Source organism: Acinetobacter ihumii (genome assembly GCF_900625095.1).
In the GTDB taxonomy this organism is placed as follows: domain Bacteria; phylum Pseudomonadota; class Gammaproteobacteria; order Pseudomonadales; family Moraxellaceae; genus Acinetobacter; species Acinetobacter ihumii.
Map to the genome: position 1 here is coordinate 1 of NZ_LR130760.1, position 57,671 is coordinate 57,671.

Annotated in this window: 49 protein-coding genes and 16 pseudogenes (1 of these 65 running past the window's edge); 28 read left to right on the forward strand and 37 right to left on the reverse strand. The window is 36.4% G+C overall.

Going from position 1 to position 57,671, the window contains the following annotated elements:
* Positions 1-452: 452 nt before the first annotated feature.
* Positions 453-1,067 (forward strand): annotated as a pseudogene (locus E0D95_RS00005) (helix-turn-helix domain-containing protein); the annotation flags it as partial.
* 56 nt (positions 1,068-1,123) lie between these two features.
* Positions 1,124-2,051: pseudogene (locus E0D95_RS00010) on the forward strand (IS5 family transposase).
* 545 nt (positions 2,052-2,596) lie between these two features.
* On the opposite strand, the gene E0D95_RS00020 reads toward E0D95_RS00010, so the two are convergent.
* The gene (locus E0D95_RS00020) at positions 2,597-2,818 is read right to left on the reverse strand and encodes a helix-turn-helix domain-containing protein (protein WP_000627021.1); all 222 of its coding nucleotides are present in this window, start codon (positions 2,816-2,818) and stop codon (positions 2,597-2,599) included.
* Positions 2,819-3,012: 194 nt separating this feature from the next.
* Between E0D95_RS00020 and E0D95_RS00025 the strand changes: the two genes are divergently transcribed.
* Positions 3,013-3,264 (forward strand): hypothetical protein, encoded by a 252-nt coding sequence (locus tag E0D95_RS00025; protein WP_000937271.1) that lies wholly within the window; start codon positions 3,013-3,015, stop codon positions 3,262-3,264.
* Between the two features lie 275 nt (positions 3,265-3,539).
* On the opposite strand, the pseudogene E0D95_RS15760 reads toward E0D95_RS00025, so the two are convergent.
* A pseudogene (locus E0D95_RS15760) lies at positions 3,540-3,761 on the reverse strand (antitoxin HicB).
* A gap of 33 nt (positions 3,762-3,794) precedes the next feature.
* The gene (locus E0D95_RS00030; RefSeq protein WP_000059636.1) at positions 3,795-4,994 is read right to left on the reverse strand and encodes a tyrosine-type recombinase/integrase; all 1,200 of its coding nucleotides are present in this window, start codon (positions 4,992-4,994) and stop codon (positions 3,795-3,797) included.
* A 299-nt stretch (positions 4,995-5,293) separates the two neighbouring features.
* Between E0D95_RS00030 and E0D95_RS00035 the strand changes: the two genes are divergently transcribed.
* Positions 5,294-5,725: a PPC domain-containing protein gene (locus E0D95_RS00035; protein ID WP_000684951.1), complete on the forward strand. Its 432-nt coding sequence runs from the start codon at positions 5,294-5,296 to the stop codon at positions 5,723-5,725.
* Between the two features lie 410 nt (positions 5,726-6,135).
* Here E0D95_RS00035 and E0D95_RS00040 read toward each other — a convergent pair whose 3' ends face one another.
* Together E0D95_RS00040 and E0D95_RS00045 are read right to left on the reverse strand one after the other, a co-directional pair.
* Positions 6,136-6,774: a glutathione S-transferase family protein gene (locus E0D95_RS00040; RefSeq protein WP_005071523.1), complete on the reverse strand. Its 639-nt coding sequence runs from the start codon at positions 6,772-6,774 to the stop codon at positions 6,136-6,138.
* A gap of 16 nt (positions 6,775-6,790) precedes the next feature.
* Complete coding sequence (locus E0D95_RS00045; RefSeq protein ID WP_004796105.1) at positions 6,791-7,810, reverse strand: NADP-dependent oxidoreductase; 1,020 nt, start codon at positions 7,808-7,810, stop codon at positions 6,791-6,793.
* 143 nt (positions 7,811-7,953) lie between these two features.
* Here E0D95_RS00045 and E0D95_RS00050 point away from each other — a divergent pair, with 143 nt between their 5' ends.
* Both E0D95_RS00050 and E0D95_RS00055 read left to right on the forward strand, forming a co-directional pair.
* Positions 7,954-8,562 (forward strand): TetR/AcrR family transcriptional regulator, encoded by a 609-nt coding sequence (locus tag E0D95_RS00050; RefSeq protein ID WP_000804053.1) that lies wholly within the window; start codon positions 7,954-7,956, stop codon positions 8,560-8,562.
* Positions 8,563-8,666: 104 nt separating this feature from the next.
* On the forward strand, positions 8,667-8,915 hold the full coding sequence (locus E0D95_RS00055) for a hypothetical protein (RefSeq protein ID WP_005071527.1): 249 nt from the start codon (positions 8,667-8,669) through the stop codon (positions 8,913-8,915).
* A gap of 52 nt (positions 8,916-8,967) precedes the next feature.
* Here the strand turns inward: E0D95_RS00055 and E0D95_RS00060 are convergent, their stop codons facing one another.
* The 3 genes from E0D95_RS00060 to E0D95_RS00070 form a co-directional block, all read right to left on the reverse strand.
* A complete protein-coding gene (locus tag E0D95_RS00060) occupies positions 8,968-10,095 on the reverse strand; it encodes an alkene reductase (RefSeq protein WP_005071529.1) in 1,128 nt (375 codons plus the stop codon).
* A gap of 201 nt (positions 10,096-10,296) precedes the next feature.
* Entirely contained in the window at positions 10,297-10,974 is a 678-nt protein-coding gene (locus E0D95_RS00065) for a type 1 glutamine amidotransferase domain-containing protein (RefSeq protein ID WP_000697981.1), read from the reverse strand.
* Positions 10,975-11,064: 90 nt separating this feature from the next.
* Positions 11,065-12,222 (reverse strand): iron-containing alcohol dehydrogenase, encoded by a 1,158-nt coding sequence (locus E0D95_RS00070; RefSeq protein WP_000931664.1) that lies wholly within the window; start codon positions 12,220-12,222, stop codon positions 11,065-11,067.
* Between the two features lie 183 nt (positions 12,223-12,405).
* On the opposite strand from E0D95_RS00070, the pseudogene E0D95_RS15965 reads away from it, so the two are divergent.
* Positions 12,406-12,735: pseudogene (locus E0D95_RS15965) on the forward strand (IS3 family transposase); the annotation flags it as partial.
* An 85-nt stretch (positions 12,736-12,820) separates the two neighbouring features.
* Here the strand turns inward: E0D95_RS15965 and E0D95_RS00080 are convergent.
* The 4 genes from E0D95_RS00080 to E0D95_RS00095 form a co-directional block, all read right to left on the reverse strand.
* On the reverse strand, positions 12,821-13,123 hold the full coding sequence (locus E0D95_RS00080) for a putative quinol monooxygenase (RefSeq protein ID WP_000920558.1): 303 nt from the start codon (positions 13,121-13,123) through the stop codon (positions 12,821-12,823).
* Positions 13,124-13,457: 334 nt separating this feature from the next.
* A complete protein-coding gene (fghA, locus tag E0D95_RS00085) occupies positions 13,458-14,288 on the reverse strand; it encodes an S-formylglutathione hydrolase (protein ID WP_130802013.1) in 831 nt (276 codons plus the stop codon).
* Between the two features lie 228 nt (positions 14,289-14,516).
* Positions 14,517-15,629: an S-(hydroxymethyl)glutathione dehydrogenase/class III alcohol dehydrogenase gene (locus E0D95_RS00090; protein ID WP_000842149.1), complete on the reverse strand. Its 1,113-nt coding sequence runs from the start codon at positions 15,627-15,629 to the stop codon at positions 14,517-14,519.
* A gap of 21 nt (positions 15,630-15,650) precedes the next feature.
* Complete coding sequence (locus tag E0D95_RS00095; RefSeq protein ID WP_001133624.1) at positions 15,651-15,926, reverse strand: metal/formaldehyde-sensitive transcriptional repressor; 276 nt, start codon at positions 15,924-15,926, stop codon at positions 15,651-15,653.
* 469 nt (positions 15,927-16,395) lie between these two features.
* On the opposite strand from E0D95_RS00095, the gene E0D95_RS00100 reads away from it, so the two are divergent.
* On the forward strand, positions 16,396-17,391 hold the full coding sequence (locus E0D95_RS00100) for a zinc-dependent alcohol dehydrogenase family protein (RefSeq protein ID WP_001038512.1): 996 nt from the start codon (positions 16,396-16,398) through the stop codon (positions 17,389-17,391).
* The gene (locus tag E0D95_RS00105; RefSeq protein ID WP_002126642.1) at positions 17,381-18,397 is read left to right on the forward strand and encodes a zinc-dependent alcohol dehydrogenase family protein; all 1,017 of its coding nucleotides are present in this window, start codon (positions 17,381-17,383) and stop codon (positions 18,395-18,397) included. The genes E0D95_RS00100 and E0D95_RS00105 overlap by 11 nt, the downstream gene beginning before the upstream one ends.
* Positions 18,398-18,446: 49 nt before the next feature.
* On the opposite strand, the gene E0D95_RS00110 is transcribed toward E0D95_RS00105, so the two are convergent.
* Positions 18,447-19,346, reverse strand: coding sequence for a LysR family transcriptional regulator (locus tag E0D95_RS00110; protein WP_005071533.1), 900 nt, complete (start codon positions 19,344-19,346; stop codon positions 18,447-18,449).
* Positions 19,347-19,481: 135 nt separating this feature from the next.
* Between E0D95_RS00110 and E0D95_RS00115 the strand changes: the two genes are divergently transcribed.
* The 6 genes and pseudogenes from E0D95_RS00115 to E0D95_RS00135 form a co-directional block, all read left to right on the forward strand.
* The gene (locus tag E0D95_RS00115; RefSeq protein ID WP_005071535.1) at positions 19,482-20,222 is read left to right on the forward strand and encodes an SDR family oxidoreductase; all 741 of its coding nucleotides are present in this window, start codon (positions 19,482-19,484) and stop codon (positions 20,220-20,222) included.
* A gap of 72 nt (positions 20,223-20,294) precedes the next feature.
* A complete protein-coding gene (locus E0D95_RS00120) occupies positions 20,295-21,293 on the forward strand; it encodes a zinc-binding alcohol dehydrogenase family protein (protein ID WP_005071537.1) in 999 nt (332 codons plus the stop codon).
* A 19-nt stretch (positions 21,294-21,312) separates the two neighbouring features.
* The gene (locus E0D95_RS00125; protein ID WP_005071539.1) at positions 21,313-21,597 is read left to right on the forward strand and encodes a putative quinol monooxygenase; all 285 of its coding nucleotides are present in this window, start codon (positions 21,313-21,315) and stop codon (positions 21,595-21,597) included.
* A 175-nt stretch (positions 21,598-21,772) separates the two neighbouring features.
* A pseudogene (locus E0D95_RS00130) lies at positions 21,773-21,943 on the forward strand (IS3 family transposase); the annotation flags it as partial.
* 3 nt (positions 21,944-21,946) lie between these two features.
* Positions 21,947-22,036, forward strand: a pseudogene (locus tag E0D95_RS15735) (plasmid replication DNA-binding protein); the annotation flags it as partial.
* Positions 22,037-22,437: 401 nt separating this feature from the next.
* Positions 22,438-22,806 (forward strand): annotated as a pseudogene (locus E0D95_RS00135) (plasmid replication DNA-binding protein); the annotation flags it as partial.
* Positions 22,807-23,010: 204 nt separating this feature from the next.
* On the opposite strand, the gene E0D95_RS00140 reads toward E0D95_RS00135, so the two are convergent.
* The gene (locus E0D95_RS00140) at positions 23,011-23,400 is read right to left on the reverse strand and encodes a winged helix-turn-helix transcriptional regulator (RefSeq protein ID WP_114190237.1); all 390 of its coding nucleotides are present in this window, start codon (positions 23,398-23,400) and stop codon (positions 23,011-23,013) included.
* Between the two features lie 108 nt (positions 23,401-23,508).
* Here E0D95_RS00140 and namA point away from each other — a divergent pair, with 108 nt between their 5' ends.
* The 4 genes from namA to E0D95_RS00160 all read left to right on the forward strand — a co-directional run bounded on the left by namA (position 23,509) and on the right by E0D95_RS00160 (position 26,083).
* Complete coding sequence (namA, locus tag E0D95_RS00145; RefSeq protein ID WP_114190236.1) at positions 23,509-24,591, forward strand: NADPH dehydrogenase NamA; 1,083 nt, start codon at positions 23,509-23,511, stop codon at positions 24,589-24,591.
* A 638-nt stretch (positions 24,592-25,229) separates the two neighbouring features.
* A complete protein-coding gene (locus E0D95_RS00150) occupies positions 25,230-25,586 on the forward strand; it encodes a type II toxin-antitoxin system RelE/ParE family toxin (RefSeq protein ID WP_000269903.1) in 357 nt (118 codons plus the stop codon).
* Positions 25,579-25,881 (forward strand): helix-turn-helix domain-containing protein, encoded by a 303-nt coding sequence (locus E0D95_RS00155; RefSeq protein ID WP_001140619.1) that lies wholly within the window; start codon positions 25,579-25,581, stop codon positions 25,879-25,881. Before E0D95_RS00150 ends, E0D95_RS00155 begins: the two co-directional genes overlap by 8 nt.
* A complete protein-coding gene (locus E0D95_RS00160; RefSeq protein WP_000069471.1) occupies positions 25,874-26,083 on the forward strand; it encodes a hypothetical protein in 210 nt (69 codons plus the stop codon). Before E0D95_RS00155 ends, E0D95_RS00160 begins: the two co-directional genes overlap by 8 nt.
* Positions 26,084-26,192: 109 nt before the next feature.
* Here the strand turns inward: E0D95_RS00160 and E0D95_RS00165 are convergent, their stop codons facing one another.
* The 4 genes and pseudogenes from E0D95_RS00165 to E0D95_RS15970 all read right to left on the reverse strand — a co-directional run bounded on the left by E0D95_RS00165 (position 26,193) and on the right by E0D95_RS15970 (position 28,041).
* Complete coding sequence (locus E0D95_RS00165) at positions 26,193-26,420, reverse strand: hypothetical protein (protein ID WP_005071544.1); 228 nt, start codon at positions 26,418-26,420, stop codon at positions 26,193-26,195.
* A 759-nt stretch (positions 26,421-27,179) separates the two neighbouring features.
* Positions 27,180-27,725 (reverse strand): annotated as a pseudogene (locus E0D95_RS00175) (IS5 family transposase); the annotation flags it as partial.
* Positions 27,653-27,958, reverse strand: coding sequence for an AAA family ATPase (locus tag E0D95_RS15940; RefSeq protein ID WP_308762356.1), 306 nt, complete (start codon positions 27,956-27,958; stop codon positions 27,653-27,655). The pseudogene E0D95_RS00175 and the gene E0D95_RS15940, both read right to left, overlap by 73 nt.
* Positions 27,913-28,041, reverse strand: coding sequence for an AAA family ATPase (locus tag E0D95_RS15970; protein WP_005071547.1), 129 nt, complete (start codon positions 28,039-28,041; stop codon positions 27,913-27,915). The genes E0D95_RS15940 and E0D95_RS15970 overlap by 46 nt, the downstream gene beginning before the upstream one ends.
* Positions 28,042-28,226: 185 nt before the next feature.
* On the opposite strand from E0D95_RS15970, the gene E0D95_RS00185 reads away from it, so the two are divergent.
* From E0D95_RS00185 to E0D95_RS00195, 3 genes and pseudogenes are all read left to right on the forward strand, one after another.
* Complete coding sequence (locus E0D95_RS00185) at positions 28,227-28,547, forward strand: type II toxin-antitoxin system Phd/YefM family antitoxin (RefSeq protein WP_002123990.1); 321 nt, start codon at positions 28,227-28,229, stop codon at positions 28,545-28,547.
* Positions 28,548-28,802: 255 nt separating this feature from the next.
* Positions 28,803-29,012 (forward strand): annotated as a pseudogene (locus E0D95_RS00190) (type II toxin-antitoxin system RelE/ParE family toxin); the annotation flags it as partial.
* Positions 28,999-29,286 (forward strand): helix-turn-helix domain-containing protein, encoded by a 288-nt coding sequence (locus tag E0D95_RS00195; protein ID WP_114189641.1) that lies wholly within the window; start codon positions 28,999-29,001, stop codon positions 29,284-29,286. The pseudogene E0D95_RS00190 and the gene E0D95_RS00195, both read left to right, overlap by 14 nt.
* Positions 29,287-29,569: 283 nt before the next feature.
* On the opposite strand, the gene E0D95_RS00200 is transcribed toward E0D95_RS00195, so the two are convergent.
* From E0D95_RS00200 to E0D95_RS00270, 15 genes and pseudogenes are all read right to left on the reverse strand, one after another.
* A complete protein-coding gene (locus E0D95_RS00200; RefSeq protein ID WP_016653391.1) occupies positions 29,570-29,794 on the reverse strand; it encodes a hypothetical protein in 225 nt (74 codons plus the stop codon).
* A 38-nt stretch (positions 29,795-29,832) separates the two neighbouring features.
* A pseudogene (locus tag E0D95_RS00205) lies at positions 29,833-30,375 on the reverse strand (DUF4055 domain-containing protein); the annotation flags it as partial.
* Positions 30,376-30,414: 39 nt separating this feature from the next.
* Complete coding sequence (locus E0D95_RS00210; RefSeq protein WP_114189640.1) at positions 30,415-31,731, reverse strand: phage terminase large subunit family protein; 1,317 nt, start codon at positions 31,729-31,731, stop codon at positions 30,415-30,417.
* Positions 31,715-32,256 (reverse strand): annotated as a pseudogene (locus E0D95_RS00215) (DUF2280 domain-containing protein). The gene E0D95_RS00210 and the pseudogene E0D95_RS00215 overlap by 17 nt, the downstream one beginning before the upstream one ends.
* Positions 32,257-32,315: 59 nt before the next feature.
* Positions 32,316-32,957 carry a putative metallopeptidase gene (locus E0D95_RS00220; RefSeq protein WP_114189639.1) on the reverse strand — a complete coding sequence of 214 codons (642 nt, stop codon included), beginning with the start codon at positions 32,955-32,957 and terminating at the stop codon, positions 32,316-32,318.
* A complete protein-coding gene (locus E0D95_RS00225) occupies positions 32,926-33,393 on the reverse strand; it encodes a hypothetical protein (RefSeq protein WP_005071563.1) in 468 nt (155 codons plus the stop codon). The genes E0D95_RS00220 and E0D95_RS00225 overlap by 32 nt, the downstream gene beginning before the upstream one ends.
* A 60-nt stretch (positions 33,394-33,453) precedes the next feature.
* Entirely contained in the window at positions 33,454-33,909 is a 456-nt protein-coding gene (locus E0D95_RS00230; RefSeq protein ID WP_005071565.1) for a hypothetical protein, read from the reverse strand.
* Between the two features lie 661 nt (positions 33,910-34,570).
* Entirely contained in the window at positions 34,571-34,807 is a 237-nt protein-coding gene (locus E0D95_RS00235; protein WP_000152660.1) for a hypothetical protein, read from the reverse strand.
* Between the two features lie 192 nt (positions 34,808-34,999).
* A complete protein-coding gene (locus E0D95_RS00240; protein ID WP_004795942.1) occupies positions 35,000-35,182 on the reverse strand; it encodes a hypothetical protein in 183 nt (60 codons plus the stop codon).
* Positions 35,183-35,248: 66 nt separating this feature from the next.
* Positions 35,249-35,701, reverse strand: a complete 453-nt coding sequence (locus E0D95_RS00245; RefSeq protein ID WP_005071567.1) for a NinB/YbcN family protein — start codon at positions 35,699-35,701, stop codon at positions 35,249-35,251.
* A 191-nt stretch (positions 35,702-35,892) separates the two neighbouring features.
* Positions 35,893-39,093, reverse strand: coding sequence for a site-specific integrase (locus E0D95_RS00250; RefSeq protein ID WP_114190256.1), 3,201 nt, complete (start codon positions 39,091-39,093; stop codon positions 35,893-35,895).
* A gap of 4 nt (positions 39,094-39,097) precedes the next feature.
* A complete protein-coding gene (locus tag E0D95_RS00255) occupies positions 39,098-41,437 on the reverse strand; it encodes a hypothetical protein (protein ID WP_114190257.1) in 2,340 nt (779 codons plus the stop codon).
* 12 nt (positions 41,438-41,449) lie between these two features.
* A complete protein-coding gene (locus E0D95_RS00260) occupies positions 41,450-41,914 on the reverse strand; it encodes a hypothetical protein (RefSeq protein ID WP_169538982.1) in 465 nt (154 codons plus the stop codon).
* Between the two features lie 120 nt (positions 41,915-42,034).
* Positions 42,035-42,526: a hypothetical protein gene (locus tag E0D95_RS00265; protein ID WP_114190258.1), complete on the reverse strand. Its 492-nt coding sequence runs from the start codon at positions 42,524-42,526 to the stop codon at positions 42,035-42,037.
* A 184-nt stretch (positions 42,527-42,710) separates the two neighbouring features.
* Positions 42,711-43,782, reverse strand: a pseudogene (locus E0D95_RS00270) (IS3 family transposase).
* 73 nt (positions 43,783-43,855) lie between these two features.
* Here E0D95_RS00270 and E0D95_RS00275 point away from each other — a divergent pair.
* Both E0D95_RS00275 and E0D95_RS15770 read left to right on the forward strand, forming a co-directional pair.
* Positions 43,856-43,963: pseudogene (locus tag E0D95_RS00275) on the forward strand (transposase domain-containing protein); the annotation flags it as partial.
* 1,025 nt (positions 43,964-44,988) lie between these two features.
* Positions 44,989-45,678 (forward strand): annotated as a pseudogene (locus E0D95_RS15770) (type II toxin-antitoxin system HipA family toxin); the annotation flags it as partial.
* A gap of 621 nt (positions 45,679-46,299) precedes the next feature.
* Here the strand turns inward: E0D95_RS15770 and E0D95_RS00300 are convergent.
* From E0D95_RS00300 to E0D95_RS00315, 4 genes and pseudogenes are all read right to left on the reverse strand, one after another.
* Positions 46,300-46,985: pseudogene (locus tag E0D95_RS00300) on the reverse strand (IS3-like element ISAcsp5 family transposase); the annotation flags it as partial.
* Positions 46,986-47,057: 72 nt separating this feature from the next.
* Positions 47,058-48,017: pseudogene (locus E0D95_RS00305) on the reverse strand (alkaline phosphatase); the annotation flags it as partial.
* Positions 48,018-48,163: 146 nt separating this feature from the next.
* Complete coding sequence (locus E0D95_RS00310; protein WP_114190261.1) at positions 48,164-49,063, reverse strand: ParB/RepB/Spo0J family partition protein; 900 nt, start codon at positions 49,061-49,063, stop codon at positions 48,164-48,166.
* 18 nt (positions 49,064-49,081) lie between these two features.
* On the reverse strand, positions 49,082-49,858 hold the full coding sequence (locus E0D95_RS00315) for a ParA family protein (protein ID WP_004637171.1): 777 nt from the start codon (positions 49,856-49,858) through the stop codon (positions 49,082-49,084).
* A 913-nt stretch (positions 49,859-50,771) separates the two neighbouring features.
* Here E0D95_RS00315 and E0D95_RS00320 point away from each other — a divergent pair.
* The 4 genes from E0D95_RS00320 to E0D95_RS00335 all read left to right on the forward strand — a co-directional run.
* Positions 50,772-51,944: a replication initiation protein gene (locus tag E0D95_RS00320; protein ID WP_114190262.1), complete on the forward strand. Its 1,173-nt coding sequence runs from the start codon at positions 50,772-50,774 to the stop codon at positions 51,942-51,944.
* A gap of 653 nt (positions 51,945-52,597) precedes the next feature.
* Entirely contained in the window at positions 52,598-55,528 is a 2,931-nt protein-coding gene (locus E0D95_RS00325; RefSeq protein WP_114260259.1) for a type I restriction endonuclease, read from the forward strand.
* 920 nt (positions 55,529-56,448) lie between these two features.
* A complete protein-coding gene (locus tag E0D95_RS00330) occupies positions 56,449-57,294 on the forward strand; it encodes an OmpA family protein (protein WP_114190291.1) in 846 nt (281 codons plus the stop codon).
* Between the two features lie 44 nt (positions 57,295-57,338).
* Positions 57,339-57,671: the start of a BapA/Bap/LapF family prefix-like domain-containing protein gene (locus tag E0D95_RS00335; RefSeq protein ID WP_130802014.1), read on the forward strand. The gene runs 2,235 nt beyond the window's last position; 333 of the gene's 2,568 nt are visible here — the first part of the coding sequence; its start codon is at positions 57,339-57,341; the stop codon falls past the right edge of the window.

A 57,671-nucleotide genomic window follows, 5' to 3' on the forward strand; every position in this document is an offset into this window, starting at 1 on the left:
GAGATCCATGCACGTGTAGCAGTCCTTAACAGATTTACGGAATTAGGTCGACCACTTACCCAAGTTACGCCTTAAATTTGGCTCAATTAGGGGCGCTTTGCATTTCAAATCTTTGTGCAACAAAGCCTAGTTAACTTAACTATACACTAAAAATTAAATTAATCAAGTTTTCTTATATATATATTTACTTACCTTATATTTTTTAATTTTTACAATAAAATTAGTTGTTTAGTGCCGGCATTTGATGGATCGGATCAATCTTAAAAAATTATTTGATAATGGCATTCAAAACAACAGGAATTAGAAGTTATTGTTCGGTGTATCGGATTTAACATAATCAAGATTATACGAAATCACAATTGTTAGAACCCATTCAAAATGTCTATATTCTCACCAATAAAAATGTCTGGTCTATGATGCACATCAACATCATGGACTGGATAAAACTTGAGATGCTGATCACTATGTCTGACAAGGAAATACAACGTCTTGCAGTCCTGCAAGACGTTCGAGATCAACGTATTACACAAGCCCGTGCTGCTGAAATTCTGAATCTTTCAACCCGTCAAATTACCCGGTTATTGCAGAAGCTAAAGCAAGACGGTGTTTCAGGCCTGACACATGCCAGTCGTGGTCAACCTGGCCATCAACGCTATGATGAAGCTGTAAAGTCTGAATGCCTTTCCATTATTTCTGAACATCTGCTGGGCTTTGGTCCAACCTTGGCTCATGAGAAGCTCAGCAGCATATTCGGTCTGAGTATTCCTGTAGAAACGGTTCGACGCTGGATGACAGCCAATGAACTCTGGATTCCGCGATCCAAACGCCTGAAACGTCCATATCAGCCTAGATATAACCGTGATTGCTTCGGTGAACTGATCCAGATCGATGGCTCATATCATGACTGGTTTGAGGGTCGAGCTGCCAAATGCTGCTTGCTGGTCTATATTGATGATGCCACTGGAAAGCTGCTGCATCTGCGCTTTTGTGAGGCTTAAACCATCTTTGACTATATGCTTTCGACCAGAGTCTACATTGAGCAATATGGCAAGCCGCTGGCCTTTTATAGGGCTTTGTTGCACAAACCTATCTCTAAAGGCTTATTCCACAATATAATTTTCAAATGAATAAGTCGACACCTAAAATTTATCGCACAACCAATTGGTCTTCATATAACCGAGCTCTCATTAATCGTGGAAATATTGCCATTTGGTTTGATCCTGCTACGCAATGGTATGCCCCATCAAAAGGCAAACAAGAACGAAATCAAACTTACTCCGACGCAGCTATGCTGCCTAATGATTAAATCTCTCTTTCGATTGTCTTTACGCATGGTCACAGGCTTTGTTCAAAGTCTCATCCATCTTTGTGGGTTAAATTGGATAGCGCCAGACTACACTACAATTTGTAGACGACAACAGCATATTGAGATTGTGATTAGCTATCAAAAAAGTTGTGTTGGACTGTATCTAATCGTTGACTCTACAGGTCTGAAATTCTTAAGTGAGGGTGAATGGAAGCGTAAAAAACATCAGTCTGAATATCGTCGCCAATGGCGTAAATTACATATTGGTATAGATGCTAAAACCTTACAAATACGCGCTGTTCAGCTCACAACCAACAATGTGAGTGATTCACAGGTACTTGGTGATTTACTCGATCAGATTCCACAAGATGAGAGAGTTGACTCCGTCTATACCGATGGAGCTTATGATACCAAACAGTGCCGACAGGTCATTGCGGATCGGCAAGCACATGCAGTGATTCCACCAAGAAAAAATGCGAAGCCATGGAAAGATAAAAAGATGGGCTCGCTAGAACGCAATGAGTTGCTTCGAACAGTTAAACGTTTAGGAAGAACTATTTGGAAGAAATGGTCAGGCTATCATCGGCGAAGTTTGGTTGAAACCAAGATGCATTGCATCAAATTATTAGGGGATAAACTCAGTGCGAGAAATTTTCAAAGCCAAGTCAATGAGATTCATGCACGTATGGCAGTATTAAATAAATTTACGGACTTAGGCAGACCACATACCCGAGTTGTCACTTAAATTTGAGTAGATATGAGAAGTCTTAACTTTTAAATCTTTGTGTAACAAAGCCATTTAGAATTAGAAATCCCAAAGCAATCATAGAGTCCTTGAGCTAAAATATATTGGACTCTCTGCGAACCTCAAATGAGGTTCAGCTATTCGATGGATTGCGGACATCTATCGAACGTTCGATCTCAAACACTATGACGTCAAGATCGGGTACTTAAAATTATCAAAATGATAAAAAGAAGAAATTTAAATGGTTAAATGAAAAATCATGTAAAAAGACTAAAAATCTTGCAATAAGTACAAGGGCAACGTAAGATCAGCAGTGAAGTCATTTTAAATTCCTTGTACTGCAATTTGCATTACATGGAACAAACCCACAATAGTTATCGCTATTGTGGGTCATTAGCCCTCTTCTTGATTAAGTTATAAGAAAAAAACCTCTATCATTCGATTGATTCTTTTATATAAATAATAAAGTAAATCTCTGTTTTCGATGAAATTTTATAAAGTTCAGTATTAGACCTGTAGAGAAAACTTATCAAAAGAAGTATTGGTTAATCTTTTTCTTCAACTTCTTCCTTAAACTCAAACAAATCATTCATCGTACAGTTAAAGTATTTACATAACTTATCAGCGACTGGCAATTCGATACGTATAGCACGGTCATAATACATACTTGTCAGCGTATTACGATTGATTCCTGTCGCATGCACCACTTCACTTAATTTTAAAATTTTTCTATCGCCCATGAGGCTAGATAACTTACAAGTAATCATATTTAAATTAATTTACAAAAAATAACTTGCTGTGGGTTATTTGAAGTTGTTGCCTGAGTAATACTTTGCTAAAATTAACCTACAGCAGGTTATTACAACTTATAGAAAGTATATTTTATCCATTTCAATTAAATTATAACTTTTTAAATATAAGGATTGAACCTGCATTAGATTTTTTTGTGGAGATGACCGCCGTGTTACCAAATGAGTTATTAATCAGCCAGCAAGCTCGTGACTTAGGAAATCAATTAATTAAAGAAATGAACATCAATAGAAGTTATGGATTGGCTAATTTTCTTGGAGTAAATACTTGCTATGATAATCATCAGGCTGTACTTATTTGGACATTTCAACTGCTAGAAAGAGAACCTGCCTTAAATGAATTAGCAGAAATTAAAAAATATTTTCTTTTAATCTTTCCAGATAGTGTTTATCAATTAGCCTAAGTTATTTTTAAAAATTATTTTTTTATATAAAAACACTAAATCAAAGAAAACTTTCTTTTAAAATACCTATTAATTCAAATTCATACGATTTACAGAATATATGAAGCATAAATTCTTGTTCCTGCTTTATCACTCACTCCTACTAGACTTTAGTAAAGACTAAAATTACATAGCTCTTTTTACTGATACTAAACGATTCATGCCCACACTACGTTCTGCAGCTTCGAGGGCAAGTTATTGTTGAACCACTGAGAACAAGGACAATAAATTGCCTACTATATTTTTCCGGAGAGTGGTGTAGGAACTTTTTCATTATTGCTAATCATATCAGCGACAATATCAGCAACGAGCTCCTCTATTCCTGAGAATGCTTTAGACTGATCCGCATCATGCTAAGACAATGATGGAAACTCAGCACATAACCCAACATACCCATTATCTTCAGCTGACCATTTAACACGGTAAGTATATTGTTTACTATTCATTTGACACCCCATCATGTTTTAAGTTTATGTATAAAAGTACGATTTTCACTTACTAGTACTTAAATAATCACCCCACCACTGCATCATTTCAGTCCGTTGAGCTAAATAGTCAGCGTGATTATAGCTGGCACGGGTACGGTTCTTATCAATATGTGAAAGTTGTGCCTCAATCCAATTATCTTGGAACAAACCTGAGTCATTCAAAATGGTACTAAAAGTAGAACGTAATCCATGAGAAGATAGTTGATGTTTGCCATACCCCATCTTACGTATGGCCATATTTAGAGTATTAAAATGAATCGGTTGATTGTGTTTGCGAGGGCTAGCAAAAAGGTATTTTTCACCGTATGACCACTGCATGACGTCTTTCAAAATCTCTAAAGCCTGATTTGAAAGTGGAACTAAAAAATCTGGAATCTCATGGCCTAATATAACTTTTCGTCGAAACTGTTTAATATGCAAGGCAGGTATTTTCCAGATTTTTTCATTTAAATCAAAATGATGAGGCTCAGCCAATAACAATTCGGCCCCTCTCACGCCAGTATGTAATTTGAACATCAGTGCTTTTTTAATAATGGGATGGGCATCCAATTTTTGTAATTTATTCTTAAAATCAGATATTTCCTCCGCTTTCAAATACGGATAATTTTTCTTGATTTTGCTGTTAATGGTGATTTTATTTAAACCATGAGCGATGTTGAACTCACAATAACCCATCGCTACAGCGTAGTCATAAATTTGGTTCAAATAACTACAAGCTTTTTTGACAGGTTCTTTTACTTGGCGTCCCTCTATTTTTTTGATTACTGAAACCAGGTCATAGCGCTTGATGTTTTGAAAAGGTAAATCCTGAAGGTCTGGATAAATATCTTGCTGTAAGCATCTTTCTGCTAACTGTAGTACACCACAGCGGGGTAGATCGTTGAAGGCATTCTTCAGTTTGAACTGTAACCACTCCTCCCCGACCTTACCAAAGGTGATAAGATTAGAGGCAGTATCATGTTCAAAACAGAAATTATTGTCTTTAAAGTCATCTCTGACTTGTCGTGCCTTTTTCAGCGATAAATCAGGATAAAGACCTAACTGAATGCGTCGACGTTTTTTAGTTTGTGGATCTGTATAGCGATAGCACCAAGATTTTCTTCCACTCGGCTCAATCTTCAGGCTAAGCCCATCTTCATCGGATAAAAAACAGGTTTTTTCCTTGCAATGAGCTTGGCGAACTTTAATATCAGTAAGACTCATGGAATTTAAATGAAACCTAATAAGGGGTTGATTGGATCAATTATATCAAAATAGAACGCTTTATATATGATGCGTATGATACGCATCACATATTTTTATAAGTATTTGTTAAATAAAGTTTATATCTAGATTGGCTATTCCTTAGTGACCAATTAATTAACCATTGATTTCGCAAGTCTTAAATTAGCATTTGAAGTGCAACTCTATGTTATGACTATTCACAGTTCTGTTCCATGATTCATGGTTACTTATTACTTATGTTACTATGTCAGGGGCGATACAAGAATTAAGGTAACCTTATGAAAATAGCGAATACGAAATTACTAGCTGGTGCTTTTATGGCCCTAACTTTAACTATGCTTAGCCCAGCCGTACTTGCAAATGATAACAATGATATACGAAAGACTGTTGTAGTTAAATTTGCAAAAAAAGCTTACTCTGCAAATTATTACGGAAGGATAGAGGGATACAAGTATGATTCCTACAAATTTTATGCTAAAAAAGGGCAAAAGTTAAAAGTGAAGTTGACTGGAGGAAATGTTGAAGCTTACTTATGGGGTAATCAATTAAAAGACTCCATCAATATTGGAGAATATTCTCCAGAGCTTGATGATAATGGTATTTATATTTTACCTGCTTCAGGTGAGTATGAAATTAGAGTATTACAACCTAGATCACAGGCAAGAAAAGATAAAAAACCTCAATACTGGATGAGTATTAACATTAAATAAAGACTTGCTAGATTCTTTTAAGCTTTTATACGAGGGTTCAAAAACTATTGCCAGTTAAGCGGGGCGTGATTTTTACGCATGTGTGTTTATGTTATTAAAATGATATAGATTACTTGTTTAATACCCCAAGGAATAATTTAATCTTGCTGTGCGTTAGTCACTTTTCTTTCAAAAGTTGATTATATCTTTCAACGTAACCGTCGTGATATTCAAGCCCTTTTGATAGGAATTTGCAGTGAAAGAATAGGCGAAACTTGTCTTAAATAATGGTAATTCCTTATCTTTAAAATAGAGAACGCCCGATGAAATTCATTAGGCGTTTACTTTAAATAAGTGTCAGCTTATTTTATAATCATATGTACTTGTCAATCATGATTCTTTTTCTCAATTGCGTTAAAAAAACAATTTTGCTATTTTTGACTTTTCACACCATTTTGTTCAATTTGTACTGCGACTTGCCAGCTAGGTAGTTGGCTTAAACCTGCTACATAACGTTGGATATGTGGATAATTTTCACCTTGTCCCATATGATAAACTAAAGCATGTAGTCCAAAGCCCATCATAAAGTCAGCACCGGTTAAACGGTCTGCCACTAGAAATTCTTTATCTTTTAAATATTCATTTAAATGGCCAAATACCTTATCGAACTCAACTTGAGTATAATTTTCTAGAAATACCAACTTCGTGCCTTGCTTGGTTTCTATCGCATTAAACGTTTTTAACAAAAATGGCAGCATGGCAGAGCTTTCTGAGAAATGAATCCACTGTAGATAATCGACATAGGTAGGTTCATCCATATCTGGTGCTAAATGCGGCGCAAGTTTCTGAATTAATAACTCAACGATTGCGCCTGACTCTGCAATAACTTTGCCATCCCATTCCAATACTGGAGATTTCCCTAAAGGATGGATGGTTTTTAAAGATTCAGGGGCCAAATGCGTGCTTGAGTCACGATAATAGCGTTTCAGCTCATAGGGCTGCTTGATTTCTTCAAGTAACCACAAAATGCGAAAAGAACGTGATTGATCTAAATGATGTAGTGTAATCATAATAATTCCTATTTTTTTAAATTTTTACAACCACTTTGCCAAAGTTTTCGCCTTTTAACATACCATTGAAAGCATTGATCGTGTTATCTAAACCTTGCACCATATGCTCTTTATATTTGATTTTTCCGTCTTTCAACCAGTCAGACATTTGCTGATTGAATTCCGGATACTGACTGCCATAATCATCAAAAATAATAAAGCCTTGCATGCGAATACGCTTTTTTAAAAGGGTGGAAATAAAGCCCGGTAAACGGTCTGGCCCTTGTGCTTGCTCGGTAGCGTTATACTGGGAAACCACACCACACACCGGTACACGTGCCGCAGAGTTAAGCAATGGCCATACCGCATCAAACACTTTACCCCCTACATTCTCATAATAAATATCAATACCGGTGGGAACTGCTTGTTGTAATTGTTCTGCAAAATTTTCATCATGATGATTGATACAAGCATCGAAGCCGAGTTCTTCTACTGCATAACGGCATTTTTCAGCCCCACCTGCGACGCCAACCACGCGACAACCTTTAATTTTGCCAATCTGTCCAACCGTAGCACCCACAGGTCCCATTGCAGCTGCAACGACTAAAGTTTCACCGGCTTTAGGCTGACCAATGTCCAACAACCCCATATAAGCAGTAAATCCTGGCATTCCCAAAATACCCAATGCCCAAGATGGATGTTCAGGTTGCATACCTAAGCTTTGACAGGCAGACCCATTAGAAATTGCGTAGCCCTGCCAGCCATTTCCGGAAAGAACCCACTCGCCTTCTTTGAATTTTGGGTTTTTAGAGGCCACCACTTGACTGACTGTTCCACCGACCATCACTTCGCCAATTTCAACCGGTGCTGCATATGAAGGAGCATCACTCATGCGACCACGCATATAAGGATCGAGTGACAAGTAAATGGTTTTTAACAATATCTCGCCTTGTTTAAGTTCATTGAGTTCAACTTGCTCAATACGAAAATCGCTGTGTTTTGGCTCACCCACTGGCCGTTTAGCTAAAACGATGCGTTGATTAATAACTGTTTTCACACATATAACTCCATGTTTTATTTGGAAGTATTTCTCTTCACAATCAAAAATTATGATTAAAATTTCTTTACATCCATTGTAGAGGAGTTATAATAAAAAACAATACGACTGGTCTATTTTTTATAATAGAGTAAATAATTAATATGAAGCCTAATCCTATTAAAAAGTCTGAAGCGAAGCGCTTACACATTCTTAACACCAGTTCAGACCTGATTTTGCATAAAGGTTTTACTGGTGTAGGATTACAGGAAATTTTACAGAGCTGTGAGATCCCCAAAGGCTCATTTTATCATTATTTCCAATCCAAGGAAGCTTTCGGATGTGAATTGGTACAGCATTATGTGGATAATTACCAAGTCCGTTTAAATGATGTATGGCGTAGTGATAAATCTCCTTATCAAAAGCTGATTGAGTATTTTAATTTATGGATAGAAGATCCTGAAACACAGTGTGGTTGGGCGGATAGTTGTTTAATTGTGAAACTTGCCGCAGAAGTTGCCGATCTATCTGAAGATATGCGCTCCATTATGTCCGCTGGCGTGGATGATGTAATCGAGCGTATTGCTGGTTTAATTGATTTGGGAAAACAGGATCAGTCTATCCAAGCAGATACTGAGGCCTCGACTTTGGCACAAGTACTTTACCAAATGTGGTTAGGTGCAGCATTATTGAGTAAGTTGCAAAAAGATAAAACACCATTACATCAAGCTCTGAGAGCAACTAAATTTCTATTAAAAAGTGAAGTTTCTTAAAAATTAGATTAAATATCAATTACATAATTAATGACAGCAGCCCAATGATTACTTATTAATGTGTTGCTATTAGATCAATTTACAATCCATGAGTATAGCGCACAATGAATTCTCCTTCTAAAGCCCTCATGACTCGTATTTTAGTCGGATATTTAGGCTTATATCCCACACTATTACTGGTACTCACTTTATTAAAGCCAATTACTCATCATCAAAGTTTCCCGATGATGGTGTTGATTGAAGTCATAGTATTAGTGCCAGTAACGCAACTGATTTCTTTCCCACTGGCAGGTTGGCTCATTACACGGCTAAAAAATTTTAAGAAGAAATTGTGCTGGCAACAGCAATCCTAAGTCGTTATTTTGCCAACCACAAAGGTTGGCAAAATAACTCATTAAGTCAATATTAATCTGCGTAAGCTGGATAATCAATATAGCCTTTTTCCGTCCCACCATACATAGTGCTTGCATCTACTGCATTCAATGGCCAGCCATTGGCGATACGATCGGGTAAATCTGGATTCGCAATAAATGGGCGTCCAAATGCAATTAAATCGGCCAGACCTGCCTCTAAAATTCGAGTCCCTCTTTCTGCCGTATATCGACCTGCATAAATAATCCGACCACTGAAAGTGTCTCTGACATCTTTACGAAAATCATGAGGAAGTTCTGGTGCATTATCCCAATCAGCTTCTGCAATAGATAAATAGGCAATCCCAACTTCTTCAAGTATCTTTATTGCCTCAATATAAGTGACATGTGGATCATCTTCAACCAACCCCATGTAAACACGATCTTCCTCTGTACTTTCAAATAGCGGGGCAAAACGCACTCCTAAACGATCTGCACCAACCACCTCAGCAACTGCCTCTACTACTTCACGTAAAAAACGCAAACGATTGTTTAGTGATCCACCATATTCATCTTCACGATGGTTACTATGTGCAGAGATAAATTGGTTCACCAAATAACCATTTGCACAATGAATTTCAACTCCATCAAAACCAGCAGCCAAGGCATTACGCGCTGCTTGAGCATAGAGTTGCACTAATTCTTTAACTTCTGCATTGCTTAAAGCACGTGGCATTGAAGGATCAGCCAAGGCCCCCGCATTGGGCCCGGTCTCAATAAAGACTTTAACATTACTATCAGCCCTAATAGCCGAAGGCGCGACCGGTGATGCATGATCGGGTTGCAAAGATGTATGTGAAACACGCCCAACATGCCAAAGTTGTGCAAAAATAATGCCTCCTTTAGCATGCACTGCTTCCGTCACTTTACACCATCCAGCAATCTGTTCAGGGCTGTAAATACCGGGAGTCCAAGCATAGCCTTGACCACGTGGCTCGATTTGCGTACCTTCGGTGACCATAAATCCTGCCCCGGCACGCTGTTGATAATAGGTTGCCATCAGTTCATTTGGAATATTCCCTGGCTGAGTACTGCGCGACCGCGTTAATGGTGGCAATACAATACGGTTTTGCAAAACATAAGGGCCTAAGCTTAAGTTTTGAAAAAGTTTGCTGGCTTTCATTTTATTGTATCCAAGTCATCATGGCTTAATTGATCTAAATTAAAAAATAACCTTCCTTCCTATATATAGAAAAATAAAGGAAGGAAAGCTATTCACTCAGGCCCTTCACCATTAAGTGAGGGTTATTTTGCTTATTGCGCCAGTTGCTCAGAGTCAGAAGTTTATTCGCTGCTAAGCACCACAACAAACACTAGCTACTCTTTATTTCAACAATTGAAGTAATGCTGTAGCGGTTGCAGCAGAAGATGCTGGATTTTGTCCAGTAACCAGCAAGCCATCTACTTGAACATATACTTGCCAATCATCCACTTTAGAATAATGACCACCGTTTTCTTTAAGCATGTCTTCAACTAAAAATGGTACAATTTCAGTCAAACCTACAGCGGCCTCCTCAGTATTGGTGAAACCAGTCACTAATTTACCGCTAACTAAAGGCGCTCCATTACTCGCTTTCACATGACGAAGAACACCTGGGGCATGACACACTGCTGCAACAGGTTTGCCAGACTGAATCGCCTGTTCAATCAGAGAAATTGAAATCGGATCTTCTGCTAAATCCCACAATGGGCCATGTCCGCCTGGATAAAACACTGCATCATAATCAGTTACAGAGATTTCGCTAAGTTTATGCGTCTGTGCCAATGCTTGCATTGCAGTTGGATCAGCTTCAAAACGATGAGTGGTTTCAGTTTGTGCTTCTGCTAAATTGCTTTTCGGATCTAGTGGTGGCTGCCCACCTTGAGGTGACGCCAGCGTAACTTCAGCACCAGAGTCAATAAAGGTGTAATACGGTGCAGCAAGTTCTTCTAGCCAGAAACCTGTTTTCTTACCAGTATTGCCAAGTTGATCATGTGAGGTTAAAACGATTAAAATTTTCATGTTATTTCTCCGATAATTTTCAGGATTGAGGAGCATTGTTGCATGATCACTTGCCGTGTGGCGTGAGCATGCCAGATACGCGCATTTAGCTTAGATGCTCGTCGCGAGAATTTGGCGACTGATCTCTAATGAAACAGTTTTATGTTCGCCTAGCTGTGTAAGATTGTGTGATTTAAGTTGCGTAATGATGATCTCAATATCTGTCTCCACCAGTCCATAATCGCTAAGACGAGTCGGCAATCCAAGTTGCTCAAAGAAGGCTCGAGTACGAGCAATAACAGTATCAATACGTTGTTCTTCATCACCTTCGACAATCTGCCAGACACGAGCTGCATACTGTAGTAATTTTTCTCGCTTCTCTTGACGACGCACTTGTAGATTGGCCGGAAACACAATGGCCAAGGTACGAGCATGATCAATACCATGTAAAGCCGTGAGCTCATGTCCAATCAAATGGGTTGACCAATCTTGTGGTACACCAGCTCCAATTAGCCCATTCAGTGCCATGCTAGCAGCCCACATCAAATTCGCACGCGTGTCATAATCTGCTGAATCGTCCAAGATTTTCGGTCCAATCTCAATCAGAGTTTGCAATAGACCTTCGGCAAAACGATCTTGTACTTGTGCATTGACAGGGTAAGTTAAGTACTGTTCCATGACATGAATAAATGCATCGACCACGCCATTTGCTAACTGGCGCGTCGGCAAGCTAAAAGTTTTATTCGGATCGAGTACGGAAAATTGCGGAAAAACATGGGGACTGCTAAATGACAATTTGGCTTGGGTCGATTTTCTGGTGACTACCCCACCGCTATTCATTTCTGAACCAGTTGCCGGAAGGGTGAGTACACTCGCAAAAGGCAAAGCTTGAGTAATTTTAGTACCATGGGTTTCTAAAATCTCCCATGTATCCCCTGTATAATTGACTGCTGCTGCAATAAATTTAGTACCATCAATTACCGATCCACCACCGACAGCCATCAAGAAATCAATCTTTTGTTCACGAATCAGCTCTACGGCTTTCATGAGGGTTTCATAACTCGGATTCGGCTCAATTCCGCCAAATTCATGAATTTCTCTTGCACCTAATGCTTCACGCACTTCAGCTAAAGTACCATTCTTACGTGCACTTTCACCACCAAACAACATTAACACTTTTGCTTCTGTAGGCACATAGTCATTGATTTTAGCTATTGTATCGCCACCAAAAATAATACGGGTCGGATTATAAAAGTTAAAATTCAGCATATTTTTATCCTAGGATAATCAGTTAATTGATTTGAAAAACCACCGTTATTCATCAAATAAACTTTAAAAAATTGGGCAACACTGCGGCTTTTGACTACACCATGTGCTAACTATACATAAAAATAGACCAGTCGTCTATTTTTATAAATATTATTTCAGCTTGCCGACTTTAGTTATGGTTAAACAAATTCAGGCTTGTTCTATACCACTTTTATTATTGATGTATTTTCACGAGCGATTGTTGGATGGAAGGTATCAACACGTATGACTACTGACATGGTCGTGAACGCATTGGCTAAAACAGTGAATGACTCATACAAAATAGCGATGATTAAATATTTTAAAAGCAGATTGGCACGGTTTAGCAGATGTACAAATGCGACAGTAAATTAGATAGATTGGTTCAATATAAAGCGTGTAAATAGTTGCATTCGTTTATTTACCCTGTTTTGGATATTGACCCTTGTAAATGATGAGATTAAGCCATTAAATAAAGTAGCCCAACTTGAATAGAAAGCCTCTGACAAACATCATAGGGTTGAAGTGCTGCCTTACATTCAAAATTTCAGACAGCACCCTCATACATTTAAGCATCGGTTTAAGCTGGTAGTTTACTCGCCAAAACATCTACTTTTTCAATAGATGGTGGCTCTGAAAATAGCTCTTCGGCCTGAGCCATCAACGCAGCTGCAACCTTGCCAGATAAATGCGCTTGGCGACCCGCCTCATCAGGAAATGCATCAAAAATACCAAATGTTGTAGGACCAAGACGAAGGCCAAACCACGCAACTGTCGCAGGTTCTTCCATTACAATAGGTAAACCGGCTTTAAGAAAAGCTTCCACTTCGTCTTCTTTACCCGGTTTAGCTTCAAGACGGACATATAAAGCTGTTTTAAGCATGACTAAAACTCCATAATTGATTAGAATTTAAACTGATTCTGACATTGCTAATGTATGCATGTCAGAAAGTTTTATTGTATAAAAGTTAAAAAAAATTCCCATAGCTGAGCCAAAATTTAGGTTTTTATTTCGACATAATGCTATGAATTTATTCAAGTTAATATCATTAACATTTGAATCAAAAAATCAAGATATGAGATGATTAAATTCAATCTTATTTATATAAGGATCAATTGACTCTACCTTAGATTTATAAGCTGACCTCTTCATCTGGAAATTATATTGCTCAAGAAGCATTCAAGAACAATATTGTACATCCTCATATCTATGAAAGTTATTTAGCTAGGAATTTGCTGTGAAACTCTATATGTTTCTCTATAAAGCTCGCAATGAAGTAATAGCTATGGTCATACCCTTCTCTTAGGTTAAGTGTAAGAGGATATTCTTGTTCCAAACAAATATCACTAAGAAGCTTAGGCCTTAACTGTTCTTCAAGAAAATCATCAGCTGTTCCTTGATCGACTAAAATAGGTAAATGAACTTCAGCGTTTTTGATTAATTCAATCGCATCATAGCTTTTCCATAAAGTTTCGGTTTCACCTAGGTAGTGTGTAAAAGCCTTTTTCCCCCAAGGTACTTGGCTAGGTGCAACAATTGGTGCAAAAGCAGAAATACTTTTATACAGCTCAGGATTTTTTAATCCAATTACTAATGCACCATGACCACCCATGCTATGACCCATAATACTTTGGACTTGATTGGTCGGAAAATTCAGGTCAATCAGATTTCTGAGCTCTTCCACAATATAATCATACATTTTGAAATGCTGCGACCAGGGTGCTTGTGTTGCATTCACATGGAATCCTGCGCCTTGGCCTAAATCATAATCTGCATGATCTGGTACATCCTCTCCACGTGGGCTGGTATCTGGTGCAACAATAATGACTTTATGTTCAGCCGCATACTTTTGTGCTCCGGCTTTAGTAATAAAGTTCTGTTCGTTGCAAGTCAATCCTGATAACCAATATAACACTGGCAACCGCTCATCTTTGTCATGAGGTGGCAGATATATTGAGAATTTCATTGAACAGTTTAATGCTATTGACTGATGGCGATACACTTCTTGCGATCCACCAAAAGAAGCATGCTTCTCAATTATTTCCATAATCAATTACCTATGTTGAGCAAGACTTCATGAGAAATCAAGTAAACAAAGAGTCTTACATTCTCCACAGAGAATAGTGATAAAGATTTAAAATGTAGGCAGGTTTATTGAACCTATACACGATGCCTACACAGATAGATCTGTTTTACAGATGATGTGCCGTTTTAGAGGATTCCATGCATGTCATTCATGATGCACATGCATGGAAAAGTATAAGGTCTGACGCGATTATTCGTAATGAATTACAGTACGAATTGACTTACCTTCATGCATTAGATCAAAGGCTTCATTGATCTGATCCAAGCCCATCGTATGTGTCACAAATGGTTCTAATTGAATTTTACCTTTCATGGCATCTTCAACCATTCCTGGAAGTTGCGTACGACCTTTTACACCACCAAAGGCAGAACCTAGCCATTTACGACCAGTAACCAGTTGGAATGGACGGGTAGAGATTTCCTGACCTGCGCCAGCTACACCAATAATTACGGATTGTCCCCAGCCACGGTGTGCACTTTCAAGGGCTGCACGCATCACATTCACGTTACCAATACATTCAAATGAATGATCTACACCCCAGCCAGTCATTTCGACAATTACTTGCTGGATTGGTTTATCGTAATCTTTAGGGTTCAAGAAGTCCGTTGCACCAAACTCTTTTGCCAGCGCAAATTTATCTGGATTCATGTCAACCACAATAATACGCCCTGCTTTAGCTTGACGTGCGGCTTGTACGACTGCCAAACCAATACCACCTAAACCAAAGACCGCAACACTATCACCTTCTTGTACTTTAGCCGTGTTATGTACTGCACCGATACCCGTTGTTACCCCACAACCCAGTAAGCAGACATGTTCGTGATTGGCTTCAGGATTGATTTTAGCCAATGATACTTCTGCCACTACAGTGTATTCACTGAACGTTGAGCAGCCCATATAGTGGTAAATCGGTTGACCATTGTAGGAAAAACGAGTGGTACCATCTGGCATTACGCCTCTACCTTGAGTTTCGCGAACGGAAATACACAAGTTCGATTTTCCAGATTTACAGAATACGCACTCGCCACATTCAGCAGTGTAAAGTGGAATTACATGATCACCTGGTTTGACGCTAGTCACGCCTTCACCAACCTCAACTACAACACCAGCACCTTCATGCCCGAGAATAGCGGGAAAAACACCTTCAGGATCATCGCCAGATAAAGTAAATGCGTCTGTATGACACACACCGGTATGGGAGATCTTGATTAATACTTCACCTTTCTTCGGTGGTGCAACATCAACTTCAACAATTTGAAGAGGTTGACCAGGACCAAACGCAACAGCAGCGCGTGACTTCATGGAATAATTCCTTATACAGATCTATTTTAAATATGATTTTAGAATCTTGGCGATTTCAGCCAATTCTTCTTTTCGTTGTTGTTCTGTGGTTTCACCTGATACTAAAGTGTCCTTTAAATGTACCTCCAACATCTCATTCATTAAACCATTAATAGCACCACGCACAGAGCATATTTGTTGCAGAATTGCACCACATTCCACATTGTCTTCTAACGCTTTTTCAATCGCTTGCGTCTGACCTTTGATCTTTCTGACGCGTAGAAGAATCTTTTTTTTGTCTTCAACCTGATTAGGCATCAGACCTCCTTACTTGCTAGCATTAATACTATAGTACCCCATAGTATAAAAAAAGCAATTTTTTTTTATAAATCGAAAAACAAAAAGATCTTTAGCGAAAATTTTCTATCTCTGTTTTTAGTTTTTTTAAATTAACATCATAGAGCTTATGCGAAAGTCACAAAAAAAATGGGACTTTTAGCTCCCATTTTTTTATTTTGGCTCATGTTCTTTGTAATGCTTTGACCTTTTAGAATTATGTTTCAAATTTTAGCCACTTTGTAGATATTTTGAACGTTTCAAGCCTTGAAAATACTACCGACAGTTTAAATTAAACTGCCTTTACAGACTGTACTAGAATATTTTTAGTGAGCGAATGATATTTATTATTCATTATTTAGGAATTATTAAATCCTATAAATATCATTTATTGGATTATTTTACTTTGATACTGTGCACATCATCCCCCAGTTAAGAATAAGGAACAACTATGAATAAGATGATGAATGCTCTTATCCTAGAAAATTTTGGTGATCATGAATTTAAACGTGTAGAACTCCCTATACCTCAACCAGAGGCTGGGCAAGTTCTAGTACGTATTCATGCTAGTGGTGTAAACCCTATTGATTATAAAATTCGTCTTGGTGAAGCACCATATGCTATGCCAGAGCTTCCTGCCGTGTTGGGAACAGATATGGCTGGGGTTGTAACTGCTGTTGGTGAAGGTGTCACCCACTTCAATGTCGGAGATGAAGTTTACGGTCTGATTGGTGGCGTTCGTGGTCTTCAAGGATCTTTAGCAGAATATGTTTTAGCAGATGCTGATCTGATCGCATTAAAGCCACGCAATATCTCTATGCGCGAGGCAGCAGTACTACCATTGACGTTCCTCACGGCTTGGGAAGGTTTAGTGGATAATGCGAAGGTCCAGCCAGGGCAAACTGTACTGGTTCAGGGTGGTGCTGGTGGCGTTGGTTATATGGTTGTTCAGCTTGCAAAAGCACTTGATGCAAATGTTTGGGCGACTGGTCGTACAGCTGATCAATCACTGATTTCAGAACTCGGTGCAACACCTCTCGATTACACAACAGCATCTTCCGATGACATTATTGCTGCAAGCCCTGAGGGTCAAGGTTTTAACATTGTTTACGACACTGTGGGTGGTCCAGTACTCGAAGCTTCACTTTCCATGACAACTCACTATGGCCACATTACCAGCTGTGCTGCATTTGGTAATCATAATTTAGCGAGTTCATCTCTACGGTGTGCCACAGTGTCTGGCGTATTCGTCCTAATGCCGATGTTAACAGGCAATCGCCGTGCTCATCATGGTGATATCCTTAAGATCGCGACTCGTCTCGTTGAGGAAGGTAAACTGCGTCCTATTGTTGATCCTCGTCATTTTACTCTAGACCAAGCGATTGAGGCTCATGATGCTGTTCAAGATCGCTCTGCCAATATTAAGGTCGTGATTGATGTCATTTAACGCACTTCAGGCCAAGACTTGGCGCTTCAATAGTATTGGAGATACAGATGTTCTGACATTAGAAACACTTCCTGTTGCTTTACCAGCAGCAGGAGAAGTTCTAATCCAGATGAAAACGATCGGACTCAACCGGGCTGATGTAATGTTTCGGCGTGGTACTTATATTCAAAAGGCAGTATTCCCTTCTCGTCTGGGATATGAGGGAGCAGGCATAGTTCTGGCAATAGGTGAAGGTGTACGCCAATTTTCTCCAGGAGATGCAGTATCGATTCTTCCGACTGACAATCTAGCCAAATATGGGACATACGCGGACAAGCTTCTGATTCCAGAAACTTTTTTAGTTCACAAACCCGATAGTTTAAGCTGGGAAGAAGCTTCTTCAATCTGGATGCAGTATTTGACGGCTTGGGGTGGTGTAATCAATGCTGGTGGAGTTTCGAAAGGAAAAACGATCTTGATCACAGCAGCTTCAAGTAGCGTAGGACTAGCTGCGATACAGATAGCTGAAGCAGCGGGTGCTAAGGTCATTGCAAGTACACAGACGATAGAGAAAAAGCAACGTTTACTGGATCTCGGTGTTAAAAATGTTATAGCCACTGAAGATGAACCAGATTTGTATGAGGCGCTTGTTTTACGTTTAGGTGGAGAACATCTTGATGTCGCCTTCGATGCTGTAGGAGGGCCTCATATTGAACAGATTGCAAAAGCGATGTCTGTAGGAGGAACTATGGTTATGCATGGTGCACTTAGCCCTGAGATCACACCATTTCCCCTTAAAGTTGCATTACGCAAGAGCTTAACCATGCGAGGTTTTTTGTTCCTTGAGGTTCTCCATGATCCTGTTCTAAGGGAGCAAGCCAGACGATTTATTCTTAGCAGTATAGGTGCAGGATATCTTCGTCCAGTGATCGACTGTTGCTTTAACTTTGAGGACATGCATGACGCTCAGCGCTATCTTGAATCAAATCAGCAAATAGGAAAAATTGTAGTTACTCTAAATACATGATGGTCTTATCTGATTTCTACTTTCTAGAAAAAAGTTAGTTCCATCTGATTCAGGTTTCTATATGGCCCAACACTTCCGCTAAGTAATCAAACAATGCTCGGATTCGCAAAGGTGTCGGGCCCCGCTGTGGACGATATAAATACAGGCGCCAAACGGGAGAGGTTTCCTTATGAAGTATCTGAATGAGCTTACCACTCCTAAGCCACGGCAAAACTAGAAATCCAGGCATGTGTCCGAATCCAACTCCAGCGAGAATAGCTTGAAATTCAGCTTCTAGATCATCTGTAATAAAACGAGGCTTTGATGGCGTGAAGCTTCGACTTTCGGTGAATGTCCATGGCCAGTAACGCCCTGTTTTATGATCGAATAGTGCTGTTAGAGGGTATTTATCAAGGTCAATAATTTTTTTAGGCATTCCGACCTTATCAATTAACTCTGGCGTACCCACAGAATAAAAGTTCACTTTAGCCAATTCCCTTGCCACATATCGATTGTCCGGCAAAAATCCAAATCTGATCCCGATATCTATCCGCTCATCGATCACATCCGAGTGTGAATCTGTTAGCACACAATCCACGACAATATCTGGATAACGTGTGGCAAATTCTGCTAGTGCGGGTACTACCAATTTGCGCCCTAACACAGACGACACAGTAAGACGGACAGTCCCATGCATTTCATCTCGTTTTTCCTTGGTGTCTTTTACAAACAAAGCATCGATCGATCCCACCGCAAAACGTGCTTGCTTTGCCAGACGCTCACCATCAGCGGTAATTTTAATTTGTCGAGTACTCCTGTAAAACAGGATCTCTCCGCGCTGCTCTTCTAGTTCTTTTATTGCCCGTGTCACTGCCTGTGGGGAAATACCCAGCTGAGTTGCTGCCTCTTTAAAATTTCGAGACTCTGCTGCGACACAAAAGATACGCATCATTTCCAATTTGTTATGCATGTCCAATCCTGTGTTATGGCAATTATTCCGTAAATAGGAATTCTGAAAGATAATATTATTCATTTATTATACCTAACAAGGCTGTAATACTTAACCCATCAAATATGATTGACAGATAGGTTTAAGGTTACTTGTATGAATAATATAGAAAATAAAGTTGTTGTTATCACTGGTGCAAGTAGTGGTTTAGGTGAAGCTACTGCTCGCTTACTTGCTAAAAAAGGTGCAAAAGTTGTACTTGGTGCTAGACGTACTGAAAAATTACAGGCTATTGTTCACGACATTCGTGCTGAAGGTGGTCAAGCTGAATTTATTGGTATGGATATAACCAAACCACAGGAAGTACAAGCACTTATTGAAAAGGCATTAAGCGCATTTGGTCAAATCGATGTATTGGTAAACAATGCTGGATTAATGTCTATTGCACCATTAAGTGAGCTAAAAGTTGATGAATGGGATCGTATGATCGACATTAATATTAAAGGTGTTCTTTATGGTATAGCAGCTACACTGCCTGTTTTCCAAAAACAAAACTTTGGACACTTTATTAATCTTGCATCTGTTGCAGGGATAAAAGTATTTAGTCCAGGAGGTACTGTTTATAGCGGTACTAAGTTTGCTGTAAGAGCCATCTCTGAAGGACTTCGTCATGAAGTTGGGGGAACAATTAGAACGACTACTATTGAGCCTGGTGCAGTTGAGTCAGAACTAAAATTCGGTTCTTCTCATAAAGAAAGTTCAGAGTTTGTTACTGATTTCTACAAACAAGCCATACCAGCTGACTCAGTCGCTCGAGCAATTGCTTATGCAATTGAACAGCCTGCGGATGTAGATATTAATGAAATTGTTTTACGCCCAACGAGCCAAGAGTTTTAATGATTGAATAACAAAAAATGGGAGCACCTCGCTCCCATTTTTACTATATTTTTTAAAGTTAAGGACAAATCTATGAAAGCCGTATCGTATGTTATCAATAACCATGATGATTTTAAAAATTCATTGGTAGATATTGAAAAAGCGAAGCCTACGCTTAAGGAGCGGGATGTACTGGTAAAAGTTCAGGCAATCTCTGTGAATCCAGTTGATACCAAAGTGAGAAAAAATTCGTCTGAAGCAAATAATCGTATTTTAGGTTGGGATGCCGTTGGGGAAATTATTGAAGTTGGCTCAAAAGTTACCTCGTTTAAAGTAGGAGATTCTGTTTGGTATGCTGGCGATTTAACCCGAGATGGTAGTAATGCTGAGTTTCAAGCAGTCGATGAACGAATTATCAGTCTTAAACCCATTACAGTATCTAATGCAGAAGCAGCAGCATTGCCATTAACTGCAATAACGGCATGGGAAATGCTGTTTGATCGGTTTCAAATTTCAGAAATAGAAGTTGGCAGTATTTTAATTATTGGTGGTGCAGGTGGTGTAGGATCAATCGCTATCCAACTCCTAAAAGCAAAAACAAATCTGACCGTTATAGCAACAGCTTCACGTGAAGAAACGAAATCTTGGGTGGAATCACTTGGTGCCGACCATGTCATTGATCATAGCAAAGATTTAAATGCACAAATCGAAGCACTATGTATTGAAAAACCAAAATACGTATTCTCTACAAATCATACAGAAACATATACCAAGCAAATAGTTTCTCTGATTGCACCACAAGGCAAGCTTGGATTGATCGATGATCCACAAACATTTGATATTATGCCGTTTAAGACTAAATCTATTTCTATCCATTGGGAGTTGATGTTCACCCGTTCAATGTATGAAACCGATGATATTGAAAAGCAAGGTGATCTATTGCAACAGGTTGCCCAATTAGTTGACCAGCAAAAAATTAGAAGTACCCTGAACCAAAATCTAGGCAAAATTAACGCTGCAAACTTGGAGAAGGCGCATAAGTTGCTTGAATCAGGTAAGTCAAAAGGCAAAATTGTACTAGAAAACTTCTAAACAAATTAAAGGTGAAATAATGACTATTTCAGTAATTGCGAACTTTAAGGCAAAGTCAGATCAAAAAGAGAAGTTAGAAGCGCTTTTAAAAAGTGTAATAGAGCCTACACTTAACGAAGAAGGATGCTTGAAATATGAGCTTTATATTAGCGAAAATGACTCGAGTAGATATTTCTTCTTAGAAGAATGGCGTAGCAGGGAGGATTTAGATATCCATATAGCGTCTGATTATATTCAAAGTTTATTTGATAATATCCAATCGCTCATTGAATCAAGTGATATTGTAGAAATCAAAAAAATATAGCTGTATTCGGACGTTATGATGAAGTATTCTTCAAATTAACATAGGGACTTAGAAAGCTAACAAAAAATGGGAGCTCTAAACTCCTATTTTTTCTGATTTTTTAATAGTAACCTAGGATTCAACAAATTATGCCCCTAAGGGGAGCCACCCATACCCTGCATTTTGACAATAATGTCATCGTTTAGAGGCAGCAAATTTACGAGCATCAGTCGGTACGACTGGTGATTCATATGATATTGCTTTGGCTGAAACGGTGAATGACTTATACAAAACAGAGGTGATTGAATATTTAAAAGCAGATTGGCAAGGTTTAGCAGATGTACAACTTGCGACACTAAACTGGGTAATCGAGAATAAGCGAATTCCTATTCCTGAACACGTACAGCCTGAACCGGAAAAAAGAGGCTTTGGGAGCCGATTCTTTAAGCCGTATGGCTGATTTGATTGTTCACTTGGGCTTATTTGTATTAGTTCAGACTTGATCGTACATTCTTCTTGAAAAAGAGAAAGTTACCCGTACTTTCTCGCTATTCCAGCACTTGATTTCAAAGCCATCCGATGAGAAGCACTGCTTCGTAAAGCGGCTATTTGACGTGCATACAACAACCTGACCGTCATGCGTCCGGTCATTCTTTAATGGCTCAGCTCAATATGTTTGGCAATCAGCTTTCACGACTACCTGAATTTTCAAACTTAGCAAATGGTAATGAGAGCTATGATAGCCTAGCAGCAAAAATCAAAGAAATACTGAGAGATCTAATACAACAAAAGCACTTCTTACCCCATCTAAAGAACCTAGGCTTTAAAGCTTGAGTGTATTGAAGAATACACATATTGTATTCTTCAATACAAAATCAAAATACACCTGAATACACAGATAAAACAGTTGTAGAACTCAAAAGCCAAATCGATTTTTTAAAAAAGCAGTTAGAAAAAGCCGAAGATCGTGAAGCCAAGGCAAACGCTCGCATAGATACACTGCTGACCCTCATTGAAATGAAGCCTCCACAATCCAATATGACTACGTTTACCGATCAGAAACCAGACCCGGATATAGCAACATATCCTCGGTCAGAACTTGAGCCGAAAGATGACGGATTGACTACTCCGGAGCAGACAGAAAATAAGCGGATTCCAGTGCCGGAGCACGTTGAACAGGAACCGGAGAAAAGGGGCTTTTGGAGCCGTTTTTTTAGACCCTATGATTAACCACGATTGTTTAACTAATATGAACAAAGTCGTGAAACATTGGTCAAAGAATAGGCGTGGAACGTGAAAAATCATAAAAAAAGCCCGAACAGGGATGCTCGGGCTATAAACTACAGCATTGATTTCTATAGATAATTATAACGCATTTCGTATAAGGTGTATTATGTTAATTTTAGAAAATTTAATAAAAATTCTCCTGCATTTTTATTTTTCAACCTTAATTAATGAGTCTAGATCTTCATTAATTGCTGTTTTTAAGCCCCTTCGTTCCAGCCATTTACGTCCCCAAAGGCTTAGTTCTAAGATTAAGTGATGAAGCTCTTTTCCTTCTTCACTTAATGAATATTCGACTTTTGGTGGGACAACCGGGTACACCGTTCGAATCACTAAACCATCTTCTTCTAATTCTCTCAATTGTTTCGTGAGTAATCGTTGATTAATGCTTGCTAAATGGCGCTGCAGCTCACTAAAGCGTAATGTTCCATCCTTAAATAGATGAAATAAGATAACGCCTTTCCATTTACCACCTAGAATATGTAGAGCTGCTTCCATTGAACATCCGGGAGCAGAATCATAATTACGCAATTTAGTCATAAAATCTTATGGTTACCTTTTGGTAAGTACTGGAATATTTTTAGTGTATAAACACTTTTTATAATTATGTAGCATTACTGCAGGTAATTACAAACTCTATGGTTAAAAATGTCAGCTCTTTTATTTCAACCGATTACTATCCGGAATACAGAATTTAAAAACCGAATCGCAATGTCTCCGATGTGTATGCATTCAGCAACAATGGATGGGTATGTGAATGATTTTCATGTAGTTCATTATGGTGCTCGTGCTCTTGGTGGCGCTGGATTAATTATGCTCGAAACTGCATCAGTTTTACCGAATGGCCCTATTGGACCAGGTGACATAGGTATTTGGGATGATAGCCATATTGATGGTTTAAGCCGAGTTATTGATGCAATTCACCGTTTTGGGGCAAAAGCTGGTGCTCAGCTTGGTCATGCTGGACGTCAACTTGGTATCGATTTACCTTCTATTGCGCCTTCAGCAATTCCTTTCACTGCTGATTCACGTGTTCCGCAAGAAATGACGATTGAGCAGATTAAAGAAGTTGTTGAAGCCTTTCGTGAAGGAACTAGACGTGCTATTAAAGCTGGTTTTGATGTAATAGAAATTCATTGTGCTCACGGCTACTTATTAAATGAATTTTTATCACCATTAGCCAATAAACGTACTGATATGTATGGCGGTAGTCATGAAAATCGGTATCGAATTGTCCGAGAAGTGATTGATGCTGTTCGTAGTGAGTGGAATGGCCCTCTATTTTTACGTATTTCTTCAACTGACTATCTTGAAGAAGGAAATAAACCCGAAGATTTCCTTATCTATGGCCAATGGATGAAAGAGCAAGGCATTGACCTGATCGATTGTTCATCAGGTGGTATTGCTATGGTTCCTGTAAATACATACCCAAATTATCAAGTTCCAGCCGCAGAATTATTGCGTAAAGAACTTAATATTCTGACAGGTGCTGTTGGTCTTATTGAAACAGGCCGTCAGGCTGAAGAGATTTTGCAAAATCAGCGTGCTGATATTGTCTTGATTGGTCGTGAAATGTTAAAAGACGCATTCTGGCCACGTACTGCGGCAGATGATTTGAAAGTTAAGATTGATGTTCCACCACAATATACCCGTTATGGTTCAGGATGGCAGCGTAGTCAACCAAGACCAAGTGCAGCTCCTTTAGATATATCAGTTGAAAAAAGTGTATAAATTAATATCTTATATTCAAATAATTTCTATATTTTGAATATAAATCAGAAATTTTATCTTAGATAAAGTTTCTGATTTTTTTTGATATATCAGCTAATTTTTTGTTCTATTTAACATAATGGGCGTTATACGAAATGAACAAATTGAAACATATAAAAATCAAAAACTTATGCTATAAATAATTTGCTCGACGATGTCGAAAAGCCGACTTGGAAACAAGTCGGCTTTTTTATGAGCAGTTTTGATATATTTTGCCAATAAAATTGGTTAAAAAACGATCAAATCGTAATTTCCTTCCGATTCCTTAAGGCTTCCATTTCTGAATTTATCCCCATTTCTTGCGGATAAGCTTTGGGATAATTTTTGATGATTTTTTGTACGCTTTGGCTTACAGCATTTTACGAAATTGTTTGTATCCAAGCACCAGTGAAGTCCCTATGATCGATCTATATAAACAAGATGTTCAATGACTTAAAACAAGAATAATCAGTCAGACACCATGACCATTAGGTAGTCAGCCCTACCTATGCGCTCCACCCCGAAAAATCCCGACATGACGTCGGGATTTTTTATTGTCATTTGAATAATAATTCAATTAAGCATAAAATATAGATTGTAATCTATATTATGGTTGTAATATGTGGACAGTCATTACAACGGATCTGTTTAACGAATGGCTTGCACAGCAAGATCAATCTACACAAGAGAAAGTACTCGCAGCGTTGGTCGTTCTACAGCAACAGGGACCAAGTTTAGGTCGTCCTTTAGTAGATACCGTCTATGACTCCAAATTTACCAATATGAAAGAGCTACGTGTTCAGCATCGAGGTAAACCACTGAGAGCCTTTTTCGCGTTTGATCCTTTACGACAAGCTATTGTGCTGTGTATCGGTGATAAAGGCGGTAAAAAGCGTTTTTATAAAGAGATGTTAGATATTGCCGATCAGCAATACGAAATTCATCTTTCAACTTTAGGAGATCAATCTAATGGCTAAGACCCTACAAGAATTATTGGCTAATCGCTCTCCAGAGAGTCAAGCTCGTATTCAACAAATGGCGGATGAATTATTGTTGGAAACTCAGCTTCACCTTATTCGTGAAGAGTTAGAGATTTCTCAAAAAGAATTGGCTGCAACCCTTGGAATCAAACAGCCTTCATTGTCAGCAATCGAAAATCGTGGTCATGATCTTAAAATTTCAACGATGAAAAAGTATGTCGAAGCAATGGGCGGAAAACTTCGTATTGATGTAGAGCTTCCAACAGGAAAACACATAGGATTCAATGTCTAATAATAAACCTTTGAAAAATAGTAGTAAATTACTTGTTAACTTGGACAAGTTTATATTTTTAGTCAATGCTGCTGATAGCCTAGAGGAAATTGAAATTATTAGAGATTTATGCTGTGACTATTTTTCACATTGTAAGAAGTCAAGCTATTACACTGATATTTTCGACAATGCTTATTGGATAAAATATTACGAAATAACTTAATCTTTCCAGATTCGCATAAGAGATTTTATGCTAAATAGATATGAGAAAGGCCATAAATTGTGACTTTCTCATATACGAAGAGAGAGCTGAGAACTTTCGTTTTATTGATTTATTCAAAATGAAGCTGATATTGATGTGTGGTGATTTTAATTTTTAGTTGCTTATATTTTCTTTTCGTAGCGCTCAGAGCTGAATTAGACACTTCTGTATAAAATATAGGATCATTCATCAAATCAGAAAATAATTTATATCCAATCAATAATTTACTGTATTTATTCCCATCTTTGAGATTCGTTTCAATTAATTGATCTAAATCTTTTACAGAAAAACTATACATATTAGCCTCGATAGAGTGTTTCTGAACGGACACCATACAGGGTTGGCGATGGAACTAAAGTTAAATTAGGTATTGATATATGCAATATTATTGTAAAAATAATAGATTAAACTTATATCGAGGCTAAACTTTACTCCTTTAATAGTAAAAATCTTATTCAGGATCCAAGATATATCCTTCTAAAAGACTTTAGTCCTTCTCTTTTTCAAGTCAAATTTACCCGTAATTCTGGCTAGAATACTCTCTCAAAATTGCATATACCCTATATTTATCTTGATATAAGGTCTTTTCTATAATTTTTTGGATATCTTCACTAGTCCATTTTTGCTGCTTAGCTTTAAAAATGAACTGTGATTGCAGAACAAATGAGTGTTCACCTTTTCTTAAATAAAGATTCTTGACTTTTTTTTGCATAAGAAACAATTCAATAACCTATACTCTTAAACTTTATACTAGTTGGGAAAAATTTACTTTTAATTATAACTTAATAAAACACTTAACTTGTAAAAAAAAAACTAAATTTCAGTTACTTAATAGACAAAAAAATATTATTATTTTTGTATCAGTAATGTTTGATATTCTTTGGATTGTATGTTGTGGGTTCTTATAGTATTTCTAGGTTTAATCAGTACACTATTAATTATTTCCATATTAAAAGAGTATTTTAAGAATCCTTTCAAATAGAAGAATAAATTCTAGTTTGTTAAGGCTTTGTTGCACAAAGATTTAAAAGTTAAGACTTCTCATATCTACTCAAATTTAAGTGACAACTCGGGTATGAGGTCTGCCTAAGTCCGTAAATTTATTTAATACTGCCATACGTGCATGAATCTCATTGACTTGGCTTTGAAAATTTCTCGCACTGAGTTTATTCCCTAATAATTTGATGCAATGCATCTTGGTTTCAACCAAACTTCGCCGATGATAGCCTGACCATTTCTTCCAAATAGTTCTTCCTAAACGTTTAACTGTTCGAAGCAACTCATTGCGTTCTAGCGAGCCCATCTTTTTATCTTTCCATGGCTTCGCATTTTTTCTTGGTGGAATCACTGCATGTGCTTGCCGATCCGCAATGACCTGTCGGCACTATTTGGTATCATAAGCTCCATCGGTATAGACGGAGTCAACTCTCTCATCTTGTGGAATCTGATCGAGTAAATCACCAAGTACCTGTGAATCACTCACATTGTTGGTTGTGAGCTGAACAGCGCGTATTTGTAAGGCTTTAGCATCTATACCAATATGTAATTTACGCCATTGGCGACGATATTCAGGCTGATATTTTTTACGCTTCCATTCACCCTCATTTGTGGACGCAATAAAGCAATTTGATCTTCTGCCTCAACTTGATCGTCACCTAGAGTAAAAACTCCTTTAACGGTATTTTCTTGATTGAAATTACGATCAATAAAATCTTTATTATAGACTAGAGTTTTTATTGGTTCTTCACCAAGCCATTGAAGTAAACAATGTGTGTAGCCTAATGGTTGATCTATAATTCTACAATTGTAGTTTTTCCAGACCCATTTGCCCCAAATATAAAATTTATCTGCTTTAAACCATCTAATTGTGTTGGTACACTATAAGTAACAACATTATTTATATAGACTCCAGTAAGCATAGCTTTCCCTATTTTTAATTTGCACGATTTAAAATTTATTTTTTTAGATTATATAGTTACATACAAATATCATCTACTAATTTTAGAAATATAATAGCCCCATAATAAATAACGGTCGTTTTCTTACATTCCGAACAATATTCTAAAGTGATTTAATTTTTGCCATCCAGTATAAGGTCTTAGATATGAGTCGATTAACTTTTATAAACGGTGCGATTGTTTCTGCGTCTGATGTTCGCAAATCTTGGAGCAAAATTGTTCAATGTGTCAAAGAAAGTCATAAACCTGTTTTTGTTTATACGAAGAATACGCCCGAAGCTGTTGTTCTGAGTTTTGAAGAATTTCAAAACATGCAGGAAATTGTTGAAGCCGTCCGGCGTGAACAGCTAGGACAACAAATGGTTTATGATCTTTTGGATATTAATCAGCTCACTGGTCAACCGATCAAACACATGCTTTTGAACCCCAAAGGTGTATTTGAAGAAGTAAATGGACAAGAAAAATAGCTTTTGAGGATATTAGCGGATTCGAGATTAGAGACAAGCTGATTTAAAAGTCATCTTATATTTATATTCGTTGCACAATGAGCTTTGATTTTCGTGAAATAATAGGAAGTGAAAACATTTTCGTAAGTTAAGTAGCCCTGATGACATAGAGTTGACTAAGTTTATTGAAAATTACAAAGAACGCTTGGATGTCTATAGAACTATATTAAATAATGCACTGGGTAAAGTAATAGACTCACCCCCGGCGCAAACTTAGGAGAATCTCACACATTACCAATGAGTAAAGGACTATTTGAGTTGCGCTTAAAATCTCAAGAAGGTATTGCTCGTGTTATGTATTGCACACTAGTCGGTAAACGCATTGTAATGCTCCATAGTTTTGTTAAGAAAACCCAAAAAACACCTAAGCAAGATCTAAACCTAGCACTTGACCGCATGAAAGAGGTGAAAAATGCGAACACATGAAGAAATGAAAGCACTTGCATTATCTCGTTCAGCAGTGCGTACCGAATACGAACGAATTGAACGTGAAGAAATGCCCTTGCTCGATATGGTACTTACTGCACTTCGAGAGGCAGGTCTATCCCAAGCGCAAATCGCGGAACGCATGGGAACAAATGTACCTGCCGTTTCACGGCTAGAAAAAGCATTGATCACAGGCAAACCATCACCATCTATTACCACATTGCAAAAATACGCTGCGGCAATTGGTAAACATGTTGAAGTGCGTTTTGTCTAAATAAAAAAGCACCCTAGGGTGCTTTTTACCAATTCACTAATCAATCAACTTTACACATTTAGCAACAACATCCTGTGCCTATAGACCCTTATCTTTGAAATTACTGTTATACGCACGATCAATATCTCTTAAGCCTTCTTGAATTTCTGCTTTTGATGCATTTTTGTCTGTTAGTATTTCATTCCTTAAGCTTTCCTTGGAAACCCCTTTAAGCCTTGCATCCATTATAAGAGACTGATTATATGCATCCTTTACACACTCATTGCGCTATTTTAAAGATAATTTATTTGGAGTGCAGTGTGCTTCCCAAATTATTGCAAATTGAATAACCACCGTAGCTATTCTTAGAATTTACCTCTCCGCAATATCCTTTTATATTTTGGAATTGGGCTGAATCAGGATCTTTTAAGGTGCTTAAGATAGCTTCTTTTGACTCTTTTTCTACCTTTGAGCAACCATTAATCCCTACCAAACCAAGAACTAAGCTTAAAAAAATAATCTTTTTCATATAATATCAACACCTTAAAATTAGCTAATAATCCTGTTATGGCCAAATTCATCTTCACTATTATCAAATTGCTCCACGAGCACCAAAAGCTTTAAATCTTTTCGCCCACCAATGCTGTTTTCCTTCCAGTTAATGATTGAAAGCGCCTCATAAAGCGCAAAGTAAGGAACCCCATTGGAATCAACATCCACTAGCAAACCACAACGACCAAATACTAGAAGTTCAAGACAAATTCTAATGAAGAGCTGTTTAAGGCCAAATCCATCATTAGTTGCATTAGCGATAAGTTCTTGAAGCAAAGTACTTTCGATCACAATATTTGGCTGTAGCTTAGAAACCAAACCAATCATCGTACGTAGCGAATCTTGAACCCATAATGGATACTGAGCACGGCTTAGATAAGCTTTATAGATCTCTCCGGCAGTATCACCCTGCTTTTCTGCTTCAATCATGCCAGCCGATTTAGCTAGGTACTTTGTCTGAGCCTGTTTGATCTACTCTTCGCCGACAACGGCGTCACGCATAATCTGCCAGCTTTTTTGTGCAGCAATATACTGCGGATGTTTATCAGTAACTGCCATAAAAACACCAATAAAAAAGCACCAAAAAAGGTGCGTTGTTTAAGACATCCCGCGAATCCTACGAACTCCAACAGATTTTTTGTCGATCGGGAATAAATAAGCGATTGGATATGTACCGGCATCATTCATATGGTCAAAACCAACACTTTTATCTGGCTGCCCATAATCATCATAGATTTGTCGCTCTAAGCATTTAGTAAAGTGAGGACATTTAACAACATTCACAAATAATCTGCGCTCAGCCAATGTATTACACAGCATACCGTTCATTGAGTTAATGCGGTCTTTTACTGCTGGATTTCGACTATTCACATGAACTTTAAAACCTGCCTTTCTTAATAAAGCCAGATCTGTCTCACTAGCATTACTCGACTTTCGATTCTCACCTGAAGCATCGGGATAAACTGCAACCTCGTGATTAGGATATCGCTCTTGGATAGCCTCAATCATTGCTGGAGTATCGAATAGATTAAAGAACTCATCTACCGCATGCATATGCTCACCACGGCGAACATATACCACAGCAGCCATTTTAGTTACGTTGAAGTCCATTCCCACATGAAGAACATCATTAACCTTAACTGTTTCACTTGATGCACTTAGCAACCGGTTAAAACAATAGTAGATGACACCTTGATAGCTCTCAAAGCTTGCTTCATGTTCCTGACTAAATGTCTTAGGATCCATTTTGCGTTTAGCAACAATGATTTCAAACTCAGGAATATTTCCACCTTGTAATGAAGTGTAAGAAAAGCTTTTACAGTCTGGTTCATGCCCTGGCTGACCATCCATGAATGTGTCATAACAATGGTTAAAGCCTTTAGGCGTACCAATTCTTAAAACATGGCCACCAACTCGCTGTTCGCCGTTCACCATATACTTACAGGTAGAAAGCATCGGGCGAAGCACTTCTTCCCATGCAGCCCATTTACAGTCGGCCCATTCATCAATAATTAAGAAAAATAAACCAGATCCACGAAGGTCATCATAGTTATCTAGACCAACGACACGGATAATATGGCCACTTCTTAAAGTAATTGAACATTCAGTTTCATTAGGCTTACCAGCTCGCCAAGATGCTGGAATAGCTTGTTTTAGTCGCTTCCAGAAAACCCGTTTTGCTTGCTTAAAGGTAGGCGCTGCATACCAGATTTCATCCTCTACCGAAACATTCCATTTAGCCGCTAGTCTTGCGGCTCTTCGCATTTCCGCTGTGGCCAAGAATGTTTTACCGAAACGTCGGCCACAAAAAGCATCACGTAATCGGGCTTCTTTTTGCCAGCCCCACAAATAAATATTGGCTTGCTTAGGCGTTAATTGAACTGAACCTTCTGGAGGATTAAAGCATTGGCTCATTTGGTATCTCCTCATCAGGATTCAGCACAAGCTTGTAATCCTCTTCAGGTGGATTTACCTCACGTTGTAACTTCAGAAGTTCAAGTTTTTTAATCTCAAGTTCTACTTCAGCTTTAGTTTGGTTCGCTTCAGAATTACCACCTTTATTATTTTGTTCCCCCTTCTTCTCATAAAACCCTTTCATGATCTTTTGTATTTGGTCCACGATCTTAATTGTCATGGTCACATTGTTTTTTTAGTCCAAAGCAAATCACTTAAAATCTTCAACTGAACAATGTCATTTGCTCCACTGATTTTATTTAGTGGCTGACTCAAATACTCTTCCCGTGTATTTTCGAAAATTTCTTTGAGTTCCTTACTTAAGTCTCTCCCAGCAAACTTTGTAGGGTCATATGACTCTACCTGCTGTCTCGAAACATCAATGTCAAATTCCTCCTTGACGAGACTTACTGTTTCTTGAGGGGTGTTAAACACAGCAAGTGATTGTACAATAAAGAGTTTCTGCTTTTTGTTTAATGTCGCCATTTCTCTCTATCCGTCAAGGTACGTCAAGGAAACATGGCAAAAAAAATGAGCCAAAAGGCTCAGGTAATTACACAGTTTCCACAGCATTTAGAAATATCTAAATCAGAAACAAACGGCGGGTTTTTAGCGACTTTAACAAGCCGCTTAACACTGTCATTAGCTCCCCAGCGCTTAACAACACCGATGAACTCTTCCACATCGTGGCCAGCTAAATAGTGCTTTGGTAAGCCAGTATGATCGCTGTAAATAATCTCACCGTCCGAATCTCGCTCTACACCAATGTGATAGAGCTCATGTTCAAACAAAGCACAAAACTCGTTATCGTTTGCCTTTTCACAAAAGCTTGCATCGATAGTGATTAAGTAAATTGGAACAAAACCGAACCAATCACGCATTTGCTGCTCTTGACGGGCTTTCTTCCAGCCGCCTTGTTGAAACATAATCTTTTCACATTGGCCGAGCACCATGCGCTTAGTTCTCGTATAAGCAGTAGAAGCCCATGCAGAAGCCAAAAACCCCTCATTGTCATGAAGCATCTCAGCGAGATGGTCATGATCTGGATTATGTAAAGGTCCACCAAGTGTAAGAAAATTAGCAACTACCCAATTTTTTAAATCAGACGCAGGTACTATGCGAATCGCTTCCTCTTCATCTGCTTGGTCAATAAAATCAGTTGGAGGAAATGGTGTGATCTGATCCATTAAATATTTGCCTCTTTAAATTTTTTAGCCATTCACTAGCGTATTCAGTCCGTAACTGCAAAGGTCCAGACTCATCAATGCGGCATCTTGAAGCTGTCTCTATGCGAACTACGGTGTAGCCCATCTCTTCAGCCACATCGTAACGATCAAGACTACAAGCTTTATTTTTAAGTTTGCCCTTACGACCGCCAGACCATGGACCACCCGCAATTTCAACTAGTATTCGATACTCAATTAAATGAAAGTCAAACCGCCAGTGCTTAGTAGACTTAAACTGAAATTTCTTTTCATATTTAATTTCCAGATTATCTAAAGTTTCAGTAAATTCTTCTTCTGCCTCTAGATATTTTTGTGTAGGCTTTGGCAGTGGCCAGCTTTTAGGTTTAGTTTTAGGTTCTTTTTTCCGAGTAAGCCAAAAGTATTCTGTAGAATCCATTATTCTTACCCATAAAAAAACCGCCCTTAGGCGGTGGCTAAACTCACAGGCAATATAGTATTACTTCTTAAAAGTTGACTTATAGAGCTTTGAATTAAAGTAATCCGTAATTTCTTTACCTTCGGTTTGAATTTTTTCCTCATTTAAAGGTAAAAAATCTAATTCAGATTTCAAGCTCATATACTCTGGAATAAATTTCTTTATAGGCGGAGGTGGTTTAGGTCCACCTTCTGTAATTTTTTCGATAAATCCAGCTAACCATAAAATATACTCACCTTCTGAATTATGAGGAGGAATCAAACTCACATCTATTTTTACTTTACATTCATCTAATGGTCTACTGAACAATTCAACAAAATCAATAAAATTAAATTTTAATTTAAATTCTGTTCCCTCAATTTCTCTGCGTATACATGTCATAAGTAAGTTCATATTTTCAATACAGTCATGTGAAAATAATTCCTCATCTTTAATTTTGTTATAAACATTTTCCGCAAACATGAGATACTGTGGCATTTCAGCAGCTCCTCATTTTTATAAAGTATTTTTTCTTAAGGTAGTCCTATTATAACAATGTTGCAACAAGAAATTTTCCATTTTTAGTTTAAGGAATTTTTTAAAATTATAAAGACGATTAGATTCAATAAATTAGTACGAATAAAAGCTAGGAAAGTTTGATTTTTCTAATGAGCTTTGAAATGGATTATTGTGTTTAGTTGATCAATTTAAAAAGCTTGCCTAGTAGGCAAGCTCCCCCTTTTTGATATTTGCGCTGATCAACAAGGTTTAGTGTTACCTACAGCAACACACTGATAATACAGAAATATTTAAAAATAAAAAAGCCCACTTCCTATTTTTATTCAGAAATGGACTTAGCGAAAAAAAACGCTTAAACCTGAAATAGGAAATATCTATTCGGAAATATCTCCAACTTCATATTGGCATAATATTTAAGCACTAGCAATAGGGATTGAATTAAAAATATCAAATATTCATATTTAAATAGATAAAGATTTCTTTTTTTAAATGGTTTTATTTTTAGCCTACATAATTTTTTTACTTATCAAGACTTATAAAGAATATGTGCCCATCAATAGGTAATACTTAATAAGGTCTTATGTGCAGTAACCATTAGGCTCTAGAGAGTAAGAACTCAAACTGACTAAAAATAAAATAATTAATTTTCAATATCAATGATCATATACTGCAAAGTTAAGTATATTCCAACTTCTCCATTGTTGAGTGCCTCATATAAGTCTTCATCAACGAAATCTCCAGATTCATCATATAGCCATTTATGAATTTGAATAATTTGTATATTCCCTTTTTTGTCTATTCTTGCTATTGGGTCTATTACGGACCGAACTATCACCTTCTTCTTCGTCTCAACATCAAGCAATGTGATAATTGTCATTTTAAAATCCTTATAAATATCCTGTATAACAACTACGCTCAATCAATAAAGATTTTTATATTTAAATTACTCAAATAGCAATCTTTTCAATCTAAAAAATAAATAAAAAACACTTTAATAGTATGTGCCTATTAGAAAAGGTACCTTAAATATTCTACTAGCAATAAAAAACCGCTTTAAGGGCGGTTCATATTATTCATCAATCTGATCATGCAGTTTTTTGATAAACTCTATAAGCTTTTCTTTACTTGCATCATTAATTGCAACTAAACCAGTACTTGCTGCATTATTTAAAACCGCTACTGTTATATCGCTTTTCGCTTTGATTTTCGCACTTTCAACCACCGCATCATATTCAATATTATTCATTACCATTTGTTAGTTTCTCATTTTATAAAGTGAGAGACATTAATAATATGAAATCAGCAACTATTCAAGCACCTACTTAAGATCATCAGGCGTTTCCAAATAACACCCGTTTTTATTACAGAAAGCATGAATGTCGTTTAAGTATTCGGTTAATTGAACTGTACTTGCGTCTGTAGTGCTCATTAGCTCACATAGGCCACTTGCTACATCTTGGTAGAGAGGATGCTTAGAATCTTTCAACTCTCTTACAGCCTTGAATGTTTTCTTGTATTGGCCAACGTCATCGCAATCATAGATTTTTGCTAAGAAGTTTTTCTTAAAGAACAGATGCTCGTAATCTTTATCTTTACCTTGACGTTTAGCCCATTGATTAAGCCACATCCAGTACAAACGGTTTTGAGCCTTCGAACGATCTTTCTCTTGTGGTGCGATCAATACAACTAACGGCTTCCCTTCATTCGCTGCCTTAGCATGATTCACATTAAGAAAGTTAGTTACTGGTGAAATGTCGCAATAAAAAACCACCCGTGGGTGGCTTGATTTTTTTTGATAAATTAATCAACAGCTCAAAAATGGGTAACTGTCAGATCGAGTTTGGACTACAACACTTTAGCTCATCGATTTACCAAAGCGCTAATCTTCACACTATTGTTTAAAATCCAGTAATCAAACTGTGATGCTAAAACTTTTAAATTCTCCTTTTTAAGCTGCTTAGGCTATTTTAACCAAAGTTCATCTTCTTGCATGATTTTTAACATTAAATTAAATATAACCAGTAGAGTAACATTTTTTTTATTATGGCCAACAACTCTTTGAAAACTAAATTTAACTGTTCTCTCAAGCACTTCCAGATTGACTGGATAATTCTGTTTGTCTAAATTTAGGTGATCTCCAATAATTGGCTCTATACCAGCAATAAAATTAGCAATTTGTTGCTCATCATCTTTCTTTATGCATTGAAAATGTAGAAAGTTTTTACGTAATTTTCCAAATAATAATAATACCTTAAGTGCATTGACCACGTTCAACTCTTTAGGTATATCTTTCCCCTTATCATGTTGGTTATGCAAATCAAGGAGAGGAATTATTTCATCAGAACGTTTCAGTTTCTTAGCTTTGTCGTAAAGCTCATCAAACCAACCCCCATCTAAATTTTTATTACTAACATATTTCGTTTTTAAATTAAAATTTTTGGGGTCCATCCATTTAGTGCTCATAAATTGACATCGCTGCATCCATTCTTGTGCTTGAATATCTTCGCTTGAACGGCCATCTCTTAAACTTATCAAACGTTGAAAAGGCGTCAGAGTACTCTTCTCGATACTAAACTTCTTTTCTTGTCGACCAGCAATCATAACTGGCTGTGTTTGCTGATAAGAGTTAAACCATTTCTGCTGCTGAGTATAACGATTTAAGTTTATGTACTCTGTACTTGAATTCACTGGACCAAAACACTGTTCTAGGACTTTTTTTGAAATGATACACGGCGAATTGTAAATTCGATCGACTGCTAATAAATCCAAAACATGAAGATAATTTGAAGCCGTTTGTTCAATACTGCTATGCCCCATCCAAGAGGCAAGCATCTGCCATTTATGTTGAATAATCTCTTCATGAGCACGTGCTTTAACACCAAACAATAAATCACGCATCTTTTTTGCTTTTACCCAAGGACAATCTGTATATGTTTTAATCATTTCTTTTGAGCCCAGCAAAGTTATTGCTAGATAGTTAGCAGCACTGTGGCGCAACGTATGAAAACTAAAGCCATGATGCATACCTAATATTTGGTTAAACAACTCTACTGTAATTTTGCTGATACATTGATCAGTTAATATACGATGATTAACACTAAAAAGTAGATCATCCTGCTGATTAAACAAATATTGTTCATAACGATGTTGTATGTAATGTTGTACTACTAAAAACTCATGTTCTGACAAGGCAATTTTCAATGGTATTTGACGATTTGCACTTTGCGTTTTCAGACGGCGATATGAATTGTTCTGAATATGAAGCGTGATATTATTAAAAGCTGTATTTTCTTTTTCTTTATAAAGTAACTCTGGGCAAATAATATCTTGTATTTTAAGACAACGAACTTCATTTAATCGAAGTCCAGTTCTATAACTTAGTAAATACATCAGCTTTAGACAACTCAGATGATCGACCCACTCTGATGCCGTTGGCTCTTGGCTTAAATTTTCTAGTTTTTCCAATAATTTGCCAAATAGCAAAGGACTCACTAGCCGTGCATTGCAAATTTGTAAATGCTTAAAACTTGAATTCTGTAACACCAATACCCCTGGAGCATCATAATTCTCTATACAGAATTGATGAAAATCTTTTAGGCGACCAAAACGGTATTCTGCGCTTTGGTGCATCTTACGAGAGGTTTTTCCTTTCACCGAATCTCGTTGAACTGCTTTTTCATCACGTTCACTGCTGTATTTCAATAGCTGCCGATATAAATCCTCATAGTCATATATGGATTGTTGCTTTAAATCTAATTTATTGAGCCAAATCTCAAATATAAATTCTTTGCCAAACGATCCTAAGTAGCTTTCAATAGTTGATAATTGAAGCCCTCGTTTTTTTAAATGCATTAACCAGTGAATTAAGCGTAGTTGAGCATCAATTAAAGACTTTTCCTCCGTATTAGCATCAACTATCTTCTCCTCTAACACCCTTCTAGTTTCTTGCCAAAAACGTAGCGTGCGTTCTTCTTTATTCCTCTTTTTATCTAAACGCTCAACTTTTTGACCTTTACGTTTCTTTTGACCAAACAACATCAACTCATACGGAATCGTTTGTAATTTGCTTTGAGCAGTCGGAACTTCCGGATGTAACTGCTCTTGTTCAAAATGAATAGGGCGACTCTCTTGTTCTGTGACTTGATTGTAATCATTATTCCACAGCAATCTAAATTCGGATGGCCTTAAAGCGACAGTATTAATCTCTTGCTGAAGCACATTACTCAAAAATATATCTAGGCTAAGGTTTGGATTAAATTCGAGTACCATTTGCACATCATTAAATGCACGAAATCCACGGCGTTTAATTTGATATTGCAGATCCCCAAGACTTTTTTTCCTGCCTATCTTACTCAAGCTTTCTAAAATACAATCTTCAACTGAATGTTGCAGACGAAATTCTTTCTGAGTGGCTTTCAACTTTTTTAAATATTGTAAAATGAACTGCGCATATGGGTTAAAAAAAACATGTTTCCATTTGTACAACTTTCCCTGTTCTACATCGTTGCCATATTGAGAGTTTTCAACACGATAATGTAGTAACAATGGATTAGTGATCTTTTGATAATCAGAATGGTATAACCGAAAACAATTCAGATCTGTACCAAGCTCAATGGCATCCTGCAATTGTTTCTGAATAGTAATCAAATGCTGTTCATCTGCACAGCCTGAAATATATATAAAACTTAAGCATAAATTTCCCCATAAGTACTTCGGTTCATCCCAATATTCAAATGAATCTTGCCAATACTGCCTTAATTCCTTGACTACCAGAATATGTAGATGCCCGTGTTTTAATCGTGACTCTGTACTCTCAATTTTTCTAGGCAGTACGATCCGTTTCGTATGTGGATTTAGCTTAATTCTGTATGATTTTTTATCTACATTCTGGTTGAATTGCCTCCTTCTTTTATTAAATTCATCTTCAGTAAATTGCATCAGTTTTGATTGTTCGTCTCGGCTCAACTTTTGACTCAAATAATCAACACTATCTTTAATGTCATGCCATTTTTCAGCGATCTGCTGATCAAGTTTTTGCTGCATGTCTTTCGTCAATACTTCAGGTGAAGAAGGCTGTCTATCTAGCGACTTTTTCACCAATTTATGAATATCAACAAATAGATCATCTAGTTGCGGTTTTATTAGTTCTTTGATTTTTTGCATACAACTATTTTCGCTCTAAGTGTTTAATCGATAAAAATTTGACATTATCTTGCAATTGCTGGCGGGCTTGCTGTACATAGACATTCGGAATAAGTGAAGAATGCGGATGAAAAGCCTCTCGGTCACGTTGGTCATGACCATAAAGAGCCTGTATTAAATGGAATGCTAAAGCAGTTTTTTCTTCTTTTTTTTCTTCTTTTTCTTCTGCATACATCAAAAAATTCATATCAAAATGACGTAACCAATTCGAATACATATTCTTTGGAAAGATTCCTTCCATATATAAATTTACCCAGTTTCGAGATAAAGGGATTAACTTAATTTTTCTGCTCTGCCACTCTTTGACAGTTATCGGCAAGATATCTTTACTATCAATGACCTTGCCAAAAAGATCATTTACAGTAATTTTCTTTGCAAAGACTTGTCTAAAAAACGAACCGTACGCTTCAATAATTTGTTCTAAAAAGACTGTGTAATTTTGCAGTGTTTTTATGAAAAAATCAGATAATGGGATAAAACGACCATCTTTTCTTGCTTTACTATTTCTTTTATCGTTTACATATAAAAGCTTAAGCTCAACACAATAATCATCCAAATTCCCCAACAGATTTTTTTTAGGCCGACTTGCCAAACTCAACAAGCTGATATGCCACATCCAACATGCGTATGCATTCAGTTGATTAATGATATGTTGATCTTTTTGAATATTTTCTTGGCAATGTTTATGTAAAAAAGCAAATTGCTCTTTCACAAAACTGGGTTCAAGTGCCAGTTGGCTCCCTATCCTTCCTAGAGCTAAGGCAGATTGCACTTTGAATTGTTGTCGCAATATTTTGAGTTCTTCAGTAAATTGCGAGGAATGTGTAAGTGCTGTTTCTACAAAGGCTAGATATGTGCTACTGAGTTGAGCTTTCGGTAGCCCTCCATAATAGATACCAGGCATGTGATGCTGACTATCCCGCCCAGCAATTACATGAGCTAGATATTCATTATATGTTTCATAATATATATGAAAATATAATTGAGCCTGCAGTTTTTCAACAGTGATCGAACCTACAAACCGATTATCAAGCCAATTCTTAAGTTTTGTATTAATGTCTGTTGAAGAAATTATTGGATTCGATGCTTGTTCTATATAGTCAAACCAAGCAGAAGGTAAATGTAGTTGATGTGTCATCACTTCATTCCATCGCTCATCATTTAAGCTCTTAATCTTCTGCTCTGTAATTTTAAGATTTAATTTGAGTAAATATTCGCGACGTCTACTTGAACCATTTTGGATCAAAATTCCATCTTGAATAAGCTCGTTAAAATCCATCAGTGCGACGGGTGATAATCCCGTCAAAAGTGACAATAAACATGCTGCAGCGATTGCAGCATCATTCCAGTCCCTATTTAACTCAGTTCTCAACACATAAACAATTTGCTTCAGTATATCTGGCGCCAAATAATGTGGATTTGTAATAAATGGCGCATGACGGCGTTGGCGATGCCGCGTGTAATACGCAGCATAATCACTAATTAAATGATTAAAATTTTTAGTTTTTTCATCTTCAGAGTATAATTCTACTTCAGTGTCCAATAACTCAATTTCACGATCTTCATCTTTGTGAAGAGAGGCATCATAAAAACTGATCTTTGCGTTATGTCCGATATCTTCATGCTTACCTGATTTTATTTCACGAAATTTTTTGAGTTCATTTTCAGTTGGCCATTTCAAAACTTTGCTTTTTTTTGACTTACGCTGACGATGAACTACACGACGATCATCTAGTCTTTTAAAAATTATTAATAGAGCCGATAAATACTCTATGGCTTGTACTTGTTTGAAATCTTTAATATTAAAAAGTTGATTACGATCCTCCTTTTTCAAGTTACGTTCGTACATGACATAGCGATTTAGTAGCTCACTGCATTCTTGAAATAATTCAGCATGATTAGAATCCAGAACATATCGTGAGACATAGCGAAAGAGATCACAAACATGTTTTTGCTTATTCTCAGCTTTATCAATTTTTGCAAATTCTTGATACTGCCGATATGTTAAAAAACTCGCTTGCAAAATCAAATAACGTACAGACGACAACTCTTGAGTATTACTAATATTCGGACATGAAAAATAACTCAAAGCAGCCAAAAAAGAATACTTACCGATCTGTCTGGAGCCTGATATATAGCTATAAATTTGTTGTGCTAATTTGTATAGCGCGTAGACTTCTTTATACAAATCATCTGATAGATCAATAAATTGTGTATTCACAACATCATCATGTAACAGACAATAATCTTTTTGGAATTTTTCTGCTAAATCTAAAAAGTGCTCTTCTGCGTCAATCTTCGGCATATTCATTTTCGCTTAATTTTTTATCACATTGCATTGTCTAAATTCATTACGATCTAAACAATTTTGTAAAAGTTGATCTTTTATTGAATTCTTTGTTAGCTTAAAAAATCGAGCAAAAAATTTAGCATCCAGCTCTTTCTGAGCTTTCCTTTCAAAGCACAAGTGTTGCTGTGATTTTTCGATAAAATCATCAAGATTATGTATCAACTGTAAGATTGCAACATAATTAGAATGCACACGTAAGCCAGGCTCCGTTTGCATCAATAGCAAGATTTTTTGCCAAATTTTGACGTAGATTGCTTTGAACTTTGCTTGTACTACGGCTTTCTGACTCTGTTTAATCTTTTTGATTTTCAGTAATTCTGAGTTGATTTTTACTATCTCAAGTTGAACATTTTTTCGACCAAAGCAAAAGGGCATTATAAATTGCCCCATAAAAATCTCTATATTTTTTACTAAATAGTCAAATTTTAACATTTTTATCGATATAAAAAATGAGCATATCTTTGTATATGAAAATTCATTTAATTAATCAATCAAATCTTCTTAAAATTACAATTCTCAACAAATACATACGGTTTGCTTATCTAGGACGGTCTAAATTTTAAGAATTCTTCCAATTTTTTTTAGTTTTGTGTTATTAGCATCATAAAGCACAGGAAAGCTTTTCTTTTCCTTATCAAGTAAGACGCTTTTTTCTAAATTTTGCTCTGTCTCAGGTTTAAGCTGTAACTGTATTTTAATGTTAACCCCACCATACACCCCACTTTCTACTATATATGTGGCGTTGAATAAGTAAGGATTCCTTTTGATTCTCATCAAATTAAAATCTATTTTTTCTTCTGTAACATGATCCCCTGGATACATACCTAAGGTTTTTCGAACCTGATCTGTAAGTTTATGATTATAAGCATCATCTTGTGTTGGGTTAAGGATCTCTATTCTTAATTCATCAATTCGACCACTCGTAGTTTCTAATAATGCATTTTCTGCTTGAGCAATACTTGGGAACAAACAAGTAGAAGCCATAACTATAATTAAGCCATTAATAAGAAGAGATTTTTTTCCTAACCCACCTTTAGACATCATGGCTGTATCCTGATAAGAAGTTATAAAACGCAGATTCAAATCCCAAGTGCAACACATTTGTAGTTAGTAGAAAAAATTAGGTGTATTCATAGAATCATTAGACTTTTTCAACTCGCAATTGGAAAGCACACGGCAATACCCCCATTTTTAATTGAATTAATGGGTAGAAAATCTAAAGCCCTTGTTATTGTTTAAAAATAGGTGGACAACCATTTACTGACATATGAGGTCGTTCATGATTATAAAAGTACTGCTAGTCAGTTGTATAGTCCTGCACCTCGCTCAGATCTCGAAATAAATACTGATTTAGACACTCCTAACATACTGATTAAATCGCTCAAAATATGCATTTTGCTGTGGATTGCCTGGTTGACTAAATACATGCTCAAGACCATGCTGATCACACCACTTTTCCATCAGCTCACTTATATACTCTGGGCCGTTGTCGGTTCTAATGCGTTTAGGTTTGCCTCGCCATTCAATGAGCTGATCAAGTGCTCTCAGCACACGTTCTGCTGGCAATGAAAAGTCAATCAACATATCCAATGACTCGCGATTATAGTCATCAATCACGTTGTGAACTCGATAACTACGTACATCACTGAGTTGATCATGCATAAAGTCCATTGACCATGATTCATTCTTAGCTGTCGGTACTGCAAGGGGTTCTGGCTGTTCTCGTTTAAGCCGCTTATTAGACTTGATTCTTAAATTAAGCTCAAGCTCCTTATAAATGCGATAGACACGTTTATGATTCCACTGATAGTTTTTGATATTACGTAGATACAAAAAGCAGAGTTTGAAGCCCCAAGTCTTATGTTCATTGGTCAGTTTAATCAGCCAATCTGCGATTTGAATATTCTCCTGATCCAAACGAGCTTTATAGCGATAACACGTTTGACTGACTTTAAAAATTAAGCAGGCCATGCTGATTGAAATCTTAAATTGCTCAATAGCTTGCTGAGCAAGTGACTTTCGCTGAACAGGCCTTAAAACTTTTTTAAAAGTGCATCTTGCAAGATGTCTGACTTTAGCCGCTCATCAGCATAAATGCGTTTTAAACGGGCATTTTCAGCCTCAAGTTCTTTAAGCCGCGTCATCATTGAAAGATCCATGCCGCCATATTTTGACTTCCACTTGTAGAATGTAGCAGAGCTCATACCATGTTCGCGGCACAAGTTCGGTATGGGTGTTCCTGCTTCAGCTTGCTTCAAGATACTCATGATCAAGCTGTCTGAATACTTAGATGTTTTCATAGAAAATCTTCTTAAATCAAGGTTATTCGATTTTCTACTTTTAAACGCAATTATTTTTAGGGGGGATTACCGGCTGGATCCGTATGCCTATTTAAATGATGTGCTGTAAAGACTGCCGACACAAAAAGTGACCCAAATTGAGGAATTGCTGCCGCACTGTTGGAAACCTAAATCGAATTAAAAATTAGTATGGGATTCAGCGGACGCTTACATCCAAATGTTCTCTTTTGCAATAAAGCAGCCTCTTCTGCTTTTCCTGAACCAACGAACTATGTCATTGATTTGATTCAATCGACACCAGTGATGCTGAATCAAATCCCCAAAGAAGGGATTAAATGCAAGAAATGTGGTAAGAAAAATAGAGGATGGAAGTTATTATCCATCTAATTGGAACCAGCCCATGAGTTGAGATCAGTTAAGTAAGTATCATTTTAAGTATAAGAGAAGGATGGCTCATCTCACTTCTCCGAATAACAACGCTATGCTTTTCAACCCAAGTTAGATATTGGCAACTACATTTCATTCTTCATCATGCTAGTCTTATAGTATGTAGACAATTACTACATCATTTGCATTCAATGCTCAATACAGCCTGTCAGCAGAACCGCAGCGATACTTTTTCCCATGCATACATGTAGTGTTTAAATACATTCATTTTTCAATGATCCTCTGCCGTTTATCACATTTATGGTCGATCTTTAACCTTGTGAAAAATGCACATACCGATCCCTTCAAACTGTCAAAGTTATGTATACATGACATTTAAAGAAAATTATCTGATCAATTTTTTTAGGTGAAATTCTTAAGAAAAAATTTATTATTATTCATAACATCACTAACAGCCACATAAAAACAATAATTTAATAAATTATTCTTCCAATTTTTTTAGATTTAGTGTTATACGCCATACTCCTGATCAGGAGCCGCCTTAAAATCGCTGTAGGTGTGGTCTGAAGCCATGATTCAACGTCATGGCCTGCCTACTTCAGAAGCTTGAAATAGCACTCAATTGTCCAGCGCCAGTAATACCAGGTGGTTAGTTCTACCGTATCAATCTCTGAAGAAACATTACTGATCAGCGACCATCTCGCGACTGTTTTACCTTGAGTATCTTTCACCACAGCAACAATTAATCTGGCTGCAACTGTCTTGCCTAGCTGGGGAGCAACCCGTTGTCCTAAATCATCTTTTCTGTTCGGCTTTGCTGCACGCGTTAACCGAGATCGTGTCAATTTTGAGTTTTCGTCGCAAGCTTCTGATCAAAATGAAGCCTGGCTGATTAAGTTTCCTGCTCAGCAAGAGCATCCTGAAGTCTGCGCCATTGAAGCCGTCTATGCAGAATGTTTGCGACTTTGTGCAATCGAGACTCCAGACACCCATTTTTTTAATTTGCCCAATGGTTTAATGGCTTTTGCTTCTAAACGATTCGACCGTCAAAATGGCATGCGGATTCGAATGCAGAGTTTGGCTGCATATACCGGAGCAGACTATAAAGTTCCAGGTAGCCTAGACTATCGCAATTTTCTTCGGGCAACCTTGATGTGTACGCAAAATGTGTGAGAAAGGCTGCATGCTTTTAAATGCGCTTTGTTTAATGTACTTTTCAATAATCAACATGACCAGACCAAGAACTTTTCTTTTCTCATGGCAAAAAATGGTCAATGGAAATTGGCTCCAGCCTATGATGTGACCTTCTGTGAAGGTCCAGATGGTTATCATCAAATAGACATTATGGGAGAAGCGCTCAATATTTCCCGAAATGACATACATAAACTCGGTACTTCAGAAGCGAATCTGACTACTCTAGAAGTCGATGAGATCATCTTGGCCATGCGTGAAATTTCACTTCAATTTAGTCAAATTGCGCAGCGCCTGTATCCCCATCAAATTCGATAATCCACTCTAGAGATGATTCAATCACCAAATCAACAAAATATTGATTTTTAACTGAAACCTAAGCGTAAATATAAACTAAGCGCCAACCATCAACTTATAGTTAGTCGCTACATAATCTGTAGAACCTGTGAATTAGCTCGCTTTATAATCACGAATAGTAGATGGATCACCGCCAAGATATGTTATGCAAACGTGAAATCACTACATCCAGATCGAAAATCACTAAGAAAAAACTGTCACCAAAAAAAAAGGGCTGCACTATGGATAAATGCAGACCAAACTCTGGATAACTACCAGCACGAGAAATATGTCGCAATTTTGCATAGACATGAATTTGATAAAATCAGCCCAGAAAGCCAGAAATTCATAAAAACTATTTCATCAATCCCCTATAACTAATCACGTTCATGGTCGATCTTAAATCTTGCGAAAAGTACTCATGCTGACTTAGCCAAACTATAAAACTCATGTATTCATAGCATTTAAATGAATCTTTCAATCGGTATATTTAAGGTAAAAACTAGTAATCAGAAGTTATTATTATCCCCATATAAAACAAGCATCAAATTAAAAACAATAACTTAGTGAATTATTCTTCCATTTTTTTTATATTTAGTGTTATTTAGCCATAGGAATGTACGTGATATCTGTACACCAGACTTGATTAGAATGATCTATGACCATGTTTTTCAACAGATATGGGAAAATACGGTGTGCAAGATTAGGCTTACTGGTATTGGGTTTTGGATACAAGGCATGTATTCCCATCAAGAGCATTAAACGTCGGACTTTACGCCGACCTATTTGATGTCCTTGACGCTGTAGCATATCTCGTATCATTCGACTGCCCATAAATGGGTAGTCGAGATGAATTTCATCGATTAGACGCATCAAACTCAAATCAGTGGATGAAATCTCTTTGGGCTTGTAATACAACGTACTGCGATTGATTTGAATCAATTGCGATTGTTGTCGTACCGAAAGTTGATGGGTCTTATCGATCATTTTTTGCCGCTCAGCTGCCCTATTTTTCTGAGCGCACCTTCTAAAAAATCAATTTGCAATGCCTGATGTCCTATCTTGGCATGTAGAGCTTTGAGGTCAATCTCAGGTTCTTGTTGTGCTGTTGGTCGTGAAAAAATATTGACGGATTGTTCAAGCAGTTGATTTTTCCAATCGATGATTTGGTTTTGATGTAAATCGAATTGAGTAGAAAGTTCAGCGAGTGTGTGGTCGCCTTTAATTGCTGCGAGAGCAACTTTAACTTTAAACTCTGCTGAATGATTACGACGTTTTCTTCGTGTCATGGTTGACTCCAAAAACAAGCATTTCCCATGCTCATTGGGGAGTAGATTATCACTTATAGGCGTGGTCTAAAATCCTAGAACCACATCAAAAAAACCATTTTTATTTTGGGTTAGAATGTCCAAAGCGGCCAACGTCATTTACTTTAAGCTAGGTTCAGGCAAGTTTTTTTTGATTCGATTTAAGTCATAACTTAAATGGCTAGTATTAAACAAACCCAATAATTTTTCGTTCTTTCCTAACTTCATCTGGGAGAGTTGAGTTTGATCATAGACCATTCGATAGCCTGCTTGTTGCATATCTGCGATCAAATTACGTTAGTCTATCCGTTCTCCCCCTTGATCTTTCGGCAGAAATTGACGGTTACCCCCGCCTAGAATCACATCAACCTCATCTTTTAATTTGACGTTATAACGCTGATAAATATCGCCTTGCGAACTTGGTACTAATGGGGATGCTATGTCATTTTCAGCATCACGATGACAAATATGGGCATAAGTCGATGCTGGTGTAGCATGTGTAATGCGAGTTGTTGTGACTACCCCGGTACCCCAACCTCGTGCTTTGGCCAATTCGAGTAAAGTTTGGGTGTCTTGCTTATTCTGATTCTGAGGATTGATTCCACATTGATGATTTCCGGCCTGATTTAGTTCTACTGCAATTGTTCCAGTCTGCATGGATATCACTTCATTTTTCATTTTTACACCTGTCATATAGGCACCCATCAATGGTGCGCTATCTGTAACCTGTGCATTTTCTGAGAAAGTACGAACAAATGCTGACTCTGGACGTTGATCTATCGGCAGTTGCCCGTCTTCACCAACAGCATAGATTCGTACAGCTGTTAATGTCGTGATACCCATTCCATCTCCCAAGAAAAAAACCACACGTTGAGGCTGTTTTGATGGTTGTACTGAAGTAGAAGTTGATTGAACTAAAGCAGGACTTTGACAGCCCATCAAAATAACTGTGCCCAAACTACAGCATGCCAAACTTATTAATTTTTTTATTAAATTTTTCTTATGCCAAAGCATTGCATCGACTCATCTTAAGATGGTCGAAAAATACGCTTTAAATATTCAATTTACATGACAAATTTATGGAAATGTTATTATGACTACTTATATAGATTTTACTAATTGCAAAAATAGTGTAGCAAGTTGCTACACTGTTTTTTACTTTATTTTTCTAACATTTTTTTTAGTAAAGCTTCTAATTCTTGTAAATTTTGATCATCAAATTGGCCGACTTTTAAAGATACCTTTAATGTATTATGGTCAAATTTGATATTACCAGCAACTTTACCATCATATTCAATTTTATGTACAATTGAAGTTTGAATTACTTCTTTCGTTTCTCTTGACTTAAAGATTTTTTCAGCTAGTGATGCGAGTTTTGTCTGTTCAACTTCTTTTTTAAGCAATTTTGACCATGCTTCGAATAATGCTTCTTTAGCATTTTCATGGTTTTCATCATGATCTGATAGAAACTTTTTCACTGCTGTAGCAGCGGTCCGTGCTAATAATGAGGGCTGTTTTTCCAAATCTTCAATCAACTCTTCAGGTAATTTTTCAAAAGATAAATATTTATACATATCTTCACGATTCATACCTAATGATTTTGCTAACTTCTGCTTATTTTTTTTTAATTTTTCATCCAAAGAAGTTAATCCAACATATATTTCATAATCTGTCAGATCTTCTCGCTTTAAATTTTCAGCTAATGTTAATAAAGCAACTTCTTCATCCGATGCATCAATAATGATTACTTCAATGGTGTTCTTATTGAGAAATTGATGGGCTTTCATTCGTCTTTCACCAGCAATCAACTCATATTTATCATTTATTCTACGAACTGCAATTGGTTGTAATAGCCCAATTTCCTCAATTGATGCTGCTAAATCTTCAATATCTTGTTGATTAAAGAGTTTTCGAGGCTGGTTAGGGCTAGCCTGAATATCTGTAATTTGTACATTACGTCTTAGCTCTTTGACATCATTAATATGCTCTTTTTGGGCATGTTGATGCTTTTGAGTATTTTGCTGAAGACGTTTAGCCAATATCTCTTTATTACTTACCATAGTATTTCCAGAATTATATTATTTGACACGCTGAACAATTTCTTGTGCTAAAGTTTCAAAAGCTTTTCGAACTTTTGAATTTTTATCAACAGATAATAAAGGTTGTTGCAAAATTGCAGCTTGATTAACTTTAGTGCTCATTGGAATTGTGGTATGCAATAATTCTCCAACTTGATTAAATGCTTCATCTTTTATTAATTTACATACATTCTGACGCTCATCATGTTTAATTAATAAAGCACCTAAGAGTTCTAATTCAGGGTTAACTCTTCTAATTTTACTTAAATGATTAATTAAATCAGTAACACCATAGAGACCGTATTGTGAACCAGATTCGATTGGAACAATAACATGTGTCGAAGCCGCTAAAGCATTGCTGGTTAATAATTTTAAGCTCGGAGGGCAATCAATAAGAATGTAGTCATATAATCCTTCTAGAATTTCCAATTTATTTGAAAGTTCCTCGGTTGGTCTTGGTGCATCATCTTTCAATTGATCTTCAGTTTTACCAAGAGTTAATGAGCCATATATTAATGAAACATTTTTAAATTTTGTTTCTTCTTCTAATGCTTCCGATAATAGACTTATATCACCAATAAGTAATTCAGCTGATGTAGTTTCAACTTCGCTAGGATGTCTTAATCCTATATGTAAACTTGCATTTGCTTGTGGATCCAGATCAATTACTAAGACCTTATTTCCTAATTCAGCAAGTTCTGAAGCAAGATGTACTACAGTAGTTGTTTTCCCGCAACCACCTTTATGATTAGCTACAGCAATGATTTTAGTTGACATATTTGTCTTAAGGAATTTACTTTGATTTCATTTAATATAAAGATATTTGTAGCAACTTGCTACAGTTCCTTTGTCATATTTTTATCTTTTGAATTCAAAAGATGTAGCAAAAACATTTCTTAACTTTTTTTAAAAATATAGCTAGCTAATTTTAATTAGTATTAATTAGTATTAATTAGTTAATTATAATTAGACAAATTTTATTTGTTTAAAAACAAATAGATAGAATTTTAAAAGTGGAAGGCGTGTCACTAATAAGTGGAAGGCCTGTCATTGATAAGTGGAAGGACTGTCACCGATAAGTGGAAGGTTTGTCACTAATGAGTGGAAGGTATGTCACCAATAAGTGGAAGGTATGTCACTATGGTGGAAGACTTGTCATTGTGATTTATTTTAAGGTGGTTTTTTTAATTTAAAACAATACAATTCAACTGCTTGTGATGTTGATAAGTTTGTTTTTATTGAAATAAAGGTGGAAGACTTGTCATTAGATGTTTTTTATTCTGTGGATAAACTATTTGTATAAAATTTAATTGATAATATGATGTTTGATAGTCAAGAATATCGGAATGGTGGAAGGCTTGTCACTTTAATAGTGGAAAATTTGTTTATTAATTCCACTTTAGTGGTGCTGTAGGGTATTCCTACTTTCAAATTGATTGCTTTAGCGACACGAATGAATTATCAAAGGTGGAAGAATCGTCACTTAAAAGTGTTTAATTTTATATTTATTCCACCATAAGGCTGAATAGTATCAAAATTGCACTTTAATAGTGACACTTCTTCCACTCTTAAGGTGTTTGATGGGCATAAACTGAGTTAATTTAATGAAAGGAAGAGAAAATAGTGAGCGGTTTGCATCTTCTTCCACTTTTGTGTATAACATGTAGAAAATATTTTAATCTTTCCACTCATGAGCAATCACAACGAACCAGAAGAATTAGAACATCTACCTTATTGTATTGGTAATATTCGACATAATGGAGTAGTCAGCACTAGTAACCGTCTGATTAGACCAATTGAATTATCATCTAATGAGTATAAAGCTCTACTTTATGCAATGGCTGTTGCGAATTATGGTGAGAAGAATAATCAAGATCGTGAAATTACAGAGCAAACTTATATTTATTTGCATAAAGATGATTTAGGCGAACTATTAGGATTAGATAAGAAGAATTCCATTAATGTTGCTATTGATCGTATTTATAAAGAATTATCATCACGAGTAGCTCATTTTGTAATTGAAGAGTCCGTGGATGATAATAAGCGTAAAGTTAAAAAAGTACACTCAGTAGTACCAATTATTCGTGAACTCCGTTGGGAAGATGATACTAAAAATGCTTTGCAGATACGTTTCACCAGTGAAGTACTTCCATATTTTACTCGTTTAGCAAATGGAAATTTTACAACCTATCAATTGAAAGATTTATTTGCTTTGGACTCTGTAACCAGTATGAGTTTGTATTCATACTTTATCAAAAATGAATTTAAGTATGCTAATCAAGATTCTTATGAGGTTGAACTTTCACTTGAGAATATCAAAGCATTAATTGTTATTGGGGAGAAAAAATACGATCGTTGGGTTGATTTTAGACGATACGTTTTAGACAAAATTATTGAAGAAATTAATGAAAGGACTAGTCTTCAATTAGAATACGATACCATCAAGAAAGGTCGACCTATTGTCGGAGTTCGATTTAAAATTCTTAATAGGCATGCCACTGAAGTTGTTGTATCTAATACTAATGATAAGACTCAAATCTATTTAGATGTCAATTTTGATGATAATGCGCTTGTTAAAGAATTAGGTGCGAAGTTCGATATGACTGTAAGGTCTTGGTATATATATGCAAACGACCCAAATTATAAACAGTTTAGTAAGTGGTTTAAGGCAGAAGGGTGCTTAACTGAATCTCAAGCAAATGTGATAGTTAATGATATTATGTTCCAAATGGATTTTGCTGTAGCTGGCAGTTCAATGAGTGAATTTAAGAAAGAAATGAAATATAAATTAAAAAATAATCCAAATTTTGTAAAAGAAAATAGAAAACGATTGAATGAAATATTTGGAAAAGACGTTATATGACTGTGTAGCAACTTGCTACACTTTTTACTATAAGGTGTAAAATAAGCTTGATATCAGTTTAGGTTATATTTTGATAGCTAATTAATAGACCTATGAACTCATAATCCGTTGGTCGACAGTTCAAGTCTATCTGGGCCCACCAGTTATTAAACCCCGTAAACCTTTGGTTTATGGGGGTTTTTCTATGCCTGAAATTAACTTCATTTCCAAATTTTTATGGACCGTATGTGGTCCATTCTGCATGATAGTCCGATGGTCTGAGGTTTAGAAATGAGAAAACTACCAACCAAAACCATTTCACTGACCCTCAATCCGATGTGAATAGCTTAATTGATCATCCATAGTGAATTGTTATCAAATAAGCTGTGAGCAGAGAAATGAGATGCTGTGGGGGACTCTTGGAGAAAAAAGATTGTACCGTTTTGTCCTGAAGGTCTAGGGCTTTTCCTGATTTGTCTTGGGGGATTGTCTCTATAAATAATTTTTCTAGTTTGCTGGTGTACTTGATAGTGAATTTATGTATGTAAAGTATCTCTTGATGATATATCTGTATTTACCAAAAAAAATAAAATGTATATAATTTCGACATCTAAATCTAAGAAATGATTTATGATCAATAAATAGAAGGAATATAAAGATTTTTAAGGTGCTAAATGGCAAGTATAGATGTTGCAGAAGAAAAATTAAATTTTTTAATCGATGAGATCAGAAAAGATATACCAGCGATTGAAAGTGAGGAAGACGCTAAAGTTAAAATCATAAACAGAATATTTAATGAGTGTTTAGGTTGGTCATTTACACAGTTTAATTGCGAAAATAATCATGAAAATGGCTTTTCTGATTATATACTGAAAATAAATGGCGAGCCTTCTTTGGTTGTTGAAGCAAAACGTATAGGAATTTTAGGTATAGAGTCTGCAGTTATAGATAAATATCGAACTTTAAAAATTTCAGGTTCCGTTTTAAAGCCTTCAAGTGAAGGTATTAAACAAGCTCATTCGTATGCTAGTGAAGCAGGAATTCCTATAGCCGTAGTGACTGATGGTATTACTTGGATAATATTTAAGACATGGGTTAAAGGTGGTTATAGAGAAAAGGAAGCATTCGTTTTTCCATCATTAGATGCTCTAAAAAATTCATTTAGTATTTTTTACGAACTACTCGCTTATGAATGTTTTGACAATAAGATTTATAATACTCTTTTTGACCAAGTACATAATAATCGTGAACAGTTAAATTTACCTTTGACAGCTGCTCTAGAGCCACATGAAATTAGTATCCTTCAAAAATCTCCAATTTCATTTGATTTAGAAAAAATATTTAATGGTTTTTTCACCCAATTAATTGGTGATGAAAACTCAGAAATAATGAAGGAATGCTTTGTTGAATCAAATGAAAGTAGAATTGCTGATTATTCTTTAGAAAAAATTACCCAGAGTGTTTTAAATAATTTACCTAAAGATCAGAGCCACTTAGAAAGTGAATTAAGTAACTTAATTCAAGGTAATGTAGATGCTCAAATACCTGCAGATTCGGATTTATCTGTTTTTATTGTGGGGCCTACTGGTTCGGGTAAAACAACTTATATTGATAGATTCTTTTCCAAGATACTTCCAAAAAATACACGCGATCAATGTTTAACTATTAATATCAACTGTTTAGATGCTTCTGGTGATGAAGCTCATGTAATTAGTTGGATGACGGAAAGTATTATATCTGCTTTAGAAAAAAAACTCTTTATGGAGGGTTTTCCAGTTTATAATGAGTTGAAAGGTATGTATTTCTCAGATTATAGGAGAATGTCTACTGGACACTTAAAAAAAATATATGAAAACGATAAAAAATTATTCGATGAAAAATTTTCAGACTTTTTAGGAAAGGAAGTCCAAGAAAATCGTGAAGGTTATTTAGAAAAATTACTACATTTTGTGATTCATAATCGTAGAAAATTACCAATCATTATTGTAGATAATACAGATGAATTCACTCTAGAATTTAAGATACAAGTATTTCAATTGTGTAATGCTTATAAGCGTAAAGTAAAATTATGCATGTTAATGTTTCCAGTGACCGATAAGACAGCTTGGAGTTTTTCAAAAACAGATATTTTTACAATACATCAATCTAGATCCTTTTTCCTTCCAACACCAGCACCAAGAGAAGTTTTTAGAAAGCGAATAGAATTCCTTAATCAAAAATTAATTAAAGCTGATAATAATGAACGCAGAGAATACTTATCTAGTAAAGGCATCCGTATCGCGTTAAACGATATTTCTAATTTCGCTAAAGTGCTGGAAGATGTATTTGTAGAAAATAATTTTACTGCAAAAACTTTAGGAGAGCTTACGAATTACAACATTCGTTCAATTATGAATCTTTCTAAAAGGATCATCACTTCTCCTGTCATGAAAATTGAAGATCTTATAACGAGTTTTGTAACCACTGAACCTATTAATTATACGAAATTTATAGATGCCTTACTCAGAGGTGATTATGAAGCTTATAAATCAAGTACAGGAGAGGATTTCGGTGTAATTTCAACTTTCAAAGTCAATTCGTCTAGATCCCATTCTCCTTTGCTGAATTTGAGAATACTAGCTTTGTTAAGGATCAAAAAATTTAATGGTAGAGATGTCAATGAGCAACATTTAACAGTCCAATCGCTAATCAATTATTTCGAAGCTTTGGGAGTTGATTCAATTGATATCGAGCTATGTCTAAAAGAATTAGTAATGACAAGATTAGTTGAACCCTATGATCCTTCAACAAGTGTTTTGAGCGATGTTCAGATGTTAGCTATTACTTATAAAGGATTAGCACATTATGAATTATCGACAAAAAATTCTGTTTATTTTTATCAAATGGCAATAACTACAGCGATTAGCGATCCAACAGTAGCATCTGATATTCGAAGTTGTTATAAATCTGACAAATTTTTCTCTGATAAAACATCTTATATCCGTAGAAAGTTTGCTGAGTATTTAATTTTTGAAGATAAAAAATATTTAGTGGAATTACAAGATAAAGAGCAATTTGAATGTCAAAGAGACTTAATTAAAGACATACAATCTTTTAGTGTCGATAGAAATAATAAGTCTATTCAAGATAAGTATTCTAATTTTATTGGAAAGATACTCATTGGAAAAGTTAGAAACTATGATCCAGAAAAAGATTATGGATTTATCTTTATACCTGACATAAAAGATGAGTTTTCTTTGAAGTTTAGTAAGCTTGAAGTTAGTGAAGTTGAATGTATTTATAGTGGAGATGAGGTTTATTGTACTATAGGTATAGGTGATAAAGGGCTGCATATAAAAACTATTAATGGATTTGTAGATAGCATTAATAATTTACAAGAAGAAAACTGTTCGATAAAAATTTATAAATCAGAACGTGGATATGGTTTTGCATTTATAGGTACAACTTCAAATGAAGCATTTTTCCATAAGACAGCATTTCCTTGTAATTTATATGATCATCTAACATATGGTTTAGAGTTTACGGCAGAAATAAGATTGCATGAAGATGGAAAATATCAAGTAAGACGTTTTTTAGCTCTCACAAAATCTCATGAAAAACTCTAGTGATATTTAATTATTAATAAGTTTTGTTTGAAAATTAAATATTAGGTGATGAGTGTAAAAGGATATTAATCAAGGATATATTATTTTTATGGTCTTGTAAGAGGAGTGACCATGAAAAAACATTATCCTGAGTTAGAGAAGGTTTCAGACGTATTGGAGTGTATTCCACATAGGCAGAGCCAGTCAGTCGCGAAGGCTATTCGTGTTTGCAATGATGTTGAAACTGACACTGTCAGCAAAGTCTGTGCCGTTCTGAAAGTAATACTTTAGCCAATTATTTAGAAAATTTCATATGTCCCGATGTGCGTTGAGTACATCGGGATTTTTACGTTTTAGGAGTGCAAAATTATGCAACCACGTATGTAAACTCCTGATGAGTGTGTTTAGTTTACCAAGTTAAAACCTCCTGTTTTTTCAGCACACATCACCTTTTAAGTAGATTCTTTTCCCATAATAAACTACCTAGGTAAACATCACGTCTGCCTATTAAAGCTTTTAATAAGCTGAAATTTTTAGGTTAAGGTTGCTGTAAAGAAGCGTTCTTTATACCATGTGCTCTGTATGATTTTTGTAATGCTCATCAAAATAGAAATTTGATGAGCTTTTTTTATGGCGACCAATATTGATCAAGTGAATAGGTAGAAACTTTTGGAATTTAGTTGCATCTTATTGATATGTTTTATTTTTAATCTTCGTTCAATTAGGACTATCTAGTTAAGTATTTCTAATAAAACTATAAAGTGATGCAGTTCACATAAAAATAAATGTTCAAAATGCACATTTAATCTGATGTAAGATACCGAAATGTATGCTGGGTTACAATAAAAATCTTTCAATACAATAGATTCACAGAAAGAAATTTGTGTAGCAAATATACTTGAAATTGTTCCTTAAATCATTCTAAGTCCGGAAAGGGGGGTATGTTGAGATTGTCACTTTTAGCTGTTGTAGCTTCATTGGGAGTAGCGGCTTGCACATCAAGCTCATATACGAAGCCATCAGATTTACGTTTTCAGAAAAAAACGCAAGAAAATAATCAACCTATTATATTAAAGCGAGATGAGAAGCTGTGTGGTGGTGATACAGCAGAACAGCAAAATTGCCCAATTGAATTTTATATCGACAGTATTAAAGCTGGAAATTTTTATATAAATAATTCGGCTCAATATGCATTGAAACCAGAAACATATAATTTCAAAGTAAAAAACTGTACTGAAGAATCATGCCAAAGTTGTGATGTTGACTTAAACGTAGGAAAGCTAACAAGCAATGAATTTGTACTCTCTGTCAATACAGACGGTAAACCTTTTATTTCCAATAATGGTCAGCCTTTAAGTTGTGAGGTGAAGCATCAGGTTGCTGCTCAGGAACAGATAATACTAGTGGATTTAGCTGCGGACACTTTATTTAAATTTAACGGTTTTTCCTTGAATGATTTACTGCCAAAGGGGCGTCAAGAGGTCTTGAATGTTGCTTCGCAAATTCATAACAACTTCGTTTCTGTAAGCCGCATTAATTTAGTTGGTCACACAGATCGTTTAGGAAGTGATAGCTATAACAATCAATTGGGGCAAAACCGTGCAGACACAGTACGCAACCTGTTGGTTCAAAATGGTGTGGCAGGGAATGTGATTTCGACTGCAAGCGCAGGTAAAGGCCAACCTGTGACAAATGGTTGTTTTGATGTAAAACAGCGTGAAGCATTACATGCATGTCTACAGCCTGACCGCCGTGTAACTGTCGAAATTACCGGCATTACTAAATAGTTAAAGTTTTTGAAGATAAAAGAATATAGTTTTTGGGTAAAAATATGACTAATTTTATTGTAATTGAAAAAGAATCATTAAATAAGTCTACAGTAAATGCAACACAGATTACATTAACCGAAGCTTCTATTGTTCATACTAAAATGAGCCGTGATGACGTCGAGGAATTTATCCGTGATGGCAATAACTTACTCCTTAAGTTAAAGAATGGTGAAGTTGTTGTCATTGAGAATTTTTTTATATCATATGATGATGTCGCTTCAGATCTGGTTTTTGAAGAAGATGGGTGTGTTCTATATTGGTTTGATGGCGTATCGGGTTTTAAAGGCATTCCAGGATTAGAAGCATTATTGCCTGCTGTTGAAAGCAGTCAACTC

Bases quoted from the DNA above. Each gene is read 5' to 3' on its own strand.
- E0D95_RS00110 (WP_005071533.1), bottom strand. From the start codon at position 19,346: ATGCATAACAAATTGGAAATGATGCGTATCTTTTGTGTCGCAGCAGAG.
- E0D95_RS00095 (WP_001133624.1), bottom strand. From the start codon at position 15,926: ATGCCTAATCAGGTTGAAGACAAAAAAAAGATTCTTCTACGCGTCAGA.
- E0D95_RS00125 (WP_005071539.1), top strand. From the start codon at position 21,313: ATGACTATTTCAGTAATTGCGAACTTTAAGGCAAAGTCAGATCAAAAA.
- E0D95_RS00240 (WP_004795942.1), bottom strand. From the start codon at position 35,182: ATGGTAATGAATAATATTGAATATGATGCGGTGGTTGAAAGTGCGAAA.
- E0D95_RS00120 (WP_005071537.1), top strand. From the start codon at position 20,295: ATGAAAGCCGTATCGTATGTTATCAATAACCATGATGATTTTAAAAAT.
- E0D95_RS00265 (WP_114190258.1), bottom strand. From the start codon at position 42,526: ATGATGTCTAAAGGTGGGTTAGGAAAAAAATCTCTTCTTATTAATGGC.
- E0D95_RS00310 (WP_114190261.1), bottom strand. From the start codon at position 49,063: ATGGTAAGTAATAAAGAGATATTGGCTAAACGTCTTCAGCAAAATACT.
- E0D95_RS00250 (WP_114190256.1), bottom strand. From the start codon at position 39,093: ATGCAAAAAATCAAAGAACTAATAAAACCGCAACTAGATGATCTATTT.
- E0D95_RS00060 (WP_005071529.1), bottom strand. From the start codon at position 10,095: ATGAAAGCCAGCAAACTTTTTCAAAACTTAAGCTTAGGCCCTTATGTT.
- fghA (WP_130802013.1), bottom strand. From the start codon at position 14,288: ATGGAAATAATTGAGAAGCATGCTTCTTTTGGTGGATCGCAAGAAGTG.
- E0D95_RS00165 (WP_005071544.1), bottom strand. From the start codon at position 26,420: ATGTATAGTTTTTCTGTAAAAGATTTAGATCAATTAATTGAAACGAAT.
- E0D95_RS00255 (WP_114190257.1), bottom strand. From the start codon at position 41,437: ATGCCGAAGATTGACGCAGAAGAGCACTTTTTAGATTTAGCAGAAAAA.
- E0D95_RS00230 (WP_005071565.1), bottom strand. From the start codon at position 33,909: ATGCCACAGTATCTCATGTTTGCGGAAAATGTTTATAACAAAATTAAA.
- E0D95_RS00315 (WP_004637171.1), bottom strand. From the start codon at position 49,858: ATGTCAACTAAAATCATTGCTGTAGCTAATCATAAAGGTGGTTGCGGG.
- E0D95_RS00090 (WP_000842149.1), bottom strand. From the start codon at position 15,629: ATGAAGTCACGCGCTGCTGTTGCGTTTGGTCCTGGTCAACCTCTTCAA.
- E0D95_RS00065 (WP_000697981.1), bottom strand. From the start codon at position 10,974: ATGAAAATTTTAATCGTTTTAACCTCACATGATCAACTTGGCAATACT.
- E0D95_RS00055 (WP_005071527.1), top strand. From the start codon at position 8,667: ATGAATTCTCCTTCTAAAGCCCTCATGACTCGTATTTTAGTCGGATAT.
- E0D95_RS00150 (WP_000269903.1), top strand. From the start codon at position 25,230: ATGTGGACAGTCATTACAACGGATCTGTTTAACGAATGGCTTGCACAG.
- E0D95_RS00330 (WP_114190291.1), top strand. From the start codon at position 56,449: ATGTTGAGATTGTCACTTTTAGCTGTTGTAGCTTCATTGGGAGTAGCG.
- E0D95_RS00140 (WP_114190237.1), bottom strand. From the start codon at position 23,400: ATGACTAAATTGCGTAATTATGATTCTGCTCCCGGATGTTCAATGGAA.
- E0D95_RS15970 (WP_005071547.1), bottom strand. From the start codon at position 28,041: ATGCTTACTGGAGTCTATATAAATAATGTTGTTACTTATAGTGTACCA.
- E0D95_RS00210 (WP_114189640.1), bottom strand. From the start codon at position 31,731: ATGAGCCAATGCTTTAATCCTCCAGAAGGTTCAGTTCAATTAACGCCT.
- E0D95_RS00155 (WP_001140619.1), top strand. From the start codon at position 25,579: ATGGCTAAGACCCTACAAGAATTATTGGCTAATCGCTCTCCAGAGAGT.
- E0D95_RS00080 (WP_000920558.1), bottom strand. From the start codon at position 13,123: ATGCTTAAAACAGCTTTATATGTCCGTCTTGAAGCTAAACCGGGTAAA.
- E0D95_RS00185 (WP_002123990.1), top strand. From the start codon at position 28,227: ATGAGTCGATTAACTTTTATAAACGGTGCGATTGTTTCTGCGTCTGAT.
- E0D95_RS00030 (WP_000059636.1), bottom strand. From the start codon at position 4,994: ATGAGTCTTACTGATATTAAAGTTCGCCAAGCTCATTGCAAGGAAAAA.
- E0D95_RS00235 (WP_000152660.1), bottom strand. From the start codon at position 34,807: ATGACAATTATCACATTGCTTGATGTTGAGACGAAGAAGAAGGTGATA.
- E0D95_RS00050 (WP_000804053.1), top strand. From the start codon at position 7,954: ATGAAGCCTAATCCTATTAAAAAGTCTGAAGCGAAGCGCTTACACATT.
- E0D95_RS00260 (WP_169538982.1), bottom strand. From the start codon at position 41,914: ATGTTAAAATTTGACTATTTAGTAAAAAATATAGAGATTTTTATGGGG.
- E0D95_RS00100 (WP_001038512.1), top strand. From the start codon at position 16,396: ATGAATAAGATGATGAATGCTCTTATCCTAGAAAATTTTGGTGATCAT.
- E0D95_RS00035 (WP_000684951.1), top strand. From the start codon at position 5,294: ATGAAAATAGCGAATACGAAATTACTAGCTGGTGCTTTTATGGCCCTA.
- E0D95_RS00105 (WP_002126642.1), top strand. From the start codon at position 17,381: ATGTCATTTAACGCACTTCAGGCCAAGACTTGGCGCTTCAATAGTATT.
- E0D95_RS00200 (WP_016653391.1), bottom strand. From the start codon at position 29,794: ATGAAAAAGATTATTTTTTTAAGCTTAGTTCTTGGTTTGGTAGGGATT.
- E0D95_RS00020 (WP_000627021.1), bottom strand. From the start codon at position 2,818: ATGATTACTTGTAAGTTATCTAGCCTCATGGGCGATAGAAAAATTTTA.
- E0D95_RS00225 (WP_005071563.1), bottom strand. From the start codon at position 33,393: ATGGATTCTACAGAATACTTTTGGCTTACTCGGAAAAAAGAACCTAAA.
- E0D95_RS00115 (WP_005071535.1), top strand. From the start codon at position 19,482: ATGAATAATATAGAAAATAAAGTTGTTGTTATCACTGGTGCAAGTAGT.
- E0D95_RS00160 (WP_000069471.1), top strand. From the start codon at position 25,874: ATGTCTAATAATAAACCTTTGAAAAATAGTAGTAAATTACTTGTTAAC.
- E0D95_RS00220 (WP_114189639.1), bottom strand. From the start codon at position 32,957: ATGGATCAGATCACACCATTTCCTCCAACTGATTTTATTGACCAAGCA.
- E0D95_RS00195 (WP_114189641.1), top strand. From the start codon at position 28,999: ATGCGAACACATGAAGAAATGAAAGCACTTGCATTATCTCGTTCAGCA.
- E0D95_RS00325 (WP_114260259.1), top strand. From the start codon at position 52,598: ATGGCAAGTATAGATGTTGCAGAAGAAAAATTAAATTTTTTAATCGAT.
- E0D95_RS00320 (WP_114190262.1), top strand. From the start codon at position 50,772: ATGAGCAATCACAACGAACCAGAAGAATTAGAACATCTACCTTATTGT.
- namA (WP_114190236.1), top strand. From the start codon at position 23,509: ATGTCAGCTCTTTTATTTCAACCGATTACTATCCGGAATACAGAATTT.
- E0D95_RS00070 (WP_000931664.1), bottom strand. From the start codon at position 12,222: ATGCTGAATTTTAACTTTTATAATCCGACCCGTATTATTTTTGGTGGC.
- E0D95_RS00040 (WP_005071523.1), bottom strand. From the start codon at position 6,774: ATGATTACACTACATCATTTAGATCAATCACGTTCTTTTCGCATTTTG.